General features: G+C 46.3%; 61 protein-coding genes (2 of these 61 cut by a window edge). 60 read left to right on the forward strand and 1 reads right to left on the reverse strand.

Annotated features, from left to right (window positions below; all coding sequences use genetic code 11):
• The 5 genes from ylqF to FJQ58_RS27505 form a co-directional block, all read left to right on the forward strand.
• Positions 1-102 carry the 3' portion of a ribosome biogenesis GTPase YlqF gene (gene ylqF, locus FJQ58_RS27485; protein WP_139998312.1) on the forward strand. It extends 765 nt beyond the left edge of the window, so 102 of the gene's 867 nt are visible here — the last part of the coding sequence; its start codon lies off the left edge, out of view; its stop codon occupies positions 100-102.
• 21 nt (positions 103-123) lie between these two features.
• Entirely contained in the window at positions 124-750 is a 627-nt protein-coding gene (locus tag FJQ58_RS27490; RefSeq protein ID WP_238404367.1) for a ribonuclease HII, read from the forward strand.
• 422 nt (positions 751-1,172) lie between these two features.
• A complete protein-coding gene (locus FJQ58_RS27495; RefSeq protein ID WP_139998314.1) occupies positions 1,173-3,014 on the forward strand; it encodes a hypothetical protein in 1,842 nt (613 codons plus the stop codon).
• A complete protein-coding gene (locus FJQ58_RS27500; protein ID WP_139998315.1) occupies positions 3,011-3,319 on the forward strand; it encodes an EscU/YscU/HrcU family type III secretion system export apparatus switch protein in 309 nt (102 codons plus the stop codon). The genes FJQ58_RS27495 and FJQ58_RS27500 overlap by 4 nt, the downstream gene beginning before the upstream one ends.
• Positions 3,312-3,725 (forward strand): YraN family protein, encoded by a 414-nt coding sequence (locus FJQ58_RS27505; RefSeq protein WP_139998316.1) that lies wholly within the window; start codon positions 3,312-3,314, stop codon positions 3,723-3,725. The genes FJQ58_RS27500 and FJQ58_RS27505 overlap by 8 nt, the downstream gene beginning before the upstream one ends.
• 59 nt (positions 3,726-3,784) lie before the next feature.
• Here the strand turns inward: FJQ58_RS27505 and FJQ58_RS27510 are convergent, their stop codons facing one another.
• On the reverse strand, positions 3,785-5,350 hold the full coding sequence (locus FJQ58_RS27510; protein WP_139998317.1) for a YifB family Mg chelatase-like AAA ATPase: 1,566 nt from the start codon (positions 5,348-5,350) through the stop codon (positions 3,785-3,787).
• Between the two features lie 349 nt (positions 5,351-5,699).
• On the opposite strand from FJQ58_RS27510, the gene sucC reads away from it, so the two are divergent.
• The 55 genes from sucC to FJQ58_RS27785 form a co-directional block, all read left to right on the forward strand.
• On the forward strand, positions 5,700-6,860 hold the full coding sequence (gene sucC, locus FJQ58_RS27515; RefSeq protein ID WP_139998318.1) for an ADP-forming succinate--CoA ligase subunit beta: 1,161 nt from the start codon (positions 5,700-5,702) through the stop codon (positions 6,858-6,860).
• Between the two features lie 60 nt (positions 6,861-6,920).
• On the forward strand, positions 6,921-7,853 hold the full coding sequence (gene sucD, locus FJQ58_RS27520; protein WP_053375706.1) for a succinate--CoA ligase subunit alpha: 933 nt from the start codon (positions 6,921-6,923) through the stop codon (positions 7,851-7,853).
• Positions 7,854-8,030: 177 nt separating this feature from the next.
• Entirely contained in the window at positions 8,031-9,164 is a 1,134-nt protein-coding gene (gene dprA / locus FJQ58_RS27525) for a DNA-processing protein DprA (RefSeq protein WP_139998319.1), read from the forward strand.
• A gap of 28 nt (positions 9,165-9,192) precedes the next feature.
• A complete protein-coding gene (gene topA, locus FJQ58_RS27530; protein WP_139998321.1) occupies positions 9,193-11,298 on the forward strand; it encodes a type I DNA topoisomerase in 2,106 nt (701 codons plus the stop codon).
• A gap of 388 nt (positions 11,299-11,686) precedes the next feature.
• Positions 11,687-13,006: an FADH(2)-oxidizing methylenetetrahydrofolate--tRNA-(uracil(54)-C(5))-methyltransferase TrmFO gene (gene trmFO / locus FJQ58_RS27535; RefSeq protein ID WP_139998323.1), complete on the forward strand. Its 1,320-nt coding sequence runs from the start codon at positions 11,687-11,689 to the stop codon at positions 13,004-13,006.
• Between the two features lie 59 nt (positions 13,007-13,065).
• Positions 13,066-13,611, forward strand: a complete 546-nt coding sequence (hslV, locus tag FJQ58_RS27540) for an ATP-dependent protease subunit HslV (protein ID WP_139998325.1) — start codon at positions 13,066-13,068, stop codon at positions 13,609-13,611.
• 70 nt (positions 13,612-13,681) lie between these two features.
• Positions 13,682-15,082 (forward strand): ATP-dependent protease ATPase subunit HslU, encoded by a 1,401-nt coding sequence (gene hslU / locus FJQ58_RS27545; protein WP_139998327.1) that lies wholly within the window; start codon positions 13,682-13,684, stop codon positions 15,080-15,082.
• A 27-nt stretch (positions 15,083-15,109) separates the two neighbouring features.
• The gene (gene codY / locus FJQ58_RS27550) at positions 15,110-15,880 is read left to right on the forward strand and encodes a GTP-sensing pleiotropic transcriptional regulator CodY (protein ID WP_139998329.1); all 771 of its coding nucleotides are present in this window, start codon (positions 15,110-15,112) and stop codon (positions 15,878-15,880) included.
• Between the two features lie 216 nt (positions 15,881-16,096).
• Positions 16,097-16,510 (forward strand): flagellar basal body rod protein FlgB, encoded by a 414-nt coding sequence (gene flgB, locus FJQ58_RS27555; RefSeq protein WP_139998331.1) that lies wholly within the window; start codon positions 16,097-16,099, stop codon positions 16,508-16,510.
• Between the two features lie 2 nt (positions 16,511-16,512).
• Positions 16,513-16,962, forward strand: a complete 450-nt coding sequence (flgC, locus tag FJQ58_RS27560; protein WP_139998333.1) for a flagellar basal body rod protein FlgC — start codon at positions 16,513-16,515, stop codon at positions 16,960-16,962.
• Positions 16,963-17,001: 39 nt separating this feature from the next.
• Complete coding sequence (fliE, locus tag FJQ58_RS27565; protein ID WP_139998335.1) at positions 17,002-17,307, forward strand: flagellar hook-basal body complex protein FliE; 306 nt, start codon at positions 17,002-17,004, stop codon at positions 17,305-17,307.
• A gap of 42 nt (positions 17,308-17,349) precedes the next feature.
• The gene (fliF, locus tag FJQ58_RS27570; RefSeq protein ID WP_139998337.1) at positions 17,350-18,927 is read left to right on the forward strand and encodes a flagellar basal-body MS-ring/collar protein FliF; all 1,578 of its coding nucleotides are present in this window, start codon (positions 17,350-17,352) and stop codon (positions 18,925-18,927) included.
• A gap of 23 nt (positions 18,928-18,950) precedes the next feature.
• Positions 18,951-19,952 (forward strand): flagellar motor switch protein FliG, encoded by a 1,002-nt coding sequence (gene fliG, locus FJQ58_RS27575; protein ID WP_202915369.1) that lies wholly within the window; start codon positions 18,951-18,953, stop codon positions 19,950-19,952.
• Positions 19,945-20,784 carry a FliH/SctL family protein gene (locus FJQ58_RS27580; RefSeq protein ID WP_139998341.1) on the forward strand — a complete coding sequence of 280 codons (840 nt, stop codon included), beginning with the start codon at positions 19,945-19,947 and terminating at the stop codon, positions 20,782-20,784. Before fliG ends, FJQ58_RS27580 begins: the two co-directional genes overlap by 8 nt.
• On the forward strand, positions 20,771-22,096 hold the full coding sequence (fliI, locus tag FJQ58_RS27585) for a flagellar protein export ATPase FliI (protein WP_139998343.1): 1,326 nt from the start codon (positions 20,771-20,773) through the stop codon (positions 22,094-22,096). Before FJQ58_RS27580 ends, fliI begins: the two co-directional genes overlap by 14 nt.
• Before the next feature lie 8 nt (positions 22,097-22,104).
• Entirely contained in the window at positions 22,105-22,551 is a 447-nt protein-coding gene (gene fliJ, locus FJQ58_RS27590; protein WP_139998345.1) for a flagellar export protein FliJ, read from the forward strand.
• Between the two features lie 36 nt (positions 22,552-22,587).
• Positions 22,588-23,493, forward strand: a complete 906-nt coding sequence (locus FJQ58_RS27595) for a MotE family protein (protein ID WP_139998347.1) — start codon at positions 22,588-22,590, stop codon at positions 23,491-23,493.
• Positions 23,494-23,533: 40 nt separating this feature from the next.
• Positions 23,534-24,910: a flagellar hook-length control protein FliK gene (locus FJQ58_RS27600; protein WP_139998349.1), complete on the forward strand. Its 1,377-nt coding sequence runs from the start codon at positions 23,534-23,536 to the stop codon at positions 24,908-24,910.
• 39 nt (positions 24,911-24,949) lie between these two features.
• Positions 24,950-25,450, forward strand: a complete 501-nt coding sequence (locus FJQ58_RS27605; protein WP_139998351.1) for a flagellar hook capping FlgD N-terminal domain-containing protein — start codon at positions 24,950-24,952, stop codon at positions 25,448-25,450.
• Complete coding sequence (locus tag FJQ58_RS27610; protein WP_139998352.1) at positions 25,450-25,827, forward strand: TIGR02530 family flagellar biosynthesis protein; 378 nt, start codon at positions 25,450-25,452, stop codon at positions 25,825-25,827. The genes FJQ58_RS27605 and FJQ58_RS27610 overlap by 1 nt, the downstream gene beginning before the upstream one ends.
• A 113-nt stretch (positions 25,828-25,940) precedes the next feature.
• A complete protein-coding gene (flgG, locus tag FJQ58_RS27615) occupies positions 25,941-26,759 on the forward strand; it encodes a flagellar basal body rod protein FlgG (protein ID WP_139998354.1) in 819 nt (272 codons plus the stop codon).
• Between the two features lie 57 nt (positions 26,760-26,816).
• Positions 26,817-27,044: a flagellar FlbD family protein gene (locus FJQ58_RS27620; protein WP_139998356.1), complete on the forward strand. Its 228-nt coding sequence runs from the start codon at positions 26,817-26,819 to the stop codon at positions 27,042-27,044.
• Positions 27,041-27,505 (forward strand): flagellar basal body-associated FliL family protein, encoded by a 465-nt coding sequence (locus FJQ58_RS27625; protein WP_139998357.1) that lies wholly within the window; start codon positions 27,041-27,043, stop codon positions 27,503-27,505. The genes FJQ58_RS27620 and FJQ58_RS27625 overlap by 4 nt, the downstream gene beginning before the upstream one ends.
• A 37-nt stretch (positions 27,506-27,542) precedes the next feature.
• Entirely contained in the window at positions 27,543-28,544 is a 1,002-nt protein-coding gene (gene fliM, locus FJQ58_RS27630; RefSeq protein ID WP_139998359.1) for a flagellar motor switch protein FliM, read from the forward strand.
• Complete coding sequence (gene fliY, locus FJQ58_RS27635; protein ID WP_139998361.1) at positions 28,534-29,805, forward strand: flagellar motor switch phosphatase FliY; 1,272 nt, start codon at positions 28,534-28,536, stop codon at positions 29,803-29,805. Before fliM ends, fliY begins: the two co-directional genes overlap by 11 nt.
• Before the next feature lie 21 nt (positions 29,806-29,826).
• On the forward strand, positions 29,827-30,189 hold the full coding sequence (locus FJQ58_RS27640; protein WP_028611027.1) for a response regulator: 363 nt from the start codon (positions 29,827-29,829) through the stop codon (positions 30,187-30,189).
• 56 nt (positions 30,190-30,245) lie between these two features.
• Positions 30,246-30,845: a flagellar biosynthetic protein FliO gene (locus FJQ58_RS27645; RefSeq protein WP_162341801.1), complete on the forward strand. Its 600-nt coding sequence runs from the start codon at positions 30,246-30,248 to the stop codon at positions 30,843-30,845.
• A gap of 37 nt (positions 30,846-30,882) precedes the next feature.
• Positions 30,883-31,590, forward strand: a complete 708-nt coding sequence (gene fliP, locus FJQ58_RS27650; RefSeq protein WP_238404446.1) for a flagellar type III secretion system pore protein FliP — start codon at positions 30,883-30,885, stop codon at positions 31,588-31,590.
• A gap of 21 nt (positions 31,591-31,611) precedes the next feature.
• Positions 31,612-31,881 carry a flagellar biosynthesis protein FliQ gene (fliQ, locus tag FJQ58_RS27655; RefSeq protein ID WP_139998367.1) on the forward strand — a complete coding sequence of 90 codons (270 nt, stop codon included), beginning with the start codon at positions 31,612-31,614 and terminating at the stop codon, positions 31,879-31,881.
• An 11-nt stretch (positions 31,882-31,892) separates the two neighbouring features.
• A complete protein-coding gene (gene fliR, locus FJQ58_RS27660; protein ID WP_139998369.1) occupies positions 31,893-32,690 on the forward strand; it encodes a flagellar biosynthetic protein FliR in 798 nt (265 codons plus the stop codon).
• Positions 32,691-32,702: 12 nt separating this feature from the next.
• Entirely contained in the window at positions 32,703-33,800 is a 1,098-nt protein-coding gene (gene flhB / locus FJQ58_RS27665; protein WP_139998371.1) for a flagellar biosynthesis protein FlhB, read from the forward strand.
• A gap of 22 nt (positions 33,801-33,822) precedes the next feature.
• Complete coding sequence (flhA, locus tag FJQ58_RS27670; RefSeq protein ID WP_139998373.1) at positions 33,823-35,853, forward strand: flagellar biosynthesis protein FlhA; 2,031 nt, start codon at positions 33,823-33,825, stop codon at positions 35,851-35,853.
• Positions 35,850-37,064, forward strand: coding sequence for a flagellar biosynthesis GTPase FlhF (gene flhF, locus FJQ58_RS27675; protein WP_139998375.1), 1,215 nt, complete (start codon positions 35,850-35,852; stop codon positions 37,062-37,064). Before flhA ends, flhF begins: the two co-directional genes overlap by 4 nt.
• Positions 37,061-37,930 carry a MinD/ParA family protein gene (locus tag FJQ58_RS27680; RefSeq protein WP_139998377.1) on the forward strand — a complete coding sequence of 290 codons (870 nt, stop codon included), beginning with the start codon at positions 37,061-37,063 and terminating at the stop codon, positions 37,928-37,930. The genes flhF and FJQ58_RS27680 overlap by 4 nt, the downstream gene beginning before the upstream one ends.
• 26 nt (positions 37,931-37,956) lie before the next feature.
• A complete protein-coding gene (locus tag FJQ58_RS27685; RefSeq protein WP_139998379.1) occupies positions 37,957-39,315 on the forward strand; it encodes a protein-glutamate methylesterase/protein-glutamine glutaminase in 1,359 nt (452 codons plus the stop codon).
• A 42-nt stretch (positions 39,316-39,357) separates the two neighbouring features.
• Entirely contained in the window at positions 39,358-41,451 is a 2,094-nt protein-coding gene (locus FJQ58_RS27690) for a chemotaxis protein CheA (RefSeq protein ID WP_139998381.1), read from the forward strand.
• A 14-nt stretch (positions 41,452-41,465) separates the two neighbouring features.
• The gene (locus FJQ58_RS27695; RefSeq protein WP_139998383.1) at positions 41,466-41,927 is read left to right on the forward strand and encodes a chemotaxis protein CheW; all 462 of its coding nucleotides are present in this window, start codon (positions 41,466-41,468) and stop codon (positions 41,925-41,927) included.
• A gap of 3 nt (positions 41,928-41,930) precedes the next feature.
• Entirely contained in the window at positions 41,931-42,551 is a 621-nt protein-coding gene (locus FJQ58_RS27700; protein ID WP_139998385.1) for a chemotaxis protein CheC, read from the forward strand.
• The gene (locus FJQ58_RS27705; protein WP_139998387.1) at positions 42,548-43,042 is read left to right on the forward strand and encodes a chemotaxis protein CheD; all 495 of its coding nucleotides are present in this window, start codon (positions 42,548-42,550) and stop codon (positions 43,040-43,042) included. The genes FJQ58_RS27700 and FJQ58_RS27705 overlap by 4 nt, the downstream gene beginning before the upstream one ends.
• Positions 43,023-43,487 (forward strand): hypothetical protein, encoded by a 465-nt coding sequence (locus FJQ58_RS27710; protein WP_139998389.1) that lies wholly within the window; start codon positions 43,023-43,025, stop codon positions 43,485-43,487. Before FJQ58_RS27705 ends, FJQ58_RS27710 begins: the two co-directional genes overlap by 20 nt.
• A 4-nt stretch (positions 43,488-43,491) precedes the next feature.
• The gene (locus FJQ58_RS27715; RefSeq protein ID WP_139998391.1) at positions 43,492-44,277 is read left to right on the forward strand and encodes a FliA/WhiG family RNA polymerase sigma factor; all 786 of its coding nucleotides are present in this window, start codon (positions 43,492-43,494) and stop codon (positions 44,275-44,277) included.
• Positions 44,278-44,291: 14 nt separating this feature from the next.
• Positions 44,292-45,698, forward strand: coding sequence for a DUF342 domain-containing protein (locus tag FJQ58_RS27720; RefSeq protein WP_139998393.1), 1,407 nt, complete (start codon positions 44,292-44,294; stop codon positions 45,696-45,698).
• A gap of 35 nt (positions 45,699-45,733) precedes the next feature.
• On the forward strand, positions 45,734-46,063 hold the full coding sequence (locus FJQ58_RS27725) for a hypothetical protein (protein WP_139998395.1): 330 nt from the start codon (positions 45,734-45,736) through the stop codon (positions 46,061-46,063).
• A gap of 36 nt (positions 46,064-46,099) precedes the next feature.
• Positions 46,100-46,666, forward strand: coding sequence for a hypothetical protein (locus FJQ58_RS27730; protein WP_139998397.1), 567 nt, complete (start codon positions 46,100-46,102; stop codon positions 46,664-46,666).
• A complete protein-coding gene (locus FJQ58_RS27735) occupies positions 46,659-47,255 on the forward strand; it encodes an endolytic transglycosylase MltG (RefSeq protein ID WP_139998399.1) in 597 nt (198 codons plus the stop codon). Before FJQ58_RS27730 ends, FJQ58_RS27735 begins: the two co-directional genes overlap by 8 nt.
• Positions 47,256-47,434: 179 nt before the next feature.
• Positions 47,435-48,133 carry a 30S ribosomal protein S2 gene (gene rpsB, locus FJQ58_RS27740; RefSeq protein ID WP_054028957.1) on the forward strand — a complete coding sequence of 233 codons (699 nt, stop codon included), beginning with the start codon at positions 47,435-47,437 and terminating at the stop codon, positions 48,131-48,133.
• A gap of 127 nt (positions 48,134-48,260) precedes the next feature.
• A complete protein-coding gene (tsf, locus tag FJQ58_RS27745) occupies positions 48,261-48,911 on the forward strand; it encodes a translation elongation factor Ts (protein ID WP_139998401.1) in 651 nt (216 codons plus the stop codon).
• A 104-nt stretch (positions 48,912-49,015) separates the two neighbouring features.
• Entirely contained in the window at positions 49,016-49,744 is a 729-nt protein-coding gene (pyrH, locus tag FJQ58_RS27750) for a UMP kinase (protein ID WP_140000146.1), read from the forward strand.
• Positions 49,744-50,298, forward strand: coding sequence for a ribosome recycling factor (gene frr / locus FJQ58_RS27755; RefSeq protein ID WP_139998402.1), 555 nt, complete (start codon positions 49,744-49,746; stop codon positions 50,296-50,298). Before pyrH ends, frr begins: the two co-directional genes overlap by 1 nt.
• A 61-nt stretch (positions 50,299-50,359) precedes the next feature.
• On the forward strand, positions 50,360-51,124 hold the full coding sequence (locus tag FJQ58_RS27760; RefSeq protein ID WP_139998404.1) for an isoprenyl transferase: 765 nt from the start codon (positions 50,360-50,362) through the stop codon (positions 51,122-51,124).
• Between the two features lie 27 nt (positions 51,125-51,151).
• On the forward strand, positions 51,152-51,946 hold the full coding sequence (locus tag FJQ58_RS27765; RefSeq protein ID WP_139998406.1) for a phosphatidate cytidylyltransferase: 795 nt from the start codon (positions 51,152-51,154) through the stop codon (positions 51,944-51,946).
• Positions 51,947-51,963: 17 nt separating this feature from the next.
• On the forward strand, positions 51,964-53,103 hold the full coding sequence (locus FJQ58_RS27770; RefSeq protein WP_139998408.1) for a 1-deoxy-D-xylulose-5-phosphate reductoisomerase: 1,140 nt from the start codon (positions 51,964-51,966) through the stop codon (positions 53,101-53,103).
• A gap of 88 nt (positions 53,104-53,191) precedes the next feature.
• Positions 53,192-54,466: an RIP metalloprotease RseP gene (gene rseP / locus FJQ58_RS27775; protein ID WP_139998410.1), complete on the forward strand. Its 1,275-nt coding sequence runs from the start codon at positions 53,192-53,194 to the stop codon at positions 54,464-54,466.
• Between the two features lie 10 nt (positions 54,467-54,476).
• Positions 54,477-55,925, forward strand: a complete 1,449-nt coding sequence (gene proS / locus FJQ58_RS27780) for a proline--tRNA ligase (RefSeq protein WP_139998412.1) — start codon at positions 54,477-54,479, stop codon at positions 55,923-55,925.
• Positions 55,926-55,967: 42 nt separating this feature from the next.
• Positions 55,968-57,671, forward strand: partial view of a PolC-type DNA polymerase III gene (locus FJQ58_RS27785; RefSeq protein WP_139998414.1) — the start only. The gene runs 2,604 nt beyond the window's last position; only the first 1,704 of its 4,308 coding nucleotides appear in the window; the start codon lies at positions 55,968-55,970; its stop codon lies beyond the right edge, outside the window.

The following is a 57,671-nucleotide window of genomic DNA, read 5'->3' on the forward strand; positions in this document are numbered from 1 at the left end:
AGCGGGGGGCGTGTCGATCTGGAGAAGACGTCAGGCATTATTTTGCGTGATTTGCGCTCAGGCAAGCTTGGACGCATTACGCTGGAGGCACCGCCGTACTGATGTGAAATGGGGGAACGTAACGTGCTGCAATATGAACAGTCGTTATGGAAAGAAGGATATCAAGCCATTGCCGGCGTGGATGAGGTTGGGCGAGGCTGTTTGTTTGGGGATGTAGTAGCTGCTGCGGTTATCTTGCCTCCGGGACTTGTGATTGAGGGAGTCAATGATTCGAAGAAGCTTTCCGAGAAAAAGCGGGACCAGCTTTATGCGACTATTTTGCAGGAGTGCGTGGCTTGGTCGGCTGCCCGTGTGGACGCGAAAACCATTGATCGGATCAATATTAAGCAGGCTGCAAGATTAGCCATGAAGATTGCCGTGGAATCCTTGGAAATTCCTTCTGATTATTTGCTGATTGATGCGGAGAAGGTAGATGTCGCTTTGCCTCAGCAATCCATTATCAAAGGCGATGCTACAAGCCAGTCCATTGCGGCGGCTTCTATTGTAGCCAAGGTTACGCGTGATCGTCTATGCGCGGCGGATTGGGAGGACGAATACCCTGCTTATGGCATTGCCATACACAAAGGGTATCCCACTAAGCTGCACAGAGAAAGATTGCTTGAGCATGGTCCCAGTGTTTTGCATCGCCGATCGTTTTTGGGCAAAATTTTTACGGAGGAGCAGTTGCAGCTCTACCAGACTCCTACCTGAGTGAGAAATAGATGAACGCTCGATTGATTGCGTGAGGCCAAGGAATGGCCTGGGCAATCAATCGAGCGTTTTTTATGCATATATATGACTTTAAATAGTAGCGTTCAAACTCATGGAATGTTGGATATTCTGTCCATACCGAGGACAGCGAAGCATTTCCTTCTTAAGGTTACACTTTTTAGCTCAAGTGGCTTCATGCTCGGCTCTGGTCAGCCGATATAAGGAATATAGGTTTAACGGAGCCGAGGGTGAAGCGGCTATCGCCGTCCACTGGCGGCGCAGGACTTCTCTTTTCGGGAGATATAGAGAAAGGAAGGCACAAGGGTACTTTCCTCTATTTGAACAAAAGTAACTAGTAAACGGATATGCGCTTGAGCTAAAGCTCGAAGATCGGCGCTCAGCAGCGGAGGCGGATAGAACAGATGAATATTAGTCAAATGATGCGAAGCTTCCTAGGCGAGGCGTCTAGTACGGATACTCGGGCTATGGAGCTTAAATCAGGTCAAGTCGTGCGTGGTGTAGTACTGCAGGTAATGGAAAATAATGAGGCACTCGTCCAGATCAACGGTGTTCAGGTGCGTGCGAAGCTGGAGCAGCCGATGCAGGTTGGCCAGTCCGCAATACTGCAGGTACAGCCGCAATCCAACGGTGCGCTCGTGGTACTTAAGCCAGTCGATCCAGGTCAGGTAGGATTACCGGACGACTCGTTCAAGGAGTGGGCCAAGCAGCTTGCGCTGCCTGAACAGAAATGGGCGGTTGAAATCGTGAAGGATTTACGCAAGGAAGGCGCGATATTAAATCGCGAGGTATCACAAGCATTTCAACAAGCCGCTGCTGCCATGCCGGCCGGGAGCGATGTGGAAGAGTGGATGAGAGCGGCAGCTGCGACGTACAAAAGAGGCTTGCCCATGACGGGCGGTACGGTTAGCGCGATGCAGCAGGTCATGTTTGGGCGCAGTGCCCACGAGTTGATCGGGACGCTGCAGCAGCAGTTGACATCACTGATTAGTTCAGTTGACCAAGACGGCGCTGTACCAGAAGCGACGAAGTCATTGCCTCAAGCTGCTGCGCGAGTGCAAGTGTTACTGGCAGAAGGCATGGAGCTGCTGCGCATTGCGGCTTCGGATGCTGATAATGCGAATGCAGAGAAAGCAGGAAGCAAGGAGGCTTCCGCTGTTAAAGTTCAACTGGTTCCGCCTACGCCGACGGTGAAAGCAGAGATTGTGCCTGGCAGCGCAGCCAATGCGCCTGCTGTGGAAGACGGGGCAGATGGGCAAACCATACAACAATCGGCTAAAACGGCAGCAAGCCAGCCCAATTGGCTAGGTCAAATGATGAAATGGATGGGCGTGGATCATGAACTGCAGCTAGCAAAAGCTTTTATAGGCGAAGCTGCACCTACTACGCCCGTTAGCACAGCTACAAATATTCAGGCAGCAGAAGCTGCGCCGAAGCCTGCTTCAGCAGCACAGGGGCAGGCTCTGCCGCAGCAGGCTAATTCAAGCATTGTGGAAGTGCCGGGGAAGGAGCCCCAGCAAGCGCCTGGGTTCACGCAAAGCAAGCCGGTGGAGAAGGATGACCATCAGCAGCTCTTACGTCACAATGATCAAAGGGCTGGAATAGAAAGGGTTGCCGCTGCTGTCATTTCTATGGTAGCAGATGATATTCGACTGGGCGATCCCGCTCTACCTTCACAACCAGCAGAATCGCTTAAGAGCGCTTTGCTTTCCCTAATCTCATCCGATCAGACACCAACGGCAATGAAGGAAACCGCACAGCAGCTTGTACAGCACATAACAGGACAGCAGCTGCTGTTGACGCCAGAGAGGAACAGCTCGGTGCTCACGCATGTCACGATGTTTATTCCGATTAACAGTCCTGACGGTCAGCAAACAGCCTCCGTCCATATTCAGACGAGACGCGGGCGCAAGGGAGAGCTGGATTCCTCTAATTGCAGACTTTTGTTTAATTTATCAATGAGCACGCTAGGCGATACGATGGTGGATGTTAATGTCATGGACAAGATTGTTAGCTTAAACCTATGGAACGACCATCCTGCCATTTCCATGCTTGCGGAAACCTCGCGTTCGGAAATTACCAGCAGTTTGGAGAAGGCAGGTTATCAACTGCTATCCCTGCGAACTACGCCGCTTCCAAAGGCCGGGGAGCAAGCATTGAGCGAAGCAGCTGCAAAAAGCAAGCCATTGCCTGAAATGTCAGCTTTTACGTCGAATCGCTACAAAGGGGTCGATTACCGAATATGAGCAATGAGCAGGCGGATTACCCGCCGCAATCCAAAATAAAAAAAGCAGTTGCTTTAAAATACGAACCAGGTGAGCGAACCGCGCCGGTCATGGTAGCCAAGGGAAAGGGGCAAATGGCTGAGCTTATCCTTGAAAGGGCGAAAGAGAACGGTATTCCTGTCCAAGAGGACTCTTCGCTTGTTGAAGTACTTTCCAAGCTGGACATTGATCAAGAAATACCGCCTGAGCTGTACACGCTTGTCGCCGAAATATTAAGTTTCGTATATCGCTCCGATCGGAAAGCGAGGGAACTTCGAGATGCATGAGGAGGATGGAACTCTTCGCGCTCCAGCGGTACCAAAGAAATTGGATGCCAGGAAGCAAACAGGCAGACTTGGAGAAGAAGCTGCGTGTCAGTATTTGGCAAATGCCGGTTATGCGGTCGTTACGTGCAATTGGCGGTGTCGGAGCGGCGAGATTGATATTATAGCGGAGTGCGACGGTAGATTGGTATTCGTAGAGGTTCGTACAAGAAGGGCGGGCGGGAGATTCGGGACAGCTGCAGAGTCCGTTGATCGACGTAAGCAGCAGAAAGTAAGAGATATCGCTCAAGTCTATCTGCGAAGTGTACATCGCCAAAATGCTTTAATCAGGTTCGATGTCATTGCCATAATGATTGATCGAACAGATGAAACCGTCATCGAATATAAGCATTATGAGGGTGCATTTTAAAAAAACCTATAAAAGAAGGCTTTCTTTGGGGCGGGGTACCTGCAAAGAAAGCCTTTTCGTTATACCATTAGGGTATTGATGCCGCGATATTGAATGGCTTCAGCGATATGGGCGGGTTTCACATCATCGCTTGCTTCCAGATCGGCAATCGTTCGCGCAAGCTTAAGCATTCGGTCATAAGCGCGCATGCTGATTCCAAGTGCCTCAAAAGCATTTTCGAGCAGTTCTGCACCTTCAGTCGTCAAATGTACGAAGTGGCGAAGTGCAGCACCTGTTAGGTTCCTTGATATCGAGAGGCCCTGCTTGGCATGACGCGCTTGCTGAAAGGCTCTCGCTTCGAGCACCAGTTGTCTCATTTGGGCCGAGTTAAGTGAAATGCCGTCTGTTGGTTGCTCCAATGAGATTGGTCGAGGCACCTCAAGCTGAAGATCGATGCGGTCCAGCAGCGGACCTGATATTTTGGAGCGATAGCGGCTGATGCTCGCCGCGCTGCATGTACAGCGTTTGTCACCATATTCATGGCCGTAATAGCCGCAGGGACAGGGATTGAAGGAAGCGGCTAACATGATGCTGGCCGGAAACTGGAAAACTGCCTTGGATCGGGAAATCGTAACGATACCATCCTCAAGCGGCTGGCGAAGGACCTCAAGCACTTGCCGCGGAAATTCGGGGAGCTCATCAAGGAAAAGCAGTCCGCGATGGGCAAGCGTGACTTCTCCTGGTTTAGGAATAGATCCTCCTCCGATCAAGCCGCCGGCAGAGATGGTATGATGAGGCGCACGGAACGGCGGCCTAGTCATTAGTCCTTGCGAGTTGCTTAGAAGCTTTCCTGCTACACTGTAAATTTTAGTTACTTCAAGCGCCTCTTGTTCATTTAATTGAGGCAATATGCCAGGAAGCCGGCGAATCATCATCGTCTTGCCGGTGCCCGGGGGACCGCTTAACAAAATATTATGGTTGCCGGCAGCGGCGATCAGCATGGCTCTCTTGGCCTGGTGCTGGCCGATGACGTCTCCATAGTCTCCGTTTTCGTCGTCATTATCGACAAATAAGCTGCTTATTTGCTTGGCAGAAGAAACGGATTGCCGGTCAACCCGGATATGATCCCAGCCGGTTAGTTTTTTCTTGTGCAAGTCCAGCTCGTTAAGATGATTTAACGTAAACAGTTCCATTTCGGATATCCAAATGGCCTCTTTTACGTTGTCAGCAGGCAGCAAAACACGCGTAAAACCTTGTTTTTTGGCTTGTTCAAGCATTGCGAGAACGCCGGGAACAGGGCGCACATTTCCATTTAACGATAGTTCTCCGAGAAGAAGCGTGTTCTCAAAGAGGAGCGGATGAATTTGGCCGCTGGCCGTCAGTATGCCAGCAGCGATGGCAAGATCAAAGGATGTGCCCTCCTTACGTAGATCAGCAGGCGCAAGATTTACGGTAATTCGGTCCATAGGAAACGTAAAACCGCTGTTTTTCAGGGCAGCTCGGACCCGCTCCACCGATTCTCGAACAGCAGGATCTGGTAATCCAACGATGCTCACTTGGGGAAGGCCGCTCGAAATATCAACCTCCACCGAAATTCCTTTGCCGTCCACGCCATAGACACTTGCGCTGTGTATCAAACTAAACATGACAAAAAGCACCCCCATGGTTTGTGAATGAAGGTGCTTCCTTACAATTCCGCTCATATGTATCATTTTGCCAATATCATAAGTGAGATTTCTTCTCTTTGTCAACGGAAAATTAAACGGGGTATAGAAATGGACTTTGGGCATACTAGATGGCGTAGTTCTGAACAGGGTAAAATAGAAGGTGTTTCCCCGCTTTTTTGCTTTGATCTCAATTTGAGATGAAACCCATATCAAAAAAGCCGTATTAATTATGTATGAAAATAAGGTAACGGATGTCGAAAGGTGCTACAATAATAGAGGTTTGTGTACATATGACTGATTTCAGTCTGTGAAATGGAGGATTTCAACAATGAATATCCATGAATATCAAGGGAAAGCGGTCCTTAAACAGTATGGTGTCGTCGTACCTGAAGGTAAAGTAGCCTTCACTGTAGACGAAGCTGTTGAAGCGGCTAAAGTGCTCGGAACAAAGGTTGTTGTCGTGAAAGCACAAATTCACGCTGGCGGCCGTGGTAAAGCGGGCGGAGTTAAAGTAGCAAAAAATCTTGATGAAGTGCGCGCTTATGCTAGTGAGATTCTAGGTAAAGTGCTTGTTACGCATCAAACAGGTCCAGAAGGCAAGGAAGTCAAACGACTTCTGATCGAAGAGGGCTGTGACATTAAGAAAGAATATTATATCGGCGTAGTATTAGACCGTGGTACGGGTCGCGTCGTTATGATGGCTTCGGAAGAGGGCGGCACTGAGATTGAAGAAGTTGCTGAACACTCCCCGGAGAAAATCATTAAGGAGATCGTTGATCCTGCTGTTGGCTTGCAAGCGTTCCAAGCGCGCAAACTAGCATATGCAATCAACATTCCTAATGAGCTTGTTAACAAAGCAGTTAAGTTCATGATTTCTCTTTACACCGCTTTTGTTGAGAAAGATGCTTCCATTGCAGAAATAAATCCGCTTGTTGTAACTGGCGACGGACAAGTTATTGCTCTTGATGCTAAATTGAACTTCGACTCAAACGCTCTTTATCGTCACAAAGATATCGTTGAGCTTCGCGATTTGGAAGAAGAAGACGCGAAAGAAATTGAAGCGTCCAAATACGACCTTAGCTACATCGCTCTTGACGGCAACATTGGTTGCTTGGTCAACGGTGCAGGCCTAGCGATGGCAACAATGGATATTATCAAATATTACGGCGGCGACCCTGCCAACTTCCTAGACGTAGGGGGCGGTGCTACAGCTGAGAAGGTAACAGAAGCGTTCAAAATCATTTTGTCTGATGAAAAAGTTAAAGGTATTTTCGTTAACATTTTCGGCGGCATTATGCGTTGTGACGTAATTGCAAATGGCGTTGTCGAAGCAGCGAAGCAAGTCGGTCTTGACCGTCCGCTCGTTGTTCGTTTAGAAGGTACTAACGTAGACCTCGGCAAAACTATTTTGAAAGAATCGGGATTGAACATCGTGGCTGCGGATTCCATGGCGGACGGCGCGCAGAAGATTGTCGCTCTCGTGAAATAAGATAACTTGCTGTGTGGCTGCATGCCGCATACGAATTCATTCAGGGGATGTGAGTTAAGAGTGAGCATTTTGGTTAATAAAGATACAAAAGTCATTACCCAAGGTATTACAGGAGCAACTGGCTTGTTCCATACCAAAGGCGGATTGGAATACGGTACGCAAATGGTCGGCGGCGTAACACCTGGTAAAGGTGGCACAAACGTTGATATTACACTTGATAACGGCACGCTCGTATCATTGCCTGTTTTCAATACAGTTGCACAAGCGAAAGCGGCTACTGGCGCTAACGCTTCGGTTATCTATGTACCGCCTGCATTTGCTGCAGATGCGATCATGGAAGCCGTGGACGCCGAGCTTGATCTGGTTATCTGTATCACCGAAGGTATTCCAGTGCTCGATATGGTTAAAGTTAAACGTTACATGGACGGAAGCAAAACGGTTCTAATCGGACCGAACTGCCCAGGTGTTATTACGCCGGATGAGTGCAAAATCGGCATTATGCCAGGTTACATTCATACTGCTGGCCACGTTGGCGTTATCTCCCGCTCCGGAACTCTGACTTATGAAGCGGTTCATCAATTGACGACTCGCGGCATCGGTCAATCTTCCGCAGTAGGCATCGGCGGCGACCCGGTTAAAGGTTCCGAGTTCATCGATATCCTGAATCTTTTCAATGAAGATCCGGATACCTATGCGGTAATCATGATCGGCGAAATCGGCGGTACGGCTGAGGAAGAAGCGGCTGAGTGGATTAAAGCGAACATGAAAAAGCCGGTTGTTGGCTTCATTGGCGGCGCAACAGCGCCTCCAGGCAAACGGATGGGACATGCAGGCGCAATCATTTCTGGAGGTAAAGGAACAGCTGCTGAAAAAATTGCAACGCTTGAAGCTTGCGGCATTAAAGTAGCTCCAACGCCATCGGAAATGGGTTCAACGCTTGTTAGCGTTCTAGAAGAGCAAGGCCTGCTTGAAAAATGCATTACGCGCAAATAATCAAATAGATACATGTAAGGTAAGCAACCTTTCAACGACCCGATCACGGGAGTTGAAAGGTTGCTTTTTTATTTGTCTGCTGCCATTATTTTATCGGTTGACTTGCAATCTTATGCTGTGTAACGCACAATAGATAAGAATGCAGGCCAACCCGATCATAGAAAGGGTTGGACGAGGATGGAACAAAACAAGGTGATTCGCAAGCAAATGATCATTGCTTTACATGAAATTCCCGGCATTGGATGGCATGCCATCCAGAAAGCTGTCAAGCATCAAATTTGGAATAAACCATTATGGAGTGTCGAAGATTTACTTGCGATCGGCTTGCACCGAGGCCAAGCCAAAGCGGCAGCGGAGCGTTATGCGGAGCAATCCTGGATGTTGATCAAAGATCCGTCTGAAGCGGTTGCTAGGGCGAATGCAGTTGTATTAACGCCATTTGATTCCGATTATCCTAACATTTTAAGGGAAATTGCACAGCCTCCTTGGGTTTTGTATGCAAGGGGACGCCTTGAGCTGCTGAAGCGCCCCGCCGTCGCAGTTGTTGGCACAAGAGTGCCGACGGCTTATGGCAGGCATTCGGCAACAACATTGGCCCAGGAATTGTCTGCGGCAGGCCTGACAGTCGTCAGCGGATTAGCACGCGGCGTGGACAGTAAAGCTCATGAAGCGGCACTGCGCGGTGAAGGTTCAACGATAGCAGTCCTTCCCACACCTATTGATAAGTGTTATCCGCCTGAGAATCTATCTTTATTTCAAAGAATTTCAGAGCAGGGCTTGCTGGTTTCTGAGACGCCGATTGGAACGCCGCTTCATCCAGGACAGTTTCCCCAGCGCAATCGCATTATCGCGGCTTTGTCGGTCGGAACCGTTGTTGTGGAAGGAGCGACGAAAAGCGGCTCTCTTATTACAGCGCAGCATGCGTCGGATATGTCACGTGAGCTGTTTGCAATACCAGGTCCTATTACATCGCCGAAGAGCGAGGGGCCAAACGAGCTGATTAAACGCGGCGAAGCGAAGCTGATCTATGGCGTAAAGGACATCATAGACGAACTTCACTGGCTGCCGGCGGCATTAAAAGCTTACAAAGAAGCAGGAATGACAGGCGGTGCCAAGCAGGAACAGGAAGAGGAGCAGTTGCTTCCGGAAGAGCGGAAACTGATCGCTTTTTTGCAGGATCAGCCCTTATCCATTAATGAGCTGCATGAGCTCTCGGCCATCCCGTTTGGACATTTGAACTCACTTCTGCTAAATTTATGTATAAAACGCAAAATAGAATTGCAGCACGGGTCAATATATATTGCTTTATAGCTTGCAATGGAGAGAGGAGGCGCCTTACATGGCAGATTCTTTAGTTATCGTCGAATCACCCGCAAAAGCCAAGACGATTGGGAAATATCTAGGCAGCAAATATATCGTTAAAGCTTCCATGGGACATATTCGCGATTTGCCCAAAAGCCAGATCGGCGTCGAGGTTGAAAATGATTTTAATCCAAAGTATATAACCATACGCGGCAAAGGCAGCGTCCTCAAGGAATTAAAGGATGCCAGCAAAAAAGTGAAACATGTCTTTCTGGCGGCCGATCCGGATCGCGAAGGAGAAGCAATCGCATGGCACTTGGCCCATTACCTGGAGCTGGATGAGACAGACACCTGCCGCGTCGTATTTAATGAAATAACGAAGCAAGCCGTTAAAGATGCCTTTAAGACACCGCGCAAAATTAATATGGATCTAGTGAATGCGCAGCAGGCAAGACGGATATTGGATCGGTTGGTTGGTTATAAGATCAGCCCGCTTCTATGGAAGAAAGTCAAAAAGGGATTGTCCGCAGGTAGGGTGCAATCGGTTGCAGTCAAGCTGATTATTGATCGCGAAAATGAAATCGATGCTTTCGTTCCGGAAGAATATTGGTCCATAACAGCGAAGCTGAGCCATTCGGGCATTCCGTTCGATGCCAAATATTATTCCGTGAACGGCGATAAGCGAGAGCTAGGCAAGGAAGCGGACGTAGAGGAAGTTCTTGCCGCAATGAAGGGCAGCCAGTTCACCGTCTCTGAGGTGAGAGAGAAGGAGCGTCTGCGCAATCCGGCGCCGCCGTTCATTACAAGCTCACTTCAACAGGAGGCGGCAAGGAAGCTTGGTTTCCGAGCTTCTAAGACGATGTCCGTTGCACAGCAACTGTATGAAGGCGTTGAGCTCGGCAAAGAGGGCACGGTTGGTTTAATTACCTATATGAGAACCGACTCTACTCGGATTTCTCCGATTGCCCAGGAAGAAGCAAAAGAATACATTACCGAAAAATATGGTGCATCTTACGTTCCAGAGCAGCCACGCGTTTATACGAAAAAAAACAGCAATGCGCAGGATGCGCATGAAGCGATCCGTCCAACTTCGATATTGCGGGATCCCGAATCGATGAAACCGTTTGTAAGCCGTGATCAGCTAAGGCTATACAAGCTGATTTGGGAGCGTTTTGTATCGAGCCAAATGCAGTCTGCCGTGCTTGATACCATGACAGTGGATTTGCAAGCCGGAGATACCGTCTTTCGGGCAACGGGCTCAAAAGTGAAATTTGCCGGTTTTATGAAGGTGTACGTAGAAGGTAATGATGATGGAACCGTAGAAGAGCATAAGTTCTTGCCGCCACTTGCTTCTGGGGATGAGATCCAATCGGAATCGGTTGATCCGAAGCAGCACTTCACGCAGCCCCCGCCAAGGTTCACGGAGGCAAGGCTCGTCAAGACGCTTGAAGAGCTTGGCATAGGACGTCCGAGTACGTATGCGCCAACGCTGGAGACGATCCAGAAACGTGGATATATCGCCATGGAAGAGAAAAAATTCATGCCGACGGAGCTTGGCGATTTGGTCATTCAACTTATGGAGGAATTTTTCCCTGAAATTTTGGATGCAGAATTTACCGCCAACATGGAAGGCAACCTCGACCATGTCGAAGAAGGAACAGAGGATTGGGTTAAGGTTCTTGCGAATTTTTATGAATCCTTCGAGAAGCGGCTAGAGGTAGCTGAAGATGAAATGAAGGAAATCGAAATCCAAGATGAGGTATCTGACGAGATATGCGAGAAATGCGGACGTCATTTGGTATACAAGATGGGGCGGTTCGGTAAATTCCTTGCATGCTCAGGCTTTCCAGAATGCCGTAATACGAAGCCGATCGTCAAGGATATAGGTGTAACCTGTCCGAAGTGCGCAGAGGGCAAAATCATCGAACGGCGCAGTAAGAAGGGACGCATCTTCTACGGCTGTGATCAATATCCGGGCTGTGATTATGTTTCATGGGACAAACCGACCAGCAAGCCGTGTCCGAATTGTGATTCCAAGCTCGTCGAAAAACGCAACCGAAGCGGCGCCAAGCTGCTTTGCCCAACCTGTGACTACTCCGAAGAGGTTGTGGATGAAGACGAGCAAGGTACCGATACGGATTAAGCTGCTTCTGAGTTCCAATCGCTTATCATCGCTGTTGTAAGCTGACCGATGAATGAATCAAATGAAAACAACATCACCCGTCCTCCCTCCACCCAGGGAGGACACCGTTGTTAAACGGGCCATTAAACCATGAAGATGTCCTTCATTATGGATACATTATTCGTGATTGAATTCATGCAAATGACGTTTTATACACAAACCTTTTACAGGTGCAATTTTGATTTTTATAGATTTCAAATATACAATATAAAATTATAGTAAAACCTCTTTAGAAATTAGATAATTCAAAAAACATTGATAATTCAACTGGTTTGGAAAATGCTTTGAGGCTAGAATGAAGCCCTCGAGGTGAACTGGCTGCACTATATCTGAAAGGATTGAAACTATTTTGTCACAACCACAAAAAGTAACCGTCATCGGAGCAGGGCTCGCAGGAAGCGAGGCTGCCTGGCAAATTGCCTCACAAGGAGTACCAGTCGTTTTATACGAAATGCGTCCGGTAACGAAAACGCCGGCTCATCATACCAATCAATTCGCAGAGTTAGTCTGCAGCAACAGCCTGAGAGCAAATGGCCTTGCCAATGCGGTAGGCGTACTGAAAGAAGAAATGCGCCAGCTGGACTCCCTTATTCTAAGTTGTGCCGACCAACATGCCGTACCTGCTGGCGGAGCCCTTGCCGTTGACCGTGACGGTTTCTCGGGAGAAGTTACACGGAGACTGCATGACCATCCGCTTGTAGAGGTACGTAATGAGGAAGTAACAGAGATCCCTACGGATGGCATCGTAGTCATTGCAACTGGTCCCTTGACGGCTCCAGGCCTCTCTTCTCAAATTCAAGAGCTGCTGGGTGAGGAATATTTTTATTTTTATGATGCAGCCGCGCCTATCGTCGAGAAAGATTCAATCGATATGAATAAGGTTTATTTGGCTTCCCGTTATGATAAAGGAGAGGCTGCGTATCTTAACTGTCCGATGACGGAAGAAGAATTTGAAATTTTTCATGAAGCGCTGACGACGGCGGAGAAAGCAGAAGTAAAGGATTTTGAGAAAGAAGTGTATTTCGAGGGTTGCATGCCAATCGAAATTATGGCAAGCCGAGGCAAGCAAACCGTGCTGTTCGGGCCTATGAAGCCAGTAGGGCTTATCAACCCGCACACAGGCAAGCTTCCGCACGCGGTTATTCAGCTTAGACAGGACAATGCCGCAGGCACATTATATAATCTGGTCGGCTTCCAGACCCATTTGAAATGGGGAGAACAGAAGCGGGTATTCTCATTGATCCCTGGTTTGGAAAATGCGGAATTCGTAAGATTCGGCGTGATGCACCGCAATACATTTATTAATTCCCCGCGTCTGCTTAAGCCGACGTATCAACTGAAAAACCGCGAAACCTTGTTTTTTGCAGGCCAAATGACAGGCGTAGAAGGCTACGTGGAATCGGCTGCTTCCGGGTTGATTGCCGGGATGAACGCGGCGCGCCTAGCTCTAGGATTGGAACCGGTGGTTCTGCCTGAGCATACGACGCTTGGAAGCATGGCTAATTATATTACGACCGCCGATTTCAAGCACTTTCAACCGATGAATGCCAATTTCGGCCTGTTTCCGCCCCTCGAGAAACGGATGAAAAGCAAAAAAGAAAAAAATGAAATGATTGCAAACCGTGCATTGGAAGGCATTGAGCAATTTAAACGGGAACATTTGCAGTAGGCTTTCGTAAAGATAGGATGGCAACCGATTTAAATCTGGAACCTTGAGGAGGCAAAGCAATGGATATGCAATTTCATGCAACGACGATTTGCGCTGTTCGGCACGAAGGGAAAGGTGCGATTGCTGGTGACGGGCAGGTCACTTTCGGAAATAGCATGGTCATGAAAAATACGGCAAAAAAAGTAAGAAGGCTTTACCGAGGGCAAGTTATCGCAGGTTTTGCAGGATCGGTAGCGGATGCGATCACGTTGTTTGAGAAATTTGAAGCGAAGCTTGAGGAGCATCATGGCAACTTGCAGCGCTCTGCTGTGGAACTAGCCAAGGAATGGCGATCGGACCGAGTATTGCGTAGGTTGGAAGCTATGATGCTGGTAATGGACAAAACAGGCTTGCTGCTCATTTCCGGAAATGGCGAAATTATTGAGCCGGATGACGGTATTTTGGCGATCGGTTCGGGTGGAAGCTTCGCGCTTTCGGCAGCAAGAGCGCTGCAGCGCCATGCGCCTCAGCTGGAAGCCAAAGATATAGCACGTTCTTCCCTTGAGATAGCGGCAGAAATTTGCGTATTTACTAATCATAATATTATCGTCGAAGAGATCGAATAGCGGTTACTTTAAAGACAAGACCAAGCTTCGGTAAGTCATAATAAAGAATAGATATCGGAGGGATTTTATAATGGGAAATGATGCACTGACTCCTCGTCAGATTGTGGCTGAGCTAGATAAGTATATCGTTGGACAAAAGCCTGCAAAACGTTCGGTAGCTATAGCGCTTCGCAATCGTTACCGCAGAAGTTTGCTGGATGAAACGCTGCGCGATGAAATCGTTCCGAAAAATATTTTAATGATTGGACCTACCGGTGTCGGTAAAACGGAAATTGCCCGCCGTCTGGCGAAGCTAGTGAAAGCGCCCTTCGTGAAGCTTGAGGCGACTAAATTCACTGAAGTCGGTTATGTCGGCCGGGATGTGGAGTCGATGGTCCGTGATCTTGTTGAGACCGCGATCCGAATGGTGAAGACGGAGAAAACGGAAAAGGTCAAAGATAAAGCGGAACTACTCGCCAATGAACGTATCGTCTCGCTGCTAGCACCATCGGCCACCAAAACGAAATCTTCAAAAAACCCGTTTGAAATGCTTTTTGGCAATCAACAGCAATCCGAGGAAACGAAGGATGAGCCTGAGGTTGAAAATGCGCTTGCTCATAAGCGCTCCCAAATTAAAGAGCAGCTGGCCGCGGGCAAGCTTGAAAATGAAGTGATCGAAATCGAGGTAGAGGATACCACTCCCAACATGATGGATATGCTATCCGGTCAAGGACCTGAAGGCATGGGAATGAATATGCAGGAACTATTTGGTCAACTGATGCCCAAAAAACCAAAGAAGCGCAAGCTGCCGGTTAAAGAAGCACGTAAAGTGCTTACACTTGAAGAAGCAAATAAATTAATCGATATGGACGACGTGATTTCGGAATCGGTCGCGCGTGCGGAGCAGTCCGGCATTATTTTCATAGATGAGATTGATAAAATCGCAAGTCCTTCTCGCGGCTCGGGCCCTGATGTATCGAGAGAAGGGGTTCAGCGTGATATTTTGCCTATCGTCGAAGGTTCCACGGTCATGACCAAGTATGGTCCGGTTAAAACGGATTATGTTTTGTTTATAGCTGCGGGTGCTTTCCATGTGGCGAAGCCGTCGGATTTGATTCCGGAGCTGCAAGGAAGATTCCCGATCCGTGTCGAATTGACAAGCCTCAGCTTAGAGGACTTCGTCAGTATTTTGAAGGAACCCAAAAATGCACTGACAAAGCAATACGCAGCGCTTCTTGAAACCGAAGGCATCCAGATTGAATTTTCAGACGACGCGATTCATGAACTCGCTTCTATAGCGGCCGATGTCAACCGCAATACTGAAAATATCGGGGCTAGAAGGCTTCATACGATACTTGAGAAGCTGCTGGAGGATTTATCGTTTGAAGCGCCAGAGCTCTCGCTCGACAAGATGACGATCACTCCGGAATACGTAAGGGAAAAGCTGGGAAGCATTGCGCAAAATCGTGATTTGAGTCAATATATACTGTAGTTGGTATGAGTTTTGGGAGGCATTGAAATGAGTTTATTAACAAAAACAAGAACGCTGAATCGGCTGCTGCAGCGGGCTGCAGGCAAGGCGCTTAGCTTCAGGGAAATGGCGGAGGTGCTTTGCACGACGATACAGACAAATGTATTCGTTGTCAGTCGCAAAGGCAAAATTCTCGGTTGTTCGGCGGTAGATCCTTACGACCATGATTTTATGAGATCCTTATCCGCAGATGAGCTTCGTTTTCCGCAAACGAGCAACATCCGGTTTCTTGATATGCAAGAATCGATGACGAATGTAAAACCAGATCAAGGGATTTATGATACCTTTCCAAGGCTAGGAGATCAGGAGATCATGACGGTGGTGCCTATTATTGGCGGGGGAGATCGTTTGGGCACTCTGGTCTTAACCCGCTTGTCCGGAGCATTTGACGATGATGATCTTATTTTGGCCGAATACGGTTCAACGATCGTAGGGATGGAAATTTTACGCGAGCGTACCGAGGAGATTGAGCAAGAGGTCCGCAGCAGGGCGGTAGTATCCGTTGCTGTCGGTTCATTGTCATTTAGCGAGCTTGAAGCTGTTGAGCACATTTTTGAAGAGCTGAATGGAAAAGAGGGCTTGCTGGTTGCTTCGAAAATTGCGGATCGCGTAGGCATCACTCGCTCCGTAATTGTTAACGCATTGCGTAAGCTTGAGAGCGCAGGCGTTATCGAAACAAGATCGTTAGGGATGAAAGGCACATACATTAAAATATTAAATCACCAGCTTTTGCAAGAATTAGATAAGATTAAGTCTTAATTATAGGACGTTTATACCATGTTTGCCCTATCTTGTTTCAAAGATAGGGCTTTTTTCTTATTGTAATAATTTAGGAATTTGTTGAATATTATCATGTCGGCAAAAACCGACAATTGAATCTCATTTTTTTAATTTTTACTGTCGAACAAAGAAGGAATGAGCAGTAATCTGTTGAATACGTTAAGAAGATCTTCCAAGTGAAAGTGGTGAAACTACGTGAATTTGTTGAATGGCGCATCATTTCAGAGGATGGAAGGCGCGCTTCAGGCAGCCGAAATGCGGCAACGCGTCATTTCTAACAATGTGGCAAACGGTGATACGCCGCATTTCAAACGGTCTGAGGTTCTGTTTGAGGAATTATTGGAGCAATCAATGGGAAATGAGCAAGGGAAATTATATTTAAAACGAACCTATCAGAAGCACATTCCGATCGGCTCGGCATCGTCTACTATTCCTTTACCCAAACTTATTACCGATGAAACAACCGCGATGAACAATAATGAAAATAATGTTGATATCGATCGCGAAATGTCGTTGCTCGCAAAAAACCAATTAAGCTATAACCTTTATGTACAGCAAATTAATCATGAGGTGGGCATGATGCGCACAGCGATCGGAGGAAGAGCTTAACGATGAAGTTGTCGACAGGATTTGATATCAGTGCTTCTGCCTTATCTGCACAGCGCTTGCGAATGGATGTTATTTCATCCAATATAGCCAATGCAGAAACAACTCGCGGAAGTTTTGTAAACGGGCAGTTCCAGCCATATAAACGTAAAGTAGTTGTCATGGAGCCCCTGCAGCAGTCGTTTTCCAGCGTGCTCTCTCAGCAAATGAATGGAAATTCGGCTGCACAGGGAGTTAAGGTAACAAGCATTAAAGAAGATCAGTCGCCGAACAAGCTTGTCTATAATCCAACGCATCCTGATGCAGACGTGAATGGCTATGTCAATATGCCAAATGTCGATGTTACGAAAGAAATGGTGGATATGATTGGGGCTACTCGCTCATATGAAGCTAACGTAACGGCGTTGAATGCCACGAAGTCCATGTTTGTAAAGGCGCTTGAAATTGGTAAATAAGGTTACATATACGATTTGTAGAATAAGGGAGGAATAATGATGATACAATCGATCTCGCTCGGTCCCGTCCAACCGGTCAAAATGACCGAAGCCAAATCGATACAGGACGCGACTCCGGCACAAGCAACACAATCCTTTGGGCAATTCCTGCAAACGGCTATCGATAATGTGAGCCAGCAAGAACAGGGAGTTCACAAGCTCAATGATAAGTATTTGTTAGGCCAGGTAGATGTGACGAAGGTGCTTATTGCTTCGGAGCAAGCGCAGCTCAGTTTACAGTTAACCTCACAAGTCCGCAACAAAGTGGTCGAGGCCTATCAAGAAATCATGCGGATGCAAATTTAATCAAACTTATGATCTAGCATAGTATTTGGGTGAGGTGACAATGTGAACGAAAGAATCGCCCAGTATAGAGGAAGGCTTACCCAATTTTGGGGCCAAATGGGCAGAAAACAAAAGATATGGTTGGGGGCTTCCATTGCGGGATTGTTGTTGACAATCATTTTGTTGACAATCGTATTTACAAGAACGGAATACGAGATTGCTTTTCAAAACTTGGATACGACTGACGCAGCGGCAATAATGACTTATCTCGACAGCAGTGGTATACCTTACCAGCTGAGCAATAATGGAAAAAGCATATCCGTGCCTAGTGCATCGGCATCGCGCATTAAAGTAGCCGTAGGCTCTCAAGGAATGGTTCAAAATGGTTCAATGGGCTTTGAAGCCTTTAGTTCCAGCTCAAATGCTTTTGGATCAACGGAGAACGAATTTAACGTTAAATATCTGAATGCTTTGAATGGAGAGATTCAGCAGCTATTAAACGCGATGCAAGGGGTCGAAAGTTCCAAGGTGTTGGTAAATCTACCTGAAGAGAGTGTTTTTCTCTCGGCAGAAGAGGCCAAAGCAGCATCTGCATCGATCATGCTGAAGTTTATGGGTGGCTATCGTCCTAGTCAAAAAGAAATAGACGGATACTATAACTTAGTGAAAACAGCAGTACCAAATCTAGCTGTCCAAGACATCACGATTTCCAGTCCGCAAGGGGAATTGACTTTCTCTGAAGTAAACGGCGGGATTGCAGGCAGCGCCGATGCGGTTGAATCTCAGTTTGTGATCCAAAAGAAATATGAGTCTGAGTTGAAGAAAGACATTCAGCAATTTCTTGGAACGATCGTGGGAGCCGAGAATCTAGTTATCCAAGTTTCCAGCAGCATGAATTTTGATAAGAAGACTTCACAGGAATCTGTCGTGAAGCCGCTGGACAACAACAATAACAACGGTATTGTCATCAGTGAACAGATTGATAACAGCACATCAACAGGAAATTCAGGTCAAGCAGGCGGCGTAGCTGGAACTGGGGAAACGGATGTTCCAGGTTATGAAGCAGCCGCTACAGGTACAAGTAGTTCAGAAACAAATTCGACGGTTAGAAATTACGAGGTTACTCGAGTCAACAGTAATATCGTGTCAGCACCGTATGTGCTAAAGGACCTTTCTATTAGTATCGGTATAGAACAAGCAGAATTGAATGATGAGGCAAGCAGAACGGCTATCATGTCGTCTTTGACAGCTATTGTAAGAGCACAATTGGCTGATTCAGGCCAAGATGTGAATGACGACGCTCTAATGGCTAAGAAAGTGACTTTGATTGCAAGAACGTTCTCTGGCAGCAGTACAGCCAACCAATCAAGCCTATTATCCACTCCTTGGCTGATCGGAATCGGTGTTGCAGCGCTTGCGATAATAGGTGGACTAATCTATGTACTTGCCCGCAGACGTAAGAAAGCGGCTGAGGAAGAGCTCGAACTGGCACAGCAGCCTTCTGCAATGGTTGAATACCCAACGCTTGATTTGGAAAGTGTCAACAATGATAGTCAAGCCCGTAAAAATCTCGAGACACTCGCCAAACGCAAGCCGGATGAGTTCGTTAATCTTCTTCGCACATGGCTTGTGGATGAATAGAGGTGGTTCAATTGTCAAAAGTAATGCAAGGATTATCAGGAAGACAGAAAGCAGCGATATTGCTCATTACGCTTGGACCTGAGGTATCTGCCCAAATATTCAAACATTTGCGTGATGAAGAGATCGAGCAGCTAACGCTCGAAATTGCAAATGTGAGAAAAGTGGACAGTCATGACCGGGAAACGATTCTCAGCGAATTTCATCAGATATGCATGGCACAGGAGTACATTACGCAAGGCGGTATTTCTTACGCTAAGGATATTTTGGAAAAAGCGCTTGGCGAGCAGAAGGCGCTTGAGGTCATCAATCGTTTGACTGCCACGCTCCAAGTAAGGCCGTTCGACTTTGCGAGGAAAGCAGAGCCGACGCAAATTTTAAACTTTATCCAAAACGAAAATGCTCAAACCATTGCACTAGTATTATCCTATTTACAATCCGAACAGTCTTCACACATTCTATCTTCACTTCCACAAGAGAAGCAGGCGGAGGTTGCAAGACGAATTGCGCTTATGGATAGTACTTCACCGGAGGTTATCTCGCAGGTAGAACGTGTACTTGAACAAAAGTTGTCTTCTACGGTTACTCAGGATTACACGAATGCTGGAGGCATTGATTCCATCGTTCAAATTTTGAATGGTGTCGATCGCGGGACAGAACGCACGATTCTCGATGCGCTCGAAATTCAAGATCCCGAGCTGGCCGAAGAGATCAAAAAACGGATGTTTGTTTTTGAAGACATCGTCAATATCGACAATCGTTCCATCCAACGTATTATTCGAGATATCGAGAATTCAGACCTTCAGCTTGCGCTTAAAGTGGCTAGTGAAGAAGTGCGTGAGGCGATATTCCGGAATATGTCAAAACGAATGGCAGAAACCTTCAAAGAAGAAATGGAATTCATGGGTCCTGTTCGACTTCGCGATGTAGAAGAAGCACAAACACGTATCGTAGCTACAATTCGCAGATTGGAAGAGTCTGGTGAAATCATCATTGCTCGCGGTGGAGGAGACGATATCATTGTCTAACTTGATCAAATCTTCGAGCGTGATTACACTCGATCAACTAAAGCAGCTGGAATGGATGTATCAACGCAATGCTTTAGCAAGCGAAGCGGATGCTCAGGAAGAAGAAGTTGAGGATAGGCCAGATGAAGAGACAATTTCATTACGTGACCAGATTCTAAATGATGCACAGCAGTACGCAGAAGAACAACTGCTTGAGGCCGCGGAAGAACGTGTGAAAATTTTGGCTGAGACCCAGCAACAAATCGATATTTGGTGGCTGGAGAAACGTGTGGAAGACGCAGAAGCTTCTGAAGCATCTAGAAAAGCTGGTTTTGAGCAAGGCTACTCTGAAGGCGCCTCGCAATCGGAAGCCGAGATGCGACAAATTTGGGATCAGAAGCTGTCCGAAGCATCAGATGTATTAAAAACAGCTTTTGATATGCGTGAGCAGATCATTCAAGAGGCCGAACCTTTCCTCGTTGAGCTTAGCTGCGCAATCGCAGAAAAAATTATTGGACAACAGCTAACATTAGCGCCGAATCTGGCTATTGAGCTTATTCGCAAATCGCTCTCCAGACGTAGGGAGCAAGGTATTATCACACTTTGTGTTGCCCCAAGCCAGCTCGCGTTTGTACAGGCAGCCAGAGAAGAACTTCATTTTGCCATCGACTCGCAAGCTGAACTGCAAATTTTGCCCGATTCGACCGTAAAGGATAATGGGTGTGTGATACGTTCTGCATTTGGCAGTATCGATGCGCGTATTGATACGCAGTTGTCTGAGATTAAGCGGGAACTCATTCATCTTGCTCATCATAGTGGCGAAGAACGAGGACATGAAGATGATAGTGAATAACTTGGATGTGTTAAAGTACATTGAACATTTGCAGCCGCTTGATCCTGTGCGAGTTAATGGGAAAGTCACTCAGGTCATCGGACTTACCGTCGAATCGGAGGGTCCGGATGCAAGCATCGGCGACGTTTGCTTTATCTATCCATCGAAAGGCATAAAGCCGATCAAAGCCGAAGTCGTTGGATTTCGTGAGAATAAGGTCATTCTTATGCCGTTGGGTGATCTTCATGCCATAAGTCCTGGCTGCGATGTCGTAGGGACGGGTAAGCCATTAACGGTGCAAGTAGGTTCCGAGCTGCTTGGAAAAGTGCTTGATGGGTTAGGAAATCCGCTTGACGGTTCGTTTTTGCCTAGGAGAATGCCGCACTATTCCACACACAACGAACCCAGTAATCCGCTCATGCGACCGCGTGTAATTGAACCGCTTGGCATTGGCGTAAGAGCGATTGACGGTCTTCTTACGGTTGGCCGAGGTCAACGCGTAGGAATATTTGCTGGTTCGGGTGTAGGTAAGAGTACGCTTCTTGGAATGATTGCAAGAAATACATCTGCTGATGTTAACGTCATTGCCCTCATTGGCGAGCGTGGACGCGAGGTGCTGGAGTTCATAGAGAAGGATTTGGGTCCTGAAGGCCTAGCGCGCTCAGTCGTTATTGTCGCTACCTCGGATCAGCCTGCTCTTATTCGAATGAAAGGCGCGCTAATTGCAACCTCTATCGCTGAATATTTTCGCGACCGTGGGTTGAATGTCATGCTTATGATGGATTCCGTTACACGTTATGCTATGGCGCTCCGTGAAGTAGGCCTTGCGATAGGCGAGCCTCCTGCTACGCGAGGTTATACGCCATCCGTGTTCGCTGCATTGCCAAAGCTGCTAGAGCGTGCGGGTACCGGTCCGTCGGGCTCGATTACTGCATTTTACACCGTACTTGTCGACGGGGACGATATGAATGAGCCGATTGCGGATGCCGTCCGCGGAATTCTTGATGGACACATCGTTTTGAGCAGGAATTTGGCTCACAAAGGTCATTTTCCCGCAATTGACGTGTTGGCTTCCGTAAGCCGGGTAATGAAAGAAATCGTGACAGAAGAGCAACAGGATGCCGCAAATGAATTGAAGAAGCTTCTAGCTATTTATAAAGATTCGGAAGACTTAATCAATATAGGGGCGTACCAGCGGGGGTCAAATGCAGAAATTGATAGGGCCCTTGAGTATATCGAGTCCATTCAAAGTTTTACGAAGCAGAAGACCAACGAAAAAGTAAGCCTTGAAGAATCGCAAAATCGTTTGATTACCGAATTTTATAGGAGTTGAATCGATAAGTGGCATCATTCCGTTATTCATTTCAAAGAGTTGTTGATTTGAAGTCTAGTGAAAAGACGCAGGCAGAATGGATGCTGTCATCTGCAATTGGAGCGCTCGTAGAAGAAGAGCTGTCGCTAGAGCAATTGCATCGTAAGCAGCGGGAATGGGAAGATAAATTGCATGATGCCTCACAGACTGCTGTTCCACTGTCAGAGCTTCAAGTGATTCAGCAATATTTGGACTATCTGGTTTCTTGTATCGCAAGCAAAGTGAAAGACGTACTCCATGCACAAAAGGCGGTTGACCAAAGCAGACTTAAGCTCTCAGACCGAATGAAGGATGAGAAGAAGTGGCTTAAAGCAAAAGATCATGCGCGTGAACGGTTCCAGTATGCTGTGCAATTGAAAGAGCAGAACGAGCTGGACGAAATGGCAAGCGTCCGATTCATGATACCAACCCCATAAGTGATGTGTGACACCGGCTAGAGGGAGTGAACGGAATTGGCGGGTACCGATAATGAAAAACAAGGTTACAGTACGATAGAGCGAATTATGTTCTTAATGACACCGATTTTATTTGCAATTGTTCTGCTCGGCGTAATGTATACCCTGTTCAACAATGATTTTCGAAATAAGATGCTAGAGGCCGGCAATTCGGTTCCTTTCCTTAAAGACGTGCTTCCCGAACCAAAGGTTGCAGGCGGTGCTTTAAATGATGAAGGATTGAAAACGGCAAATATGTCTGCAAAAATCGCGGATCTTCAAACCAAGCTAACCTCTATTGAGAGCGAGCTAGCCGCAGCGAACCAGACAAAGACAACATTGGAGCAAGAGGTAAAGGAGCTGCAAAGCGACAATACCCAGCTCAAAGGCGTTAATGACGTCCAATTGTTGGAAGACGAAGAGTATCAAGCGAAGATTCAAGAGCTTGCGAGCATGTTCGCAAAAATAACGCCAAGCAAAGCAGCTCCAATTTTGCAAAGTATGACTTTGGAAGAAATGGTGCTCGTATTCGCGAATATGCGTTCGGATGACAGAGTACGCATCATGGAAAAAATGAATCCACAGACAGCAGCCGATGCGGCAATGATGCTGAAAGATAATGTGAAAGCAAAGGATTTGCAAATTGCTGCCCTGCAGGCAAAGCTCGAAGCGCAAAAATCGACCGTTGCAAAACCGGCATCGTCCGTGCTTGACCAAGAGCAATTGGCAGCCACCTTCACAGCTATGGATGCAAAAAGCGCAGCCGAATTGTTAATTAAAATGATTGATGTCAGTCCAAGCAAGGTACTTCGCATCCTGAATGCGGTCGATAATCAAACGAGATCGGCGATACTTGCGCAAATGTCCAGCATTAATGAAAAAGCAACGGCACAGCTGGTAGCTAAATTAATGTCAGGCAGTTAAGCATCAAGGCGTACGATTATGAAGAAGGGAGGTGAAAAATATGGAGATGACAGTATCGCAACCAACCACGCCGCAAGGTCCGGTACAGCCGGGAGCGGCATCGCAAGCGAGTAAAAATACAGGCGGCGCAGTTTTTTCAAAAACATTGGTGAAACAAATTAATGGCGATGCAGTTAGTGCAACGGGCAATGCGCAAAGTAAACCTTTAATGGCAACCTTTGGCAAAGAAACAGCTGCTCCATCGGAGAACGTCGCTTCAACTGCAAGCTTGTCTGAATTGATGTCAACGATTGACGGTTTGCTAGAGCAGCTTGGAGGAGCTTCATCTGAAGGAGACCAGCCTGTTCTTGCAGATGAGGAGCAGGTTGATCAACTAACAGCCGTTCTTGATCAGATGAATGCTTTGCTTGCATTGTTAGGCATCCCAGCACCAATCATTCAGCAGCAGGCGGTGAGCTCCACATCGGTGGCGGAAGGAAATGATTTATCCCTGCCAATGAATGTGCAAGCGGCTAGCATAAAATCTAGCCTGCAAGATACGTTGCTTCAATTACAGACTATGCTCCAACAAGGCACGACGAAGCTTATTCAGCAACAAGAGCCGTCGGTATTGGTTGCAGCCCAGCTACAGGCGTTAACAGCGATTTTGGATGGGGAACCGGTGGATACAAGTAAAAATTTAACGAAATCGGATTCTACTTCACAACAACTGTTTAATGTAAAAGCAGCAGTACAACAAGACGGAAGCACTCTACTGCAGCGTCTGTCCCAACAAGCCGTTCACCCTGCATTAATAGCAGCAGCGGTTCAAAACTTGGAACAGGCAGTTGATACTGAAGCGGCAGCTTCACCAGTAGAAGCGATTCCTCAGCTTCAACCAGGCGCAGGACAGTCCGAAACAACTCGAGGCCTTATACCGCTTGCCGGTAATTCGGCAGCTGTTCCAACCTCTTTTGTTGTAGCGGATGAGTTTGCCAAATCGATGTCGGGAATGATCGTGCAAAAGTTTGATCTAACGACGTTGAATGGTGTCTCAGAAGCAAAGCTAATGCTGTTCCCTGAACATTTGGGACAGGTAGATGTGCGCATTACGATGCAGAATGGTCTCCTCACAGCGATCTTCCAAACGGATACTGCAATGGCTAAGGATATGCTAGATAATCAAATGGCCCAGCTTCGTTTAGCGCTTCAGGCTCAAGGCCTTATGGTCGACAAGCTAGAGGTATCACAAGGACAAGCGTCACCGCAGCTATCACAGCAGCAGCACGGCCAAGGAAATGGGCAGCAGCATGCTGCAAATCGCCAAGGCTTTAACGGTGAGGACGGATCTAGCGAGTCGCAGTTCGAAACGGAAATGATTGAACAAGCTTCTATCCAAGGTTTAGGCTTCGGAAGAGGCCTGAACGTCAAAGCGTAGCAGGAGAGCAATTGCTTAAGGGAATGGAGGTGACCGGATATGGCAGATAGCGTTTCGTCGCGCGTCGTTTGGCCGAATTACAGTACAGCGAATGTACAAGCAGCGGCCAACAAAAAAACAGATACACTTGGCAAGGATCAGTTTCTAAGCATACTTGTTACGCAGCTTCGAAATCAAGATCCGATGCAGCCGTTGCAAGACAAGGATTTTATTGCGCAGATGGCGCAATTTACATCCGTAGAGCAATTAATGAATATGGCGACTGAGCTATCGTTAATGCGTCAAAGCATGGGTTCCGCATCAAGCCTGATCGGCAAAACGATAGAGTGGAACGAATATGATGAAGCAGGCAATGTTAAAATTGTAAATGGAGTCGTGGATTCCATTATCTCTAAAGATAAGATTCTTTATGCCACGGTAGGTGCGACTGAAGTTGCCTTGGATTATGTAACATCGATCTCTAATGGAGGAACGAGCAATCCATCACAAGACGATGAATCTTCTGAAGCAGCGGATACTGCGGAGGGGGCTGAGAGCTAGTGAACGATGGCGTAAAAATCGGTCATTTGTTTCCGGTTAAATCCTCACCGCTGCAGTCAACCAAAGCATCAGCAAGCCGTTCGCCGCAATCCACTGAGTTTCAGGACATGCTTGATGCAAAGGTACTTAAGTTTAGTCATCATGCTGAGGTGCGAATGCAGCAAAGAGGCATTAAATTGCAGCCAGAATCGTTGACGAAAATTATTAATGCCGTTGAAGAAGCAGCGTCCAAAGGCGCTCAAGATTCCTTGATCGTTTTCCGAGATATTGCAATGATTGTGAACGTACCAAGCCGAACCGTTGTAACCGCAATGGATGGCGGACAAATGAGAAGCAATGTGTTTACTCAAATCGACAGTGCCATTATCTTATCATAAGGCTGGACCTATCAGGAAGCCTTGAACTGTGGATCGATTGAAGCAGTTTATGATAGTGCAAAAGTTCATTTAATGCCTAAGACCAATTCATATTCCAGGAGGAATAACGAACAATGCTAAGATCGATGTATTCGGGCGTATCGGGTATGCGCGGTTTTCAAACCAAGCTTGACGTCATAGGCAACAACATTGCGAACGTCAACACCGTAGGCTTCAAAGCGGGTCGCGTTATGTTTAAAGATATTTTGAGCCAGACGGTTGCAGGCGTTACCGCTCCTGAAGAAGGAGTACGCGGCGGCGTAAATGCCAAACAGGTTGGGTTAGGGGTATCGATCGGCTCGATTGATACCATCCATACAGCAGGCAGTGCGATGACGACAAACCAGCCTACGGATCTTCGGATTGACGGCGACGGATTTTTTGTAGTAAGGGCAAGCGATGAGTCTGAAATGCTGCTTACACGCGCCGGCAACTTTACGCTTGATTCAAGCAGACAGCTCGTTACGGGCGATGGCTACTTCGTACTTAGCGTGGATGGAGAACCTATCGTGCTTGATGAAGCAATCACAGCGTTTTCAATTGGACAAGATGGAACGATTACGGGAGTAACAGCAGACGGTACGGAAGCGGTAGCACAAATTGGAATTGCTAAAGTCGTAAACCCTAGCGGCCTTGAAAAGCTTGGCGGCAATATGTACCGTGTAACTGCCAATGCGAATCCTGATGCTTCCATTGAAGATTTTATGTCATTTGCTGGAGATCCAGAGCTGGGTACTGGAGCGATCATCGCAGGGCAGCTTGAAATGTCCAACGTTGATTTGACTGCTGAATTTACAGAGATGATTGTTGCGCAGCGCGGTTTCCAAGCGAATTCCCGCATCATAACAACCTCTGATGAAATTTTGCAAGAGGTCGTGAACTTAAAAAGATAGGTAATTCATAACAAGCGGGAGGCTTAGTGCCTCCCCTAGGTGTGAGGGGGGTAGCTGATGATTACCGTAACGCGTTTAAATGGAACAAAAGTAACCATTAATGCGCTTTTGATCGAAGTAATTGAAGAATCTGCGGATACTGTTATAACGCTCACAACCGGAAAAAAACTGGTCGTTAAAGAAAAGACAGCTGATTTATTGCAGCTGAATCAACAGTATTTGAGAACAATTGGCCTCATTGCGGCGGCCCAAAAGAGTGAGCAAACGGAGGGTCCCTCATCATGAAAAAAATGCTTCCCTGGTTAATTACTATTTTGCTATCTATTACGCTAATCGCTGTTGTAGCCATTATTTTGTTTAAGTCGTTTTTCGCTGATCCGAAAGAGCAGGCGACAGAGACAAAGACGATCGAGGTCAAAGCGATGTCAGCAGATAAGCGAGTCGAAGTTACTTCCGAATTAAAAGATTTTAGAAGAAACCTGAAAGATCCTAAGTATGTTGTCGTTATCAGCTTTGCGTTCCAGCTCGATAGCAAGAAGGCGAAAGAAGAATTCGATAAAGTGATCGATATCGAAGTTAAACCAGTGTTGAATCGCACGCTTGCGGATATGACAGCGGAAGAGCTTAACGGCTCCCAAGGGGAAGACGCTTTGGAATCGAAGCTGCTGAACTTGTTGACTCCAATCGTTTCAAAAGGAAAATTAATCAAAGTAGAAATCACAAACTTCTTAATTACTGAAATTTAATTGACTACGCCGACATTCCTCGAAGGAGGTGAGATATTTGGTTGATGTTTTATCGCAAAATGAGATTGATGCGCTACTCGCGGCCTTGGATTCCGGTGAAATGGATGCAGAGGATTTGAAAAAAGAAGAAACGGTACGGAAGGTTAGTCTCTATGATTTTAAGCGTGCCGTACGTTTTTCCAAGGATCATATTAGAAGCTTAACCCGGATTCATGAAAATTTTGCGCGATATTTGACAACCTATTTCTCAGCGCAGCTACGCACCTTTGTTCAAATAAATGTCGTGCAGGTCGAGCAATTGCCTTATGACGAGTTTATTCGTTCGATTCCAAAGATGACGATTCTAAATATCTTTGAAGCAGAGCCGCTGGAAGGTCGAATGGTGCTGGAGGTTCATCCTAACGTAGCTTATGCCATGCTTGATCGCATGCTGGGCGGACAAGGAATAGCGCCTTCAAAAATTAACAACCTGACGGAAATTGAAACGATCATTATGGAGCGAATTTTCAGCCGGACGTTTGAAAGTTTGCAGGAAGCCTGGAAAACGATTATAGATATTTCTCCTAGGCTGGAAGCGTTGGAAACGAATCCGCAGTTTATGCAGATTGTATCTCCAAATGAAACCATTGCACTTATTTCTTTCAGTACCAAAATCGGAGATACGACAGGCATGATCAATCTTTGTATTCCTCATGTCGTCATAGAACCGATTATGTCCAGACTATCCGTCCATCATTGGTTCGTTTCCCAGAAGAAAGCACGCGCGCCAGAAGAGGTTGAAATTCTGGAACAGCGTGTAAACAAAGCGAAGCTACCGATTGTAGCTGAGCTGGGGGAATCATCGATTACGATTAAAGAATTCCTAGGTTTGAATATTGGGGATGTTATTTCGCTCAATAAATCAGTCGATGACGGTCTGAAAATTAAAGTTGGAGACAAACTGAAGTTTATTGGTAGTCCGGGTTCCGTCAAGGATCGTCTGGCTGTTCAAATAGACGAGGTTGTCAGCGAAGGAGAGGAAGAAGACCATGATGAGTAAGGACTATTTGTCCCAAGAGGAAATTGATGCATTGCTTCGCCAATCCGCCAATGAACCGGAGTCGGAGCAGACCTCCGAGGCTGGGACTCAACTTTCAGACTTTTTGTCCGAAATGGAACAATCCGCACTTGGAGAAATTGGGAATATCACCTTCGGAAGTGCTGCTACGGCATTATCGACTTTGCTAGGCAAAAAGGTTGATATCACGACTCCACAGGTAACGATTGTAAGAAAAGATGAGCTCGCTGATATTTTCCCTAAACCTCATGTTGCTGTTAGTGTGCAATATGTGGATGGGTTCCAAGGCATAAACTCACTCGTGATCAAGACGAAGGATGCTCAAATTATTGCGGACTTGATGCTCGGGGGGGAAGGAACGAATATTACGGTAGAAGAATTGAATGAAATTCATATTAGCGCCGTGCAAGAAGCAATGAATCAAATGATGGGTTCATCAGCGACTTCCATGTCCACGATTTTCAATCGTTTCGTTAATATTTCGCCCCCAGGCATTGATATTTTAGATGTACATAACGGTGATGGCATGGAGCATTTGCCACCGGTCGATATGTTTATCAAAATTTCATTCCGCCTGACTATCGGGGATTTGATTGACTCTACGATTATGCAGCTTCTTCCAATACCATTTGCCAAACAAATGGTTGATATTTTGATGGGAGTAGTAGATGAGCCTTCTGTAGCGACTACACCGGCTGCAACAGCGCCGGCTGCAGCAGCAGCAGTTGCGCCTCCAGTACAACATGCGACAGCTATGCAAGAGACGGCTGCAGCTGCACAGATGTATGCTGCTCCGCAGCAGCAAATGGCGCCGCCGATGCAGCAACAACCGCCCATGCCATATCAAACGCCTGCTGCAGGATATGATATGCCAATGCAACCGCCTGGGCCGCATACATATGGACATGCAGCAAATCGCAATGTGAACGTACAGCCTGTACAATTTGCTAATTTTGGCAATGCTCCATTTTTGCAGCAAGATGAGACAAACCTCAATTTACTTCTCGACATACCGCTTAAGGTCACTGTAGAATTAGGAAGGACCCAAAAGCAAATTAAGGATATTTTGGAGCTGTCGCAAGGTTCGATTATCGAGCTGGACAAGCTAGCTGGCGAGCCCGTGGATATTCTTGTAAACAATAAACTGATCGCCAAAGGCGAGGTTGTTGTAATCGATGAAAACTTCGGTGTTCGCGTAACGGATATCGTAAGCCAATGGGACCGAATTCAAAAATTACAATAGCATCCTAGGAGGATAAAAAAGATGGCAAACCGCATTCTTATCGTAGACGACGCAGCTTTCATGCGCATGATGATTCGTGACATTTTATCAAAGAACGGCTACGAAGTCGTCGGTGAAGCCCAAGATGGCGCACAAGCAGTTGAGAAGTACAAGGAATTGAAACCGGATCTGACCACAATGGATATTACGATGCCTGAAATGGACGGAATTTCTGCACTGAAAGAAATCAAAAAGCTGGATGGCAACGCAAAAGTCATTATGTGTTCAGCGATGGGTCAGCAAGCGATGGTTATTGATGCGATTCAAGCAGGCGCAAAGGATTTCATCGTCAAACCGTTCCAAGCTGATCGCGTTATCGAAGCGATCAAGAAAACTCTCGGATAACGGTAAGACTTATGCTTAACTTACCTTCGCGCATTTCAATGGTGTCTGCTCTTGGGATGGCGATATGGCCTCATTTTGCGGCTGCTGCTGCCTTAGACGGCAGCAGCGCAAACAATGATGAACAGATGGTGTTCAGTGGCACAAAGGATTTAGCGGGAAGCTTAGTCTGGGTTATCGTCGCGTTAGCGATTGTTATCGTATTAATTATATTGGTCATTAAATGGTTGTCTCAGCGCAGCCGATCGTGGGGAACGAATCGTTCGCTTCGTTCGCTCGGCGGTCTTGCGCTAGGACAAAACAACTCACTTCAAGTAATTGAAATTGCAGGCCGCATCTACATTGTGGGCATTGGCGAGAACATTACATTGATTGACAAGCTGGAGGATCCGGAGGATGTTCGTGCGGTCATTGCCGCATTGGAACGCCAGCAAGAGACGGTTTGGTCCAAGGATGTTGCTTCCCAGCTGTTAAGCAAGCTGAAAAATCGGAACGGGAAAACCGAGCCGGAGCCAACAAATGAGCAGTGGAATAATGCGGATTCATTCCAGAACTTGTTACATAGCAAGCTCAGCCAACAAGCTGACCGTAAGCAACAATTGGAATCATTGCTGCATGAATCTAAACCAAATGAACGGTTGATGGACGATGAAAAATAAGTGGTGGATATCAATCGTTGCTGTACAGCTGCTTGGAATGCTTATTCATAACCAAGCCTTTGCGGAGCCTTTGCCCGATGTTTCCATCAATATAGGGAACGGAAACGGTGATACGCCTGGAACTAGCGCTTTATCCCTTCTTCTATTAATAACAGTTCTAAGCGTTGCACCCGCTATATTGGTGCTGATGACAAGCTTTACCCGAATCGTTATTGTTCTTGGTTTCGTCAGAACATCACTAGGCACACAGCAAATGCCGCCGAATCAGGTATTAATCGGTCTTGCCATGTTTTTAACATTTTTCATTATGGCTCCGACATTCTCTCAGGTGAATGAAGTGGCATTGCAGCCTTATTTGAAAGGTCAAATCTCACAGACAGAGGCTTTTCAGGAAGCAGCTGTTCCCATGAAGAAATTCATGTTCTCCCATACAAGGGAGAAGGATTTAATGCTCTTTATGAATTATACGAAAACAGAAAAGCCTGAAACGTTTGAAGATATTCCGATTACCGTTCTCATTCCGGCTTATGCCATAAGTGAACTTAAGACAGCCTTTCAGATGGGGTTTATGATTTTCATCCCATTTTTGGTTATCGATATGATCGTCGCCAGCACTTTGATGGCGATGGGGATGATGATGCTACCTCCGGTCATGATATCGTTACCCTTTAAGCTGCTGCTGTTTGTATTAGTGGATGGATGGTATTTGATCGTAAAATCGTTGTTATTAAGTTTCAACACGTGATTTCAGCAGGGGGGACGCTCGATGAGTACTGATTTCATAATCGGATTGGCCGGCGAGGCCGTATTCGTTGTATTGAAAGCCAGTGCGCCAATGCTCGTTCTTGCTTTGGTCGTAGGTTTACTTGTCAGCATATTTCAGGCAACCACACAGATTCAGGAGCAGACATTAGCTTTTGTACCGAAAATCGTAGCAGTATTCTTATCGATCATCATATTTGGACCATGGATTCTTAATACGGTTATCGACTTCACTTATAATCTGCTGAACAATCTTCATAATTACATCGGTTAGGTTGTGAGTGGATGAATGCGATCGTACAAGGTTTCCCTATTTTTTTGTTGATCTTTTGTCGAATAACTGCGTTTTTCGTCGTCGCGCCTGTCTTTTCTTCGCGAGGCGTGCCGAATGTTTTTAAAATCGGATTAGGTTTTTTCATTTCCTTTATCGTATTTTTAACGTATGGCATGCAGCAAACAATTGTACCGGACGCAGAGTATATACTTGTACTGCTGCGCGAAATATTGATCGGTGTCCTCATGGGGTATGTTGTCTACCTGTTTTTTACCGTCGTGCAAACCGCCGGCGCCTTTATGGATTTGCAGGTTGGTTTTGCCATGGCGAACATTGTAGATCCACATACGGGCACATCAGCCCCGCTGCTCGGTAATTTCAAATACATGCTGCTTATTGTTGTCTTTTTAATGATGAACGGGCACCATTTTTTGCTGACAGGCCTTATGGACAGTTATAAATGGATGCCTTTATCCAATGAATTGTTTAGTCGTTTGATGAGTGGCGGCATAACTGATTTTTTAACAAGAGTGGTAGGCAATACTTTTTTGCTCGCCATTCAAATCGCTGCGCCGCTAGTCGTTGCCATGTTTTTGACGGATGTTGGACTTGGTTTTTTAACTAAAACAGCTCCGCAATTTAATGTGTTTGTTATTGGGATACCTTTAAAGCTCATTATAGGCTTGTTTTTGCTTATACTGTTAATGCCAAGTCTTGCTGGTTTATTCGAAAGATTGTTTTCCATAATGTTTGATTCTATGGAGCAGTTATTCGGAATTGTGCAAGGACCGCCGCCTGAAGGGCAATAGGAGGAAGCGCACGTGCTAGATTACCGGCTAAAACTTGATCTTCAGCTGTTCAGCCAAGAGAAGACTGAGCAAGCAACTCCGAAGAAAAAAGGTGAAGCTAGAAAGAAAGGCCAAATTGCCAGATCCTCTGATTTGCCTGGTTCTCTTATATTAATGTTTGTTTTTATGGGCTTCATAATGCTAGGTAGTTATTATAAAAATCATATTATGGAGTTATTCAACAGTTTATTCGAAGATTGGCTATTGATGGATGTTACTAGTGGAAACATTATGTCGCTCTTCACCGAATTGGCAATGGAACTATTACTCATTCTAATGCCAATCTTTGCAATTACGATTCTAGTAGGCGTTCTTGGAAATGTCGTTCAGTTTGGTTTTCTACTAACGGGCGATCCTCTTAAAATGAAAATTAGCAAGCTTAACCCCATTAATGGGTTCAAACAAATTTTTTCGGCAAAAACGATTGTTGAGTTTTTAAAAAGTATTTTAAAGCTCCTGATTATAGGAGTGCTCGTATATTTAGCCATTTCTAAAGAATGGGAACGCATATTAGTGCTTGCGAGTTTGCCCATTCAGCAAATATTTAGCTTTACTGCTGGATTGACGGTCAGGCTTGGCATTGAAATCGGAGCCGTTCTAACCGCGCTTGCACTTGCCGATTATTTTTATCAGCGCTATGAACATAACAAAAGCTTGAAAATGTCAAAGCAAGACATTAAGGATGAATACAAGAAATCGGAAGGTGATCCGATCATTAAGGGACGGATTCGTGAACGGCAGAGAAGAATGGCCTTGCAGCGAATGATGCAGGAGGTTCCGAAAGCGGATGTTATTATTACAAATCCCACGCACTTTGCTATTGCTTTGAAATATGATGCAACGAAAATGGAAGCGCCCAAGATCATTGCAAAAGGAATGGATCACGTTGCGCTTCGTATTAAAGAGATAGCCAAAGAAAACGGTGTGGTTACGATGGAAAATAAACCATTGGCCAGAGCGCTTTATGAACGAGCGGAAATAGGCGATGTCATTCCCCCGGACTTGTTCCAAGCTGTGGCTGAGGTGCTTGCATATGTCTATAAGATGAAAGGCCGCGTGAAATCATCATAACACTACGGGAGGAGGCGGCGTCATGAAAGCAAGGGACTTTGTAGTACTTTTTGGCGTTATTGGAATTGTGCTCATGATGATAATCCCGATCCCAGTCCTACTACTTGATATCCTCATTATTTTAAACATTTCAATCGCATTGATGATTTTGCTTATTGCTATGAATACGAAAGAAGCGCTGGATTTTTCGATCTTTCCGGCAATCCTCTTAATCACTACCCTATTTAGGCTAGCGTTAAACGTCTCCACCACAAGAAATATTTTATCGCATGCAGAAGCTGGGGAAGTTGTAGCTACGTTCGGCAGCTGGGTAGGCGGCGGTCAAATTGCGATTGGTTTTATCGTCTTCCTCATCCTCGTTGTCGTCCAATTTATCGTTATTACCAAAGGCTCCGAGCGTGTTGCCGAAGTAGCAGCCAGATTTACGCTTGACGCGATGCCAGGTAAACAAATGAGTATCGATGCGGATTTGAATGCTGGCTTAATTAATGAACAGCAAGCAAGGGATCGGCGCTCTAAGATTGAGCGCGAAGCGGATTTTTATGGTGCGATGGATGGTGCCAGTAAATTCGTAAAAGGGGATGCTATTGCATCCATCATTATCCTCGTTATTAACCTTGTAGGCGGCTTTATCATCGGAATGGCGATTCACAGCCTAAGTTTTGGAGAATCTTTATCTACGTTCTCTATTCTGACAATCGGTGATGGTTTGGTCAGTCAAATTCCTGCACTGCTTATTTCAACAGCTGCCGGTTTAATAGTAACTAGGGCGGCATCAGATGGGAACTTGGCAGAGGATGTCACATCTCAGCTATTCAAATATCCTAAATTGTTATTCATTGCAGCTGGTACAATCGGACTTCTTGGCCTTACGCCAATCGGTCCGCTCAGAACATGGCCATTTGCCATTATGTTAGCGTTTGGCGGGTGGTATATGCAAAAAGCGATTAATAAGCAGCAAGCCCAAGAGGAAATGCTTGTCGAAGAGCAGCAGATCGAAGAGGTGCGCAGTCCAGAAAGTGTCATTAGCCTTTTGCAGGTTGATCCGATTGAGTTTGAGTTCGGATATGGACTTATTCCGCTTGCGGATACACAGCAGGGCGGGGATTTGCTAGACCGAATCATCATGATTCGCAGGCAGTGCGCGCTTGAGCTTGGCCTTGTCGTTCCGGTCATTCGGATTAGGGACAATATACAGTTAAAACCTAATGAGTACGTTATTAAAATCAAAGGGAATACGGTTGCGCGCGGTGATCTTCTCCTTAATCACTATCTGGCAATGAGTCCCGGATTCGAAGACGATTCGGTTGTTGGTATCGAAACGACTGAACCGGCGTTTGGGCTTCCAGCGATATGGATTGACGAGCAAATGAAAGAACGCGCGGAGTTGTCAGGTTATACGGTTGTAGACCCTCCATCCGTAGTTGCGACTCACCTAACTGAAATTATTAAACGTCACGGACATGAGCTGATCGGCCGTCAAGAAACGAAGCAGCTGGTTGAAAATGTGAAAGAGTCGTATCCAGCGCTTATCGATGAATTGATTCCTTCGATTCTCACAATTGGCGATGTGCAAAAAGTTCTGGCAAAGCTGCTGCGGGAAAAGGTATCCATTCGAGACCTGGTTACTATTTTTGAAGCGTTAGCTGATCATGGAAACTATACAAAAGATCCTGATATTTTGACTGAATACGTAAGGCAGTCTTTATCCAGGCAAATCACGCAGCAATTCTCATCTGGAGGAGACACGCTGCGCGTGATTACAGTAGGTCCTCAATTGGAGAAAAAAATTGCCGAATCGGTGCAGCAGTCGGAGCAGGGGACCTACATTGCGCTCGACCCTGTATCTACTCAGCAAATCTATCAAAAGCTAAACGAGCATGTTAATCGTCAAATCCAATCAGGTCAGCAGCCTGTTGTACTGGCATCACCGACCATTCGCATGTATTTGAGACAGATTGTCGAGAGAACCATGCAGGATGTTCCTGTCCTTTCCTACAGTGAGCTTGAACCGAACATTGAAGTTCAAAGCGTCGGGGTGGTGAATTTATGAGAGTAAAACGATATATAGTCAATGCCTTGCCCGAGGCAGTTTCTATGATCAGGACAGAGCTTGGCAAAGACGCCGTTATTTTGAATACAAAGGAAATTAAGGTTGGCGGCTTTATGGGGATGTTTCGCAAGAAAAAGATGGAAGTGATTGCAGCTATCGAATCCAATCAGGCCAATCCACCATCGCAGCCGCAAAGGAACACGAATCCTCAAGTGGATGCAGCGGTTGAGAAAATCTTGCAAACGGCGCAGCGTGCTCCAGCAACTGCGGCCACAGCGGTAATGGAACCAAGCGTTGCTCAGCCGATAAAGGAAAACCCAGCTAGAGTGGAACGCGAACAGTTCATTATTGATGAGATCCGTGATTTAAGGGAATACATGGTCAAACTATCCAAACAACAAAGCAGCAATCATGCGATGAATGAGCATTTGATTTTGTTAAAGGATCATTTGATTGACCAAGAGATGGATGCGGAATGGATTGAACGTTTGGTTCAATCGATAATTGATAAACAAGCGGAAGAACGGGTTGAGCTTACCGGGGAACAGGTTTGGGGTATGGCTGAAGCTCAATTGGAGGAGTGGCTGCGCCCTTATGAAGGAAGCGGCATCAGCAGCAATGCCAGGGTCGTTCATTTCGTTGGGCCAACCGGCGTAGGCAAAACTACGACTATTGCAAAGCTGGCAGCAGAGCAAACGATTAAAAATGGACGTAAGGTTGGCTTTATCACATCCGATACGTACAGAATTGCGGCCGTAGACCAGCTAAGAACATACGCGAACATTTTAAATGTACCGATTGAGGTCGTGTTTTCACAAATGGATTTGCCCAGAGCGTTCAAGCAGCTGGCGGAGCAGGAACTGATTTATATGGATACGGCAGGTCGGAATTTCAGAAGCGAACTTCATGTATCCGAGGTAAACAGTTTGCTTCAAACGACTGAACCAAGCGAAACCATTCTTGTCCTAAGCATGACAGGGAAAACGCGCGATATGGCTGCAGTAGCCGATCAATTCAGCAAATATGGCGTTCGAAAGGTACTGTTTACAAAGCTTGATGAAACTTCGGTTTATGGAGCGATTTTCAACCTGATTATGAATTTCGAACTGCTGCCTACCTATTTGGCAAGTGGCCAAACGGTTCCGGATGACATAGAGAGGTTTCAAGTCAGGCCTTATGTTCAGAAGCTTCTTAGGAGCCAGAACCTATGATGGACCAGGCCGAAGCATTACGAAATTTAGTTAAAAAACAGGAGCTCCAAAATGAAGGCCGCACGACGCGCGTTATAACCGTAACCAGCGGAAAGGGCGGCGTGGGCAAATCGAATTTCAGTCTTAATTTTGCCTTGGCGCTTCAGCGTCTGGGAAAAAAGGTTCTTGTATTCGATGCTGATATTGGGATGGCCAATATTGATGTGCTGATGGGAGTTACCTCTACTTACAATCTATATCATTTGCTCAAGCAGGAAAAAACCATTTGGGAAATTGTCCAAGAAGGACCGGAGGGGTTGCATTTTATTGCAGGCGGCTCCGGATTTCGGGATTTAATGGACCTATCAGTAGAGCAGCTAGATCGTTTTGCTGAAGAAATAAGCAAGCTTCACGGCCGATACGACATCATTTTATTCGATACGGGTGCCGGTCTCTCAAAGGAAACGGTGCGGTTCATTACCGCTGCACAAGAGACAATCGTAGTTACCACCCCCGAGCCAACTTCCATTACGGATGCCTATGCCTTAATTAAAATGGTAAAAGGTATGGAAGTGGATGTTCAGTTTAAATTAATTGTCAATCGTGCTATGGATCATCGGGAAGGCAAGCAAACCGCAGAAAAAATCAGCATGGTTGCTGAACGGTTTCTGCATTCGGAATTGCCTCATTTGGGCATTTTACCTGACGACCCGAATGTATCCAAAGCGGTGAAGCGTCAAATCCCTTTTACAGTCGCCTATCCGGGAAGCGAAGCATCCGTTGCGATTGATCGAATCGCTAAGCACTTTCTGGAGATTGCGCAAGGCTCTGCAAATAGCAGTGGCATCAAAGGATTTTTGCACAAAATGTTCAGACTCTCAAGATAATCCTTTGGAAGTGAGGAGGAAATAAAATGGCTCCTTATCGCATACTGGTTGTTGATGATTCCGGGTTTATGAGGAAAATCATAAGCGATTTAATTATTCAAGATCCTCAATTTACAATTGTAGCAACAGCAGTTAATGGTCAAGAAGCGGTAGAAGCGGTTCATAAATGGAAGCCGGATGCCGTTACGCTAGATTTGGAAATGCCATTGATGAACGGTATTGAAGCATTGCAAATCATTATGAGAGAGCTTCCTACGCCAGTAATCATGCTCTCAGGGATAAGTGAGGACAATACTCGTGAAACGATCAAAGCGCTGCAATTTGGCGCGTTCGACTTTATTAGGAAACCGTCAAGCGTAATCTCGAACGATATTCATCAGGTGGGCGACTTTTTGCTTGAAAAGCTGCGAATTGCCGTGATAACTAAGCGATACCAGCCAATCATATCGATTAGCGAAAAATCTTCTGCTGTAATAGAAGAAATTGCTTCTGCTAAAGAATTGCCTGCAACTCCAAAACAAAAGACAACATCGTATGTTGATCCATTGACGGCGAAAATAAAAGTTGATGGTAAAGATAGAAGCAAGCCGACCCTGCCTAAAGAAGGAAAGAAGCTCACTGAGCAAGCGGCAGATCCCTTACATAAAAAAATAACAGTAAAGAAGCCGGATGAAGCTTCAACGATTAACAAACAAACAGGAGAGTCCGCACAAAGCGTTTTGAACAAGAAAACGCCAATGATACCTAAATTGGCGCCGGGAGAACCACCGGCTGTTCATAAAAAGGCAGCTACCGCTCCTACTGCAGCTTTTAAACACATCGTAGCCATTGGAACCTCAACGGGCGGACCAAGAGCGCTTCATGAAGTCATTACTTCGCTGCCAGCAGATTTTCCAGCACCTGTGCTCATCGTTCAGCATATGCCTCCTAAATTCACCAAATCGCTTGCTCAGCGGTTAGATAGCTTTAGCGAACTTCGAGTCGTGGAAGCAGAGCAGGGGGAACGAGTGTCAGCTGGGGTTGTCTATATAGCACCTGGGGGGTACCACATGGAGCTCTCAAAGGATACTGCAGGCTATTCGGTTCTTTTGACCGAGCAGCCACAACGAAACGGACATCGTCCTTCGGTTGACGTGCTTTTTGAATCGATATCCCCTTTTCGTGAGTTGAAGCGTCACGCGGTTATCATGACGGGGATGGGAAGTGATGGCGCCAAAGGCATGAAGCTTCTTGCTGAATGTGGAATTGAGACCACGATTGCCGAGGCCGAGGAAACCTGCGTCGTATATGGCATGCCGAGATCTGCCGTTGAAGCCGGTTGTGTGAATAAAGTATTGCCGCTGCAGCACATTGCTCCGCAACTTGTGCAAGCAGTGATGAAATAGATTGGACAAGCGCTTAAACATACTAACAGGAGGTGCTCGAAAATGGATATGAATGCCTATTTATCGATGTTTATTGATGAATCTAATGATCACTTGCAAGCATTAAATGAAAATTTGCTGCGGCTGGAAGGCGAACCTGAGGAACTCAGTATCGTTCAAGATATATTCCGTTCAGCTCATACGCTGAAAGGGATGTCCGCCACGATGGGCTTCGAGGATTTGGCTGCGTTGACGCATGAAATGGAAAACGTGCTGGATCTTGTTCGCAATAGCAAGCTTAAGATGGATAGCTTTATATTTGATACCTTGTTCAAAGGGCTTGATGCTCTAGAAGCTATGGTACAGGATATTGTGGGGGGCGGAACAGGGAAAGCAGACGTAACGTCGATTGTCGCTTCCTTGCAAGTAATACTGAAAAGCGATTATAGCGCAGGAAAAGCGCTTGAAACGCCTACAGTAGCTGCTAGCTCATCTGGAACCGCATCATCTAGCGCATCAGGGGCGATGCTGCTGGATGAATTCCAATCATCCATTTTGTTGCAATCCGTAGAATCTGGACATAACGTTTTTCACATCCAAATCTCGATTCGTGAGAATTGCTTGTTGAAGGCTGTTCGTGCCTACATGGTCTTTGATCTGCTCGAGCGAAATGGAGAAGTGATTAAATCCGATCCTTCCGTGCAAGACATTGAGCAGGAAAAATTCGATTTTACCTTTACAGTATTTACGATCTGTCGTCTTGGTCAGGAAGATCTCCAAACGCAGTTGCTTAACATCTCTGAAATCGAAGCAGCGGTCGTTACCTTGCTCGATGCAGAGTCGTTAGCTGTGCTTAGCCAATCGAACGCAGCCGCAGCTGTTGAGGTTGAGGTGCCTGAGCAGTCACCAGCATTACCGGCTCAGACTGCGCCTAAAGCGGATACCCCGCGCGAGGTTGCGCCAAGCAAAGCGGCAGCGCCTGCTGTGCAAGCAGCTCCAGCGAACGTATCCAGAACGATTCGTGTGGACATCGAGCGCTTGGATACGCTGATGAATTTGTTCAGTGAATTGCTGATTGACCGCGTAAGGCTTGAACAGCTATCCAGCGAAATTAAACGGAATGACTTAACGGAAACCGTTGAGCATATGACACGGGTGAGCTCGGATCTGCAAAGCATTGTTCTCAAGCTTCGGATGGTGCCAGTAGATTCGGTATTTAATCGATTCCCACGGATGATCAGAGATCTGGCCAAGTCGCTGGATAAGAAAATCGATTTGGTGATTACCGGCGCTGATACTGAACTTGACCGCACGGTTATCGATGAAATTGGAGATCCGCTTGTTCACTTGCTGCGCAATTCCGTTGACCATGGAATCGAGACACAGGAAGAGCGAATTGCAGCAGGCAAACCGGAGACGGGAACCATTCACCTACGTGCTTTCCATAGCGGGAATCATGTTTTCATTGAAGTTGAGGAAGACGGTCGTGGCATCCACCATGAGCGCGTACTCAAAACCGCGATCAAAAACGGCGTTGTCACAGAGGAGCAAGCGAAGCTGCTTTCACCTGACGAAATCAATATGTTGATCTTTGCTGCAGGCTTTAGTACCGCCGATAAAATATCCGACATTTCGGGACGAGGCGTTGGCCTTGACGTTGTTCGGTCTAAAATCACGTCACTAGGCGGTAATGTAACGATTGATTCTGCTTTCGGCAGAGGCACGAAGTTCTCTGTACAGCTGCCGTTGACGCTTTCCATTATATCAGCAATGCTAATTAAGCTTGGCTCTGAGAAATATGCGATACCATTAACTTCGATTGTTGAAACTGGTATTATCCGCAAGGAGCAAATTTTGCATGTGCATGGCAATCAGATGATTGAATTCAGAAATGTAATTATTCCGCTCGTATCCTTAAGCAAAGTACTGGATTCACCTGACTTCAATGAAAATGAAGAGCAGGAAACTGAAATCGTAGTCGTTCGCAAAGGTGAAAAGTGGGCTGCGGTTATGGTTGACGAATTCATTGGCCAAAGCGAAATCGTGTTGAAAACGTTAGGTAAATACTTAACGAACGTTGAAGCGGTGTCTGGCGCTACGATACTTGGAGACGGTTATGTCGCATTGATTATAGATCCGAATGCATTAATCAAATAAAGGGGGCTTTTACGATGGGAGAAGAATTAAAAGTTATCGTGTTCGCGCTCGGCAACGAAGAGTACGGAATTGAAGTAGACAAGGTTCGCACGATTGAAAGATTATCTCCGATTACACGCGTACCAAAAACAGCAACATTCATAAAAGGTGTCATTAATTTGCGCGGTGTTGTCGTACCGGTCATTGATTTGCGCGGCCGTTTTAATCTGACAGAAACGACTCCAACAGAAAATTCGAGAATTATCGTCGTAGCGGTGGCTGACATTGAGGTTGGATTTATCGTTGACTCTGCAAATGATGTTATTGATATCGACACCGATACGATCGATTTGCCGCCTGAGATTGTTGGGGGCATTAAAGCCAAATATTTAAGGGGCATTGCAAAGCTTGGTGAAGGTCGACTTCTCATCATGCTCAATTTGTCTGAAGTATTGAACAAAAACGAAATTATCCAAATCGAGCAGTTAGAGGTATAGAGCGTGAGTCTTTTTAGCCGCTTTGAAGCTTTTGAGCTTGATGTTTTGAAAGAAGTCGGCAATATTGGCGCGGGTAATGCAGCAACCGCATTATCTCGCTTGTTAGACAAACCCGTAGATATGGCAGTACCCAAAGTTAGTTTGCTACCATTTGAAGAGGTTGCTGAGCGTGTCGGCGGTTCTGAGCAAATCGTAATCGCCGTGTTCCTTCGCGTAGAAGGGGAAGCGCCAGGCAATATGTTTTTTATTATTGAAGAAGAATCAGCAAAACGAATTTTGAGGCAGTTGCTTTCTATTAACGCGGAAGAACATGAAGGCTATACAGAAATGGAGCTTTCTGCCCTTTGTGAAATTGGCAATATCTTAGCTGGCTCTTATTTGTCTTCATTGGCTGATTTTACGCATTTATCGATGGCTCCATCCGTTCCAGCTGTAGCAGTAGACATGGCAGGCGCAATCCTTAGCTATGGTTTAATGCAGTACGGGGAGATGGGAGACTCGGCCCTACTTATTGAAACGACCTTTCTAGAGGATTGTCAATCGCTTGAAGGACATTTTTTCCTCATTCCGGACCCGGAGTCGTTTGAAAAAATATTCAGGGCTTTGGGAGTCGTTAGCGAATGATACAACAAAATTTGGTCAAAGTAGGCATGGCAGATTTAAATATCGCAACAGATGGAGCAATACTTAAAACAACCGGCTTGGGATCATGCGTAGGGCTTACCCTTTATGACCCGGTTCGAAAAATTGCCGGTATGGCACATGTCATGCTGCCGTCTTCAGAAATTGCCCGTGAGACCAAAATGAATTTGGCCAAATATGCCGACACCGCAATCCCCGAGCTGCTAGATCGTATGATAGCAGCCGGTGCTTACATCGAACGGATGAAAGCGAAGATGGCTGGCGGTGCACAAATGTTTGCCATGTCGGGCCATACGGATTCCTTGAGAATAGGTCCGCGCAATGTAGAATCATGTACAGCGATGCTGTTGAGATTTAAAATTCCGATCTTGTCTCAGGATACGGGAGGAAGCTTTGGCCGGACGATTGAGTTTGACAGTGTTAGCGGTACATTATCGATAAGAAGTGTTCAGTTTGGAACAAAGGAGATTTGATATGCTGGGAACGTGGCGATGGAATGTCGTATTTGGAATATTAGGCACCGTGCTGACGGTAGCTTTCTCAATCGGCAACAATCCGATTACAGTTATGCTGCTTAGGAGTATGTATGCTTTCATCGCTTTTTTTGTTCTTGCGTATGGAGTAAGGGGCTTATTAGCATACATTCTTGTCCCTCCTTCACTGGTAGGGGAGCTTCCAGAAGCGATGCACGAGGAAGGAAAGGGCGCTCAGTTCGATCTTAAAACCCCGGACGAGGCGCAGGAATTAAACGATTTATTGAAGTCGCAAATGCAAGAAGGCACATCAACGTCGTCTGCAGCTTCATTTTCTAATGAAGAAAAAGATTTTCGGCCGTTAACTCCTCCACAATTATTATCTACTAAAAATACACAGCCTGAAGAATTGGTTAAAGCCATTCGTCACCTGACAGGAGAGTGAGTCGATGATTGAGCACAAAACCCCTCATCTGACAAACTTGCAGATGTGGCAAGCCTGGAGAGAACAAGGCGAGTTGGAAGCGAAGAAGAAACTGATCGAGCAGTACTTGCCGCTCGTTGATTATGTCACGAATCGCATGGCGATCGGCCTTCCAAAAAACGTAATCAAGGACGATCTTGCGAGCAACGGCGTAATGGGATTGATTGATGCGATCGAGAAATTCGATTATGGCCGGGGTTTGCAATTTGAAACCTATGCTTCATGGCGCATTCGAGGAGCCATTATTGACGGTTTGCGGCAGGGAGATTGGGTACCCCGATCTGTGCGTGAAAAAGCAAAAAAAGTGGAAGAAGCTTACCAGCATTTGGAGCAGCAGTATTTACGATCGGTTACGGACGCCGAGATTAGCCGTTATCTGGATGTTTCCGAGAAAGAATTTATATCAATGCTGCAAGATATAGCAGTCACTACCGTTTGCTCGCTGGAAGACCCGATTCGCGATGAAGAATCAGAGACTAGAATGTCGTTGCTCGTGGACGATAAAGCGAAAAACCCGGATCATAAAGTACATGAATTTTATTTAAAAGAATCATTAGTAAAAGGAATTGATCAGCTCACGGAAAAGGAACGTACGGTGGTTTCCTTGTTCTATTACGAAGAATTATCATTAAGTGAAATTGCAGAAGTAATGTCACTCTCACCTTCGAGAATTTCCCAGCTGCACTCGAAAGCGATTTTAAGGCTAAGAGGAGCTTTGGCTAAGCATAAAGATCAACTTATGGAGCATTAGAGAGGGGGGTTAAGGTGGATAATCTACAATTAGAATCGTACCTAAGCATCCAGACGTCAGCAGATAAGCTGTCTGCCTTTTTAACATTTAGCCGAATAACAGATGAATTTGAAAGTAATGGGGATGAGCTGGAACGTTTTTTGCGAAGCAAGGGAATCGTTTACGGCTTGCGTACTGATGTTCTTCATCAAATTGGGACAAATCCTCTCGCATATTGCAAGGAACAAACGTTAGTTGCCAAAGGAGACTCTCCTTTGAATGGCAAAGACGGTTTTATAAAGCTTGTTTTTGACATGGACAAAAAAAATAATGCGCCAACCGAGCTCGAAGATGGAAAAGTCGATTACAAAGAGGTCGTACAGCTTAAGAACGTAAAACGTGGACAACTGATCGCTGAACGTATTGATCCCGAACCGGGACCTCCTGGAAAAACCGTTACGGGGGAAGATCTCCCACCGAAGGTTGGGAAGCACGTACGATTTAAAGTAGGCAAAAATGTAGTATTGAACGATAACCAAACCGCGATGTATTCGGCCCTGGATGGTCTCATTTCTCTAACTGAGAAAGAAAAGATCAACGTGTTTCCGGTTTATGAGGTGAACGGAGACGTGGATTACAGCGTCGGCAACATTGATTTTGTCGGAACGGTTGTCATCCGAGGTAACGTTCTGAGCGGTTTCCGGGTTAAGGCTTCAGGCGATATTCGGGTTATCGGTGGGGTTGAAGGTGCTGAAATCGAGACAGAAGGCTCGATTGAAATTACAGGAGGCATATTGGCTGGCAACAAGGGTTATGTCAAAGCTGGCCGCAACGTCCGAAGTACCTTCATTCAGGATGGAAACGTTATCGCCGGCGAGGAAGTCATCGTATCCCAAAGCATCATGCACTCGCATGTGAGGGCGGGCAAAACGGTGATCTGTTCGGGCACCAAAGGTTTAATCGTAGGGGGACTTGTGCAGGCCGGCGATCTTGTCATTGCTCGAATTGTTGGGAATTCAATGTCAACCGCAACGACCATTGAGGTTGGCGTAAAACCAGAAGACCGCGCAGAGCTGCTAGAGCTAAGAGCGAGTCTGAAGCAATATATGCAAAACCTGGACAAGACCGACAAAGCGCTTGTTATTTTGGATCAATTGGCTGCTGCTGGCCAGTTAACGCCAGATAAGCTTGCATTACGCATTAAGCTTACTGCATCCAAGCGTCAAATGATGCTGGAGAATGATGAAACTAAAACAAGAATTTTGGAAATTGAACGTACACTAGAGGATACCGACCGTTCAAAAATCAGTATAAGCAATACAGTGTTTGGCGGAACCAAAATTGTAATTGGTCGTTACACCAAGTTTGTTAAGGATTCTTCCCAACGGGTCACTTTCCAGTACTCCGATGGAGACGTTGTAATGGTTCCTTACAATAAATAACGTAAACGATGATTGGCGCAAAGGAGTGAGTTGTGATGACGTTCAAATCGATAGATTTGCAAATGTCAGTACCGCGCACACAAGAATTCAGCGGTATGCATGGACAAGCTATTCATAAACCTGTAGCGGATCAGAATAAGTTGGCAGAACAAACAAGTAAGCAAACTGAGCTTTTAAGAGGTAAGAACACAGCTGTCGAACAGTCAAATGGACTTCATATCCGGAGTGACCAAGAAGGCCAGCAGGATAAAGCTCATAAACAAGCAAGACGTAGTCAAACAGAGCTGGAGAGCGGAGACGGTGATCAGGAACCGCAGCAGCCTACTCATCCGTTTAAAGGCCACAAATTAGATATTAAGCTCTAAAGCTTAAGGCAATCCTAGGAAGGCAGGTTAGGAACGATGCAGCCATACTTGCAATATATTGTATTACTCGGCGCGGTTGTTATTGTTGGCGCTTTTGTCATGCCTCGGAAAAAACAGGAAGCAACCGTGCCCCAACAGTCGATGCAAAACATGGAGACGGCGCTGGAGCAGTTTATGGAAAACATGGAGAAGGACAATGAGGAGCTCGTTTCACTCGTTAGAAAGGCGCAGCAAGAGTCTAAATCCGATTCAGAGCGCAAGGAACAGCGGATATCGGAGCTGGAGAAGAAATGTGAACAACTTACTGAACAATTGCAAGAATCACGCTCCATTTCTGTCTCCTCGACAATTCAGGCCATGCCACATCCCCAGACTCCGTCTTTTCATATGTCCACACCAGAGTCAGACACAGCAAATGAGGTAGAGCCGCTGCAAGAAGAGGTTCCGAAGAAAGAAACGATTCAAGGACGTTATCCTGATCTTTTTTTGCTGTACGAGCAAGGTAAATCGATTGAGATGATTTCAAAAAAGCTGGGCATGAACAAAGGCGAAGTCCAGCTTATCATCCAGCTTGCCAAGCAAGAGGTGGCTGCTCATGCTTAAGAACCGATCATTTCTTATTGGCCTGGGAGCTGGAATTATTATAGGTGCACTGTTGTTTCAGTTGATGCTCTCAGGAGAACAAAGCAGAGAAAGATTAGGGCTTATGGGACAAGGTGAAGGCGAGAAGCTGTATACACAAGCAGAAGTAGAGGCTATGATTCAGGCAGATCGAGATTCGGCACAAACGAAAGATGAGACTCAGCCAACAGCGTCTCCCGCTGCTGTCAAGGATGAGCCCGTTGCCGAGAATAACGCTTCTACAGATGCTCCTGAAATCGCACCAACAGATATCGTTATTGAAGCCTCTGCGGAGGCTCCAGCAGCCGAGCTTGAGGAAATTGAACATGTGATTCGAATCGAGCCGGGCTCGGGTCTTAGCAAGACGGCCGAGCTGTTAGCAGCCAATCGCATCATTGCTGATGAAGCCGGATTTGTTAATCAGATGAAAAAGTCGAAAAAGCAAGTTCGGGCAGGGTATTTCTTGTTCCATGAGAATAGTTCAGTAACAGATGCCATTACCGTAGTAACGGGACAACCGTTAACAAAAGCAGAAGCCGATCTAATTAATTCAAATAAAAAGACAAATTAATCGATCTTTTGCGAATCGATTGTTGCATGGAATATGTATTTATGGTATATTAATTCACGGTGTTAAAAACGCACGCAGGTCAATTTTGTCAAATGGTGCTTCCGCCCGGCGGAAGTTTTGACGAAAGATGCGACTAGCGGAGGAGCACTAAAAAACCATTATTAGGAGGTGTTGGAGAAATGGCGGTTATTTCCATGAAACAGCTACTAGAAGCTGGGGTACACTTCGGTCATCAGACTCGTCGTTGGAACCCGAAGATGGATCGTTATATCTTCACAGAAAGAAACGGAATTTACATTATTGATTTGCAAAAAACGGTTAAAAAAGTTGACGAAGCGTACAACTTTGTTAAATCGATCGCTGCAGACGGCGGCACTATGCTGTTCGTAGGTACGAAAAAACAAGCTCAAGATTCCGTAAAAGAAGAAGCAGAACGTTGCGGCAACTTCTATATCAACCAACGTTGGTTGGGTGGAACTTTGACTAACTTCCAAACGATTCAAAAACGTATTGATCGTTTGAAACAACTTGAAAAATGGGCTGAGGATGGTACTTTCGAGGTTCTACCTAAGAAAGAAGTTATCATTCTTAACAAAGAAAAAGACCGTTTGGAAAAATTCCTTGGCGGCATTAAAGGAATGAAAGGTTTGCCAAGCGCGTTGTTCATCATTGACCCACGCAAAGAGCGTATTGCTGTTGCAGAAGCTCGCAAACTTGGAATTCCAATCGTTGGTATCGTGGACACGAACTGTGATCCAGACGAAATCGACTATGTTATCCCAGGTAACGATGATGCAATTCGTGCCGTTAAGTTGTTGACGTCGAAAATGGCTGATGCAATCGTTGAAGCTAACCAAGGCGAACAAACAACGGCTTAATTTAAAGGCTTTAGTTAGTCAACAAAGGGTGGTCAGATGGTGATAAACCTCTCACTGCCCTTTTTTCGAATGTAAATCACTAATTACGGGGCGACAAGCTCGCGTACAAATCATAGGAGGGCTTACAATGGCAGTTAGTGCTAGCGCGGTAAAGGAACTACGGGAAAGAACGGGAGCAGGGATGCTTGATTGCAAGAAAGCTCTGGATGAAACAAACAACGACATCGAAAAAGCGATTGCATTTCTTCGCGAAAAAGGTTTGGCAGCTGCAGCAAATAAAGCTGGACGTATTGCAACCGAAGGCGTAGTTGAATCGTATATCCATGCAGGCGGCCGTATCGGTGTTATCGTAGAAGTTAACTGTGAAACGGACTTCGTTGCAAAAACGGATCAGTTCCGTGAGTTTGCAAGAGACGTTGCTATGCAAATCGCAGCTGCTAACCCGAAGTTTGTTAGCCGCGAAGAGGTTTCTTCCGAAGAGCTTGAAAAAGAACGCGAAATTTTGAAAGCTCAAGCGCTAAACGAAGGCAAGCCTGAAAAAATCGTTGAAAAAATGGTTGAAGGCCGTATCTCGAAATACTACGAAGAATTCTGTCTTCTTGAGCAATCGTTCATCAAAGACCCAGACAAAACGATTTCGGTTTTGCTAAACGAAAAAATCAGCAAAATTGGCGAGAACATCTCGATCCGTCGCTTCGTTCGCTACGAGCTTGGTGAAGGCCTAGAGAAAAAAGTTGACAACTTCGTTGAAGAAGTAATGGCTCAAGTTAAACATTAATCCGAACGCACAGGCGGGGCGGGGCGTCCGCCCCGCCTGCTTGTATGATTAGAACATATTTTATAGGACCTCATTCGACGAGGTGCATGATGGAGGTATTAATGTTGGAGCAGCCTGTGTACAAACGTATTGTTTTGAAGGTCAGCGGTGAGTCATTGTCAGGAAATGAAGGTTACGGCATTGAAGCAACAGTCATATCTTCCATTGCAGACCAAGTGAAGGAAGTCGTTGCTCTTGGCATAGAAGTCGCTATCGTTGTCGGAGGCGGCAACATCTGGCGCGGAATCGCTGGTTCTGCGAAAGGGATCGACCGGGCAACAGCCGATTATATGGGCATGCTGGCTACCCTAATGAATTCACTGGCACTGCAGGATGCGCTGGAGCAGATCGATGTGCCGACGCGGGTACAAACGTCGATTGCCATGCAGCAAATTGCTGAACCGTACATCAGACGTCGTGCTATCCGTCATTTGGAGAAGGGCCGCGTTGTCATTTTTGCTGCCGGTACAGGAAACCCGTTCTTCTCAACGGACACGACTGCAGCGCTGCGTGCAGCTGAAATTGAAGCGGAAGTTATTCTGATGGCAAAAAATAAAGTGGATGGCGTTTACTCTGCTGATCCATTTAAAGATAATACAGCTGAAAAATTCGAAGAGCTTACTTACCTCGATATGCTTAACCGCAATTTAGGTGTTATGGATTCAACTGCAGCCTCACTTTGCATGGACAATAATATTCCTCTAATCGTATTTGCAATTACGGAGAAAGGGAATATTAAACGCGTCGTACTGGGTGAGAAAATCGGAACGATAGTGAGAGGAAGTGCGAAATAATGCCACAAGAAATCAAAAAAAATGCTGAAGAACGTATGGATAAAGCAATCTCTGCGTTGAAACGTGATTTGTCTACGCTACGCGCAGGCAAAGCGAATCCCGCGCTGCTTGATCGCATTCAAGTCGAATATTACGGGGCTATGACGCCTGTTAATCAATTAGCAAATATCAATACGCCAGACTCACGTACATTATTTATTCAACCGTGGGACAAAACTTCCATTTCTGCCATTGAGAAAGCGATTATGAAATCGGATCTGGGTTTAACTCCGTCAAATGATGGAACTGCGATTCGTATTTCGATTCCGCCACTCACGGAAGAACGCCGTGGAGACCTTGTAAAAACATCGAAGAAATTTGGTGAAGAAGCTAAGGTTGCTATTCGCAATATTCGCCGTGATGCGAATGAAGGCGTGAAGAAAATGGAGAAATCGACGATTTCTGAAGATGAATCTCGCGGGCATCAGGAAGATATTCAAAAAGCAACGGATAAATTTATTGCAGAAGTTGATAAAGTGCTGGTTGCTAAAGAAAAAGAAATTATGGAAGTATAATGATCTCTGGGCCCCTCCGATAGGTGGGGTTTGGTTTTGATTTCGGTTGGGAGGAAGTAAGATGATCGAGCGACTTTGGGCCAAACTAGGCAAATCGTCCTTACAGCCGACTGATTCTGTGGCCTTAGATAATGTGCCTGAGCACGTTGCGATTATAATGGACGGGAACGGACGCTGGGCTAAAGATCGTGGATTGCCACGAATGGCAGGTCATCATTCCGGCATGAAAGCGGTCAAACGTATTACCATGGCAGCTGATCGGTTAGGCGTCAAATACTTGACGTTATACGCGTTTTCAACGGAAAACTGGAAAAGACCGAAAGCTGAGGTCGATTTCCTTATGAAGCTGCCGCAGCAATTTCTTGAAATCGAATTGGAAGAGCTAATTGCGAATAATGTTCAAGTTCGTATGATGGGCCATAAAGAGGATTTGCCATCATTCACTTTAAGCGCGGTTGAGGAAGCAATCGTCAAGACCGCTAATAATACTGGACTTGTATTGAATTTTGCTTTGAATTATGGAAGCCGTAAGGAAATGCTGGAGGCAGTCAAAAATATTGCTGCTGAGGTTCAACAAGGCCGATTGGCTATTGATGATATTGATGATCAAGTGATGGCGGACCGTTTGCTTACTCAAGGCTTGCCTGATCCGGATTTATTGATTCGTACCAGCGGAGAGCTGCGATTGAGCAATTTTATGATGTGGCAGCTGGCATACAGTGAATTGTGGTTTACGGATGTGTACTGGCCGGAATTTACAGAAGCGCATTTCCAAGAAGCGATTTTGGAATATCAGCGTCGTGCACGTCGATATGGTGGATTGTAGCTTCAAGCAACGGAGTGTGACATTTCATTGAGACAAAGAATAATTACCGGAGTAATAGCAGGTGCAGGATTCATCGGTTTCACTATTGCAGGCGGCTGGTTGTATACCGGTCTGCTTATACTGCTTGCGTTGATTGGCACTACTGAATATGCGCGCATGAATGGCGTAGCATGGTCGCATCCGTCCGCTTTGCTTGGATATGCGGGTGTGCTACTGTTTGTGCTTCCATGGTCTGAATGGGGAATTGTGATTCCTTCTGTACTCGCCATCGTTTGGATGCTTGCTTTCCTATTGCTGGCATTAACTGTGGTTACAAAAAATAAAACGACAATCGACGGCGCCGCACTTATGTTGCTAGGCGCTTTATATGTAGGCTATGGCTTTGCGGCTATGCGTGAAGTTCGTCAGATCGAGGAACATGGCTTATTGTGGACCTTCATTGCTTTCGGCTGTATATGGGCATCGGATATTGGTGCTTATTTTATGGGACGGGCTTTTGGAAAAACCAAGCTTTGGCCTTCGATTAGTCCGAATAAAACGATTGAAGGCGCCTTGGGAGGCGTTTTATTTTCCTTAGTTGTCTCTGCTGTTTTTGCATTGAGTGTACCCGAAGTCATTTCCCTACCAAAAGCGCTAGTGATCGGTCTGATTGCTGCGGTGGCAGGACAATTTGGCGACCTCATTCAATCTGCCTATAAACGCGTGAGAGATATTAAGGATACTGGCGCGTTATTGCCAGGACATGGCGGCGTGCTTGACCGATGCGACAGCTGGCTTATCGTGTTTCCGCTGTTAGTGCTAACCGAGCTGCTGCCCGTATAAGTCAGGAGGATTTGTGCATGAAAAAAATAAGTATATTAGGTTCCACCGGTTCGATTGGCACACAGACGCTAGATATCGTTGCTCATGATTCCGAGCGCTACAAAGTGGTAGGGCTATCTGCAGGGAAAAATACAGATTTGCTGATCGAACAAGCGAAACGATTTAGGCCCGCGTTAGTTAGCATGGCATCAAAGGCTGATGTTGAAGCCGTGCGACCCCATTTGCCGCCCGGGACAAGGGTGGTGCACGGCGAAGAAGGTTTGATTGAGGTAGCTGCTGGCACGGACGCGGACGTCGTTGTGACGGCCATTATGGGCAGCAGGGGCTTGCCTGCCACACTGGCTGCGATAAATGCGGGCAAAACAATAGGATTAGCTAATAAGGAAACGCTTGTTACTGCAGGGCACATCGTCATGGAACGGGCACGCCAACGTGGCGTAGCCATTTTGCCAATCGATAGCGAGCATTCTGCAATCTTCCAATGTCTGAACGGCGAAGACAGGAAATCCATTAAGCAAATTACGCTTACGGCATCGGGAGGATCATTTCGTGATCGTACAAGGGATCAGCTTGCGGGCGTAACCGTTGATGAGGCACTCAATCATCCGAATTGGTCCATGGGTGCAAAGATTACGATAGACTCAGCGACCATGGTAAATAAAGGACTTGAAGTGATTGAGGCAAGATGGTTATTCGATGTTACATACGACCAAATAGAGGTCATTATTCATCCGGAGAGCATTATTCATTCTTACGTGGAGTTTACCGATCATAGCGTCATTGCGCAGCTGGGTCTTCCGGATATGCGTGTGCCCATCCAATATGCGTTATCGTATCCGGAGCGCAATGCAACACCTACCCAAAGGCTTAACCTCGCCCAAATCGGCAAGCTGCATTTCCGTGAGATGGACTTTGCAAGGTATCCTTGTCTCAGGCTAGCTTTTGAATGCGGCCGCCTTGGACAGTCTGCGCCAGCAGTGTTTAACGCTGCCAATGAGGTTGCAGTGGCGCGGTTTTTGAAGGGTGAGATTACATTTCTTGATATCGAGCGGATACTGGAGACGGTAATCGATCGACATGAAGTAACGGATATTAATGACTTGCAGACGATTGAAGAAGTGGACGCTTGGGCTCGCAAGCTGGCAGAATCCGTATAAAATCGGTCAAAAACCGGTTCTCTTGTATCGGACGGGAGAATAATGATAATCTATGTACAGGCCGTAACGAACAGGAGGCTTCAGCTTAATGCACATGATTCAAGTCGTCTTTTTGACCGTACTCGTCTTTTTCGTGATCGTAACGATCCATGAATGGGGTCATTACTTCTTCGCAAAGCGCGCGGGTATACTGGTTCGGGAATTTGCTATTGGTTTCGGGCCGAAGCTTATCTCTGTAAAACGCGGAGAGACAAGATATACACTTAGGTTGGTGCCGGCAGGCGGCTTTGTCCGGATGGCGGGAGAGGATCCTGAAATCGTCGATGTCCAGCCAGGTCAAACGATTGCCATTCGCCTCAAAGATGATAAAGTGACAAGGCTTTATCTAGATCGTCTTGACGAGCGGAGCGGCGTCATTCGCGGCGAGATCGTTTCGATTGATTTGGAAAACAAGCTGTCCGTCACTTTAGACGTTGAAGGAGAGAACGAGAGCTTCTCGGTACATGAGGCAGCCCTAATGATCTCCAAAGGCAAGGAAACGCAAATTGCGCCACTGGATCGCCAGTTTGGCAGCAAGACTGTAGGTCAGCGTGCGCTTGCTATTTTTGCAGGACCACTGATGAATTTCGTGCTCGCATTTGTACTTTCCGCGACGTATATTCAAATGGTAGGCATGACTGTTGATTCGCCGGATAAGCTTCTGGTGGGACATATTCAAGAAGGCATGCCGGCATCAAAGGTAGATCTCAAAGAAGGCGACGTTGTGGATGCAGTCAACGGTGTGAAAATTGGGATAGACTACGACAAAATGATAGACATTATCGGGAAATCGGCGAACGTGCCTGTCCGCATGGACATCATTCGTGACGGCAAGGCCCAACAGGTTGTGATCACCCCTGAGGCTAACGAAGAGGGTGTAGGTAAAGTAGGGATTAGCGCAGCACTGCCTACTCGTCCTGCTACATTTGTTGAAACCTTTACAGGCGCCGGCAAGCTGATGAAAAATATGACGGTTAGTATTTTTGACGGCTTTAAAAAGTTGATTTTCGGTGAGTTCAAGCTTGATGATCTAGGTGGTCCTGTCCGTACTATGCAATTCACTAGTCAAATAGCCCAGCAAGGCATTGTTCAGTTGACATCATGGACGGCACTGCTAAGCTTGTACTTAGGTATATTTAACTTGCTGCCGATTCCGGCACTTGATGGCAGTCGCCTTATTTTCTTAGGGATTGAAGCGGTTCGCCGCCGTCCCATTGATCCAAATCGCGAAAGCATGGTGCACTTTGTGGGCTTTGCCCTTATCATGGTGTTAATGCTTGTTGTAACCTATAACGATATTTTACGGTTGGTAAGAGGGGAGTAATTAGTCGCTCATGTCTAAAGATAAACAGTTCGTAACTGAAATTACGCCTCAAAGCGAAGATTTCTCTAGATGGTATATCGATGTCATCAAAAAAGCAGAGCTCATGGATTATTCACCTGTACGGGGCTGTATCGTATTCCGTCCCGAGGGCTATGAGCTATGGGAAAATATTCAGCGGGATCTTGACCGTCGCTTCAAAGAAACGGGACATCGCAATGCGTATTTCCCGTTGTTTATACCGGAGAGTTTCTTTCAGAAGGAAAAAGAGCATGTCGAGGGCTTTAATCCCGAGCTTCCGTGGGTAACGGAAGCTGCTGGCGAGAAGCTGGAGGAACGGCTTGCCATCCGTCCGACATCGGAGACGATGTTCGGCCATATGTATTCCAAATGGATTCAATCGTATCGTGATCTCCCATTGCTCATTAACCAGTGGGCCAATGTGGTTCGTTGGGAGAAGCGGACCATGCCGTTCCTGCGTACAAGCGAATTTTTGTGGCAGGAAGGACATACCGCTCACGAGACGGAAGAAGAAGCACGCCAAGAGACGATGCAGATGCTTGACGTGTATACTCAATTCGTAGAAGAATTTCTTGCGATACCGGTTATTAAAGGCGAGAAAACACCTTCTGAGCGTTTTGCAGGCGCAGTAGATACGTATTCGATTGAGGCGATGATGAAGGATGGCAAGGCTGTCCAAGCAGGCACATCCCATTACCTTGGTACGAAGTTTGCTGTCGCTTTCGATATTAAGTTCCTCGATCGAGAGAACACGCTTCAGTTCGCTCATACGACCTCATGGGGGGTTAGCACAAGATTAATTGGTGCCCTTATTATGGTACATGGTGATGACCGCGGATTGGCACTGCCTCCTAAAGTAGCGCCAACGCAGGTCATTATGATTCCAATCGGTCCTGCGAAAATGCGTGAGCAAGTCGTTGGCCGCGTAGATGAGCTGCATGCTGAGCTTAAGAAAGCGGGAGTACGTGTACGCGTCGATGACCGTGCTGACGTTAGCCCGGGCTGGAAATTCAATGAATACGAGATGCGCGGCGTTCCGCTTCGCCTTGAGCTTGGACCGCGCGATATGGAAAATGGACAAGTTGTTCTGGTTTCAAGAATCACAGGCGAGAAACGGGTCGTGTTGCAGTCGAATCTTGTCGCTGAAGTAGAAGCGATGCTGGAAGAAACACATCATGAGATGTTCAATCGCGCGAAGCAATTCCGTCAGGACAATTCGCGCTCCGTTGACACGCTAGATGAAATGAAAAGCTTCCTAGAAGAACAGCGCGGTTTCGTTGAAGCCGGCTGGTGTGGATCGGCGGCTTGTGAGAAGCAGGTTAAAGAAGAAACTGGGGCTACGAGCCGAAATATCCCGTTTGAGCCAACCGTTCATAAGGAAACTTGTCTTGTATGCGGCGATCCTGCCAAGCATACTGTTGTATTCGCACGAGCTTATTAAGGACTGAAGCTAGTTCGGTTCGGATCTTAAGGAGTGGGTTTCATGAGCCAAACCGCAGAAAAACGTCAGCGCTTTGAAATGCTTTTGCAGCATACGGCGCTGCCGCAGGAACTTATACAAACTTATTTTCATGATGGTTTTATTGATCAGGTAATTGTCAGCAACAGCAACCGGGAATGGACGTTTTGCATACGCAAAACGTCCATGGTGCCTTTACAGGCCTATAATGGCCTGCTTCAAGCTGCACGTTTGAAATTCGAGCATATAGCTTCGGTGAACTTTTTGTTTATCTATGACCCTGTCGTAGAGACGGAGTCTATCGTTTTGCAATATTGGGGCTTATTTATGGAGTGGGCTCAACGTGAAATCGCGTCGGTTAACGGTTGGCTGCAAAAAGCTACCATAGCGGTTGAATCCGATGTATTGACATTATCCTTACTAGATAATACAGGTCTGGAGCTTGCGCGCAAGAAACGTCTGGATGAGGAAATTATCCGTTTCTATCAAACGTATTTCGAGCGAACTTGCAAGGTGAAAATGATGGTCAGCGAATCTCGTCAAGAAATTCTTGATGAGTACGCGCTGCGCATTGTGCAAGAAGAACGTGAATATGTACAAGAGCTTATGGCTAGTTCGCAGTCTGAATCGGATCTCGTCGATGAAGGAGAGATCAGGCTTGCGGTCGGTTATGATATCCGGGAAGAGCCAGTTCCACTTATGAATATCCTGGAGGAAGAGAAGAAGATAACGGTACAAGGTGCTGTATTTGGCCTCGATATGAAGGAGCTGCGTAACGGCAGCACATTGTTTACCTTCAACGTTACCGACTTTTCTGACTCTATAGCGATGAAGATGTTTGCGAAAACGAAGGACGACGTGAAAATCTTAAGCCAACTTGCCAATGGCAAATGGGTGAAAGCGCGTGGCCGTATCGAATATGACCGCTTTATGCAGGAGCCTGAGCTGGTCATGATGCCAAATGACCTTCATGAGGTCAAGTCACCCCCGGACCGTATGGACAAATCAGAGGAGAAGCGCGTAGAATTCCACCTACACACGACGATGAGTGCGATGGATGCCGTTACTCCTGTAGACACATACATTAAGACGGCTGCCAAATGGGGACACCCGGCGATAGCTGTATCCGATCACAGCAATGTGCAGTGCTATCCGGATGCGAACAAATCAGCGAAAAAGCATGGCATTAAGGTATTGTTTGGCGTAGAAGCAAACGTGGTTAACGATGCCGTACCTATGGTGCTGGAATCGCGGCCAGAGCCGCTAGCTACCGCTACTTATGTCGTCTTTGATATCGAGACCACGGGCTTATCGGTAATCAACAACAAAATCATAGAGCTCGCTGGCGTTAAAATGCGGGACGGCAAAGAAATCGACCGATTCTCAACGCTTATCGATCCGCATGAGAAAATCCCCTACCATATCCAGCAGTTGACGAATATCAATGATGATATGGTTAAAGGGCAGCCTGAACTGGAGCCTAAGCTGCGTGAATTTATTGAGTTCATCGGAGACGATGTGCTTGTTGCGCATAATGCCCGATTCGATATTGGATTTATCCAAGCGAATTGCAAAGCTTTTGGCATGCCAGAGGTCAAAAATCCGGTACTGGATACGCTGGAGCTGGCTAGGTTCATTTTCCCATCCCTTAAAAACCACCGTTTGAATACCTTGGCGGATAAATATAAGGTTAGTCTTGAAAATCATCACCGCGCAGTAGATGACTCG

It is taken from the genome of Paenibacillus paridis (assembly GCF_006345825.1).
GTDB lineage: Bacteria > Bacillota > Bacilli > Paenibacillales > Paenibacillaceae > Pristimantibacillus > Pristimantibacillus paridis.

Excerpts from the sequence above, each read along its gene's own strand:
- FJQ58_RS27495 (WP_139998314.1), top strand. The coding sequence starts at position 1,173 with ATGAATATTAGTCAAATGATGCGAAGCTTCCTAGGCGAGGCGTCTAGT.
- FJQ58_RS27500 (WP_139998315.1), top strand. The coding sequence starts at position 3,011 with ATGAGCAATGAGCAGGCGGATTACCCGCCGCAATCCAAAATAAAAAAA.
- FJQ58_RS27505 (WP_139998316.1), top strand. The coding sequence starts at position 3,312 with ATGCATGAGGAGGATGGAACTCTTCGCGCTCCAGCGGTACCAAAGAAA.
- FJQ58_RS27510 (WP_139998317.1), bottom strand. The coding sequence starts at position 5,350 with ATGTTTAGTTTGATACACAGCGCAAGTGTCTATGGCGTGGACGGCAAA.
- sucC (WP_139998318.1), top strand. The coding sequence starts at position 5,700 with ATGAATATCCATGAATATCAAGGGAAAGCGGTCCTTAAACAGTATGGT.
- dprA (WP_139998319.1), top strand. The coding sequence starts at position 8,031 with ATGGAACAAAACAAGGTGATTCGCAAGCAAATGATCATTGCTTTACAT.
- topA (WP_139998321.1), top strand. The coding sequence starts at position 9,193 with ATGGCAGATTCTTTAGTTATCGTCGAATCACCCGCAAAAGCCAAGACG.
- hslV (WP_139998325.1), top strand. The coding sequence starts at position 13,066 with ATGGATATGCAATTTCATGCAACGACGATTTGCGCTGTTCGGCACGAA.
- hslU (WP_139998327.1), top strand. The coding sequence starts at position 13,682 with ATGGGAAATGATGCACTGACTCCTCGTCAGATTGTGGCTGAGCTAGAT.
- codY (WP_139998329.1), top strand. The coding sequence starts at position 15,110 with ATGAGTTTATTAACAAAAACAAGAACGCTGAATCGGCTGCTGCAGCGG.
- flgC (WP_139998333.1), top strand. The coding sequence starts at position 16,513 with ATGAAGTTGTCGACAGGATTTGATATCAGTGCTTCTGCCTTATCTGCA.
- fliE (WP_139998335.1), top strand. The coding sequence starts at position 17,002 with ATGATACAATCGATCTCGCTCGGTCCCGTCCAACCGGTCAAAATGACC.
- fliG (WP_202915369.1), top strand. The coding sequence starts at position 18,951 with ATGCAAGGATTATCAGGAAGACAGAAAGCAGCGATATTGCTCATTACG.
- fliI (WP_139998343.1), top strand. The coding sequence starts at position 20,771 with ATGATAGTGAATAACTTGGATGTGTTAAAGTACATTGAACATTTGCAG.
- FJQ58_RS27600 (WP_139998349.1), top strand. The coding sequence starts at position 23,534 with ATGGAGATGACAGTATCGCAACCAACCACGCCGCAAGGTCCGGTACAG.
- FJQ58_RS27605 (WP_139998351.1), top strand. The coding sequence starts at position 24,950 with ATGGCAGATAGCGTTTCGTCGCGCGTCGTTTGGCCGAATTACAGTACA.
- flgG (WP_139998354.1), top strand. The coding sequence starts at position 25,941 with ATGCTAAGATCGATGTATTCGGGCGTATCGGGTATGCGCGGTTTTCAA.
- FJQ58_RS27620 (WP_139998356.1), top strand. The coding sequence starts at position 26,817 with ATGATTACCGTAACGCGTTTAAATGGAACAAAAGTAACCATTAATGCG.
- FJQ58_RS27625 (WP_139998357.1), top strand. The coding sequence starts at position 27,041 with ATGAAAAAAATGCTTCCCTGGTTAATTACTATTTTGCTATCTATTACG.
- fliY (WP_139998361.1), top strand. The coding sequence starts at position 28,534 with ATGATGAGTAAGGACTATTTGTCCCAAGAGGAAATTGATGCATTGCTT.
- FJQ58_RS27640 (WP_028611027.1), top strand. The coding sequence starts at position 29,827 with ATGGCAAACCGCATTCTTATCGTAGACGACGCAGCTTTCATGCGCATG.
- FJQ58_RS27645 (WP_162341801.1), top strand. The coding sequence starts at position 30,246 with ATGGCGATATGGCCTCATTTTGCGGCTGCTGCTGCCTTAGACGGCAGC.
- fliP (WP_238404446.1), top strand. The coding sequence starts at position 30,883 with ATGCTTATTCATAACCAAGCCTTTGCGGAGCCTTTGCCCGATGTTTCC.
- fliQ (WP_139998367.1), top strand. The coding sequence starts at position 31,612 with ATGAGTACTGATTTCATAATCGGATTGGCCGGCGAGGCCGTATTCGTT.
- fliR (WP_139998369.1), top strand. The coding sequence starts at position 31,893 with ATGAATGCGATCGTACAAGGTTTCCCTATTTTTTTGTTGATCTTTTGT.
- flhA (WP_139998373.1), top strand. The coding sequence starts at position 33,823 with ATGAAAGCAAGGGACTTTGTAGTACTTTTTGGCGTTATTGGAATTGTG.
- flhF (WP_139998375.1), top strand. The coding sequence starts at position 35,850 with ATGAGAGTAAAACGATATATAGTCAATGCCTTGCCCGAGGCAGTTTCT.
- FJQ58_RS27680 (WP_139998377.1), top strand. The coding sequence starts at position 37,061 with ATGATGGACCAGGCCGAAGCATTACGAAATTTAGTTAAAAAACAGGAG.
- FJQ58_RS27685 (WP_139998379.1), top strand. The coding sequence starts at position 37,957 with ATGGCTCCTTATCGCATACTGGTTGTTGATGATTCCGGGTTTATGAGG.
- FJQ58_RS27690 (WP_139998381.1), top strand. The coding sequence starts at position 39,358 with ATGGATATGAATGCCTATTTATCGATGTTTATTGATGAATCTAATGAT.
- FJQ58_RS27695 (WP_139998383.1), top strand. The coding sequence starts at position 41,466 with ATGGGAGAAGAATTAAAAGTTATCGTGTTCGCGCTCGGCAACGAAGAG.
- FJQ58_RS27705 (WP_139998387.1), top strand. The coding sequence starts at position 42,548 with ATGATACAACAAAATTTGGTCAAAGTAGGCATGGCAGATTTAAATATC.
- FJQ58_RS27715 (WP_139998391.1), top strand. The coding sequence starts at position 43,492 with ATGATTGAGCACAAAACCCCTCATCTGACAAACTTGCAGATGTGGCAA.
- FJQ58_RS27725 (WP_139998395.1), top strand. The coding sequence starts at position 45,734 with ATGACGTTCAAATCGATAGATTTGCAAATGTCAGTACCGCGCACACAA.
- FJQ58_RS27730 (WP_139998397.1), top strand. The coding sequence starts at position 46,100 with ATGCAGCCATACTTGCAATATATTGTATTACTCGGCGCGGTTGTTATT.
- FJQ58_RS27735 (WP_139998399.1), top strand. The coding sequence starts at position 46,659 with ATGCTTAAGAACCGATCATTTCTTATTGGCCTGGGAGCTGGAATTATT.
- rpsB (WP_054028957.1), top strand. The coding sequence starts at position 47,435 with ATGGCGGTTATTTCCATGAAACAGCTACTAGAAGCTGGGGTACACTTC.
- tsf (WP_139998401.1), top strand. The coding sequence starts at position 48,261 with ATGGCAGTTAGTGCTAGCGCGGTAAAGGAACTACGGGAAAGAACGGGA.
- frr (WP_139998402.1), top strand. The coding sequence starts at position 49,744 with ATGCCACAAGAAATCAAAAAAAATGCTGAAGAACGTATGGATAAAGCA.
- FJQ58_RS27760 (WP_139998404.1), top strand. The coding sequence starts at position 50,360 with ATGATCGAGCGACTTTGGGCCAAACTAGGCAAATCGTCCTTACAGCCG.
- FJQ58_RS27770 (WP_139998408.1), top strand. The coding sequence starts at position 51,964 with ATGAAAAAAATAAGTATATTAGGTTCCACCGGTTCGATTGGCACACAG.
- rseP (WP_139998410.1), top strand. The coding sequence starts at position 53,192 with ATGCACATGATTCAAGTCGTCTTTTTGACCGTACTCGTCTTTTTCGTG.
- proS (WP_139998412.1), top strand. The coding sequence starts at position 54,477 with ATGTCTAAAGATAAACAGTTCGTAACTGAAATTACGCCTCAAAGCGAA.